Source organism: Thalassospira sp. MCCC 1A02898 (assembly GCF_001618185.1).
In the GTDB taxonomy this organism is placed as follows: Bacteria; Pseudomonadota; Alphaproteobacteria; order Rhodospirillales; family Thalassospiraceae; genus Thalassospira; species Thalassospira tepidiphila.
This window is the reverse complement of record NZ_LPXK01000009.1, coordinates 402,879-458,113: the sequence shown is the minus strand read 5'-3', so window position 1 is coordinate 458,113 and position 55,235 is coordinate 402,879. Positions and strand designations below refer to the sequence as shown.

Here is a 55,235-nt window from a genome sequence, read left to right as displayed (position 1 = left end):
ACCATTGAAAACGGCCCGCAATAATGAGTAACGCAGCACTTCACGGCTCAGTCAGATCCGGCTTTCCCGGGACGCTGTCCATTCCGGCAATCCTGACAGGCATTCTGGGCCTGTTGACCCTTGCCGTGCTGGTAATTGATTTCTGGCCGTATCTTGGCAATGGGCAGGCAACACAGGCCCTGTTCAGCCCGGATGAAACCGATTTCGATCAGATCCTGTTTCATTACAGCACCCTGCCCCGCCTTGCGATGGCGTTTCTGTGTGGTGCGGGCCTTGCCTTGGCGGGGGCTGCGATCCAGACGGTTTTACGCAATCCGCTGGCATCACCGACGACCCTTGGCGTTGGGGCCGGTGTTGAATTTGCCCTGACCCTGTTTGTCCTGCTCGCCCCGGCATCGCTTGCCATGTTTCAGGAGGCCTTTGCCCTTGCCGGGGGGTTGATTGCACTGGCAGCGGTTTATCTGATCGCCGCCAATCGTGGTAACGCAACACTTTGGCTTATTCTCGCCGGGATGATCGTCAATCTGCTGTTGCAGTCGGGATCACAGATCATCCTGCTGTTTAACGAGCAATATCTGCAATCGATCTTCATGTGGGGGGCTGGTGATCTGGCCCAAAATGGCTGGGAGGATACGCAGTTTGTCTGGCCGCGTGTACTGATTGGCATGATTGCCATTCTGGCCCTGTCGCGCCCGCTTGATCTTCTGGCCCTTGGCGATGACACGGCAAGTTCGCTTGGCGCGAAGGTCACGGTTCTCAGGCTGCTGATCCTTGGTCTTGCCGTTTTCATCACCGCATCGGTAATTTCGGCCGCCGGCATGATCGGCTTTGTCGGTCTTGCCATCCCGGCCGCCCTTCGTATTGCCGGGCTGTCACGGTCGCGCGACTTAATGGTCTATTCGGTTTTCACCGGCGGCTTTGCGTTGGTCGTGATTGATTTTCTGGTGCGCCAGTTTAACGAATTTGGCGGCGATCCGTTGCCGACCGGAGCCGCCACCGCGCTCTTTGGCGCGCCGTTCATCATTTTCATGCTGCGCAAGGCGCGCATCATGCCCGGCAGTCAAAGCGACGATCAGCACAGCGATCAACAGATCGTCTCGAAAACCGCCCTTTCGATTGCCTTGACCTTGAGCCTTGTCATCGGTGTGGTGTTTTCATTGTTCGTCTCGCTGGATGGCAATGGTTTTGTCGTTTTGGGCTTGCAAAGCAGCAGCCTTGATATCCTGATCGGCCGTGCAGAACGGACCTTTGCCGCGATGATTTGCGGCGCCGCCCTTGCGGTTTCGGGCACGCTTATTCAGCGTGTCGGTCGCAACCCGCTGGCAAGCCCCGAAATCACCGGGGTCAGTTCGGCCACTGCCCTTGCCATGATCATGGCACTGGCGATTTTCGGTTTCGGACAACGTGCGGAACTGATGGTGATCGGGGCCGCGGGCGGGATTGCGTCGCTTCTGGTGCTGCTTGCCCTTTGTCGCAAATTCACCCATGCGCCGCATTACATGTTACTCAACGGTCTTGCCATGACCGCCATTCTCGGCGCGATTGTCCGCATTGTTCTGACCCGTGGCGGCACGCAGACATCGATGCTGATGTCATGGCTGGCCGGGACGACCTATTTCACCAATATGGACGAGGTGATGATTGTCGCCGGTGTCACCGGTGTGCTTCTGGTGGTGGCAATTGCGCTTCGTCGTCCGCTAGAACTGGCATCGCTTGGCACGGATCAGTCCGTATCCTTGGGTCTTGGGATTTCCGGCTTCCAGTTTGCCATGATGCTGCTTGCCGCCATTCTGGCCGCCAGTGCAACCCTTCTGGTCGGGCCGCTCAGCTTCGTCGGGTTGATGGCACCACATCTGGCACGGGTCGCGGGATACCGCCTTGCCGGTGGTCATTTGCTGGGCGCTGTTCTGATCGGGGTTAATGTTATGATGGTGGCCGAATGGCTGGCGCGTAACATGATTTATCCGGCTCAGCTGCCGACCGGACTGATCGCGGCCCTGATCGGGACGAGCTATTTCCTGATCCTTGCGGTCCGCAAACGTTGATCACAGGCGTCATGGCATTTCGTGACGCCTGTCGCAATCTGATCTGTTCGCGTTAGCCGTTTGGCGGAATGTAGTCGCCGTCAAACTTCAACAGATCATCCTTGATGTCATACCAGTCGGGCTTCGACGCGGTATGGATATGCACGGATGGGCGAATTTTCGGATCGTCATCAAGGGCGGATGCCGCGACAACGTAAATTTCACCCGAAGACAAATCTCCAAGCGATGTGCCGCATTCCTTGCAAAAGCAGCGGTCAAACTTTGCGTCCGGCCCCTTATAGCGACCAATCACCTCTTCACCCGTCAAGATATGAAGATCATCCGCCTTGCCAATCACCACGGCGGAAAAAACGCCCGCCGCCTTGCGGCAGCGCGAACAGTGACAGTAGCTCAGCGATGATGGTTCGCCGGAAATTTCGAACGTAACCTTGCCGCAAAGGCAGCTTCCCTTGATCATTTTTAAATCCTGTTATGTGAGTCCTTCAAAAAGAACATAACATGAACGTTTATCACATTCCAACCCCCGATCCGTATTCAGTCCGCCCGATCCGTTAGCGGTCCGAAGGCGGCCAATCGCGGGCAAGGGCAAATGCGGCATCAAGCGTCGCAACATGTTTGACGGGGAATGGCAGCATCCGGGCAAAGTTGCTTTGTTCCGGGTCCTCTTCATCGTGACGGTGAACCGCGCCATCGCCGTGATGGTGCCCCTCATCAACCCGGATCAGACCCTTGGCAAAGGCGTTCAACCGGTCGCGGTTTTGCTTGAACCAGATGGCAGCCTGTTTGCGGATTTCATGATCCTGATCGGCAAATCCCGACACGCGGAAAATCAGAATGGCCGGATCGCGGCGGGCGGCCAGTGCATCAAGTGCTCCAAGATAGGCCTTACCATCCGCATCACTTTGCCGATCAATCATTTCAAACAGGACGATATCCGGGGCCAGGTTGCTTGATCGAAACATACTGGTTTCCTTTACGCGCAAGAGCCCGGCGGAAAACCGCCGGGCCGTTAATGGGTCTATCCGATGCAGATGCCGTCATCAGAATTCGCGGCGATAACCGATCAATACGGTGCGGCCATGCCCGGCAACCGAATAACCACGCAGTGCGGTTGCCGCCGGATTTTCGTAGCTGATATCAAGGATGTTTTCGATCCCGAAGCGCGCCGTCCCGCCCAGCAGCGGATAGTTGCCCGACAGGTTGAAAACAAGGCTCGGCTTGATCTTTTTATCTTCGATCTTGTAACGACCCGCCGTATAGGTCCCGTCAAAGCGCATATTCAGATCGCCCCAGACGTAGCTATCGACATAACCGGTAAAGCGGAACGGCGACGGGATGCGGTTGTTGGGAAGCCAGCTATCCAGATCACCGTCTTCGTTGGTGTCATAACGGCCTTCAACATAGGACGCCAATGCCCCGATATAGGTCTCATCCGAGATGTCGTATTCCCCGGTCAGTTCGGCCCCGATGATGCGTTCCTTTTCCTGGCTGAGCTTGTTTTTCGAGGAATCATAGTTATCACCGCGCTCATTGGTGCTCATATAGATTGCACCGGTGGAGCGGAAATCGGTTCCGTCATAGCGGGCCGCCACCTCATAGGTTTTGACCTTGGAGGCCTCGACATCAATGTCATTGAAGTTAAGCGGGATAGACGTGCCGCTCAGTCCGGCGCGACGGGTATAGGCGCCAACATCCGGAACAGAGAAACCTTCGCTATAGCTAAATGATGTATCGATCCGGTCAGTCCAGTGCACCACGGCAGATGCATTGTAGGTCACCGCATCATAAGTCGTCTCGCCGCCCGTGAAGGCCGCGGCAAGAAGGATCTGCTGCGGGGTGCCGCCGTTGTAGCGCATATAGCTCGGACGGGTGAAATCCTTGACCGTCAGATCATATTCCTCGTAACGCACACCACCGGACAGGTCGACATACTTGGTCACAGGTGCTGAAAGCTGGGCAAAGAAGGCGTGACCTTCCTGCTCCATCGGGGCTCCGATATCCCGCCCGCTGACGGTTTCATATTTGACATCGTCAAAGGTAAGGTCCCCACCCCATGTCAAGGTCAGCCCCTCATAGGCAGCATCAAGGCTGGTGTCGGTTGACAGCTTTACACCGTATTTGACGGTATCAATGACGGATTGACCCAACGGATCTTCAATCGCGCCATTGCTGGCAAGCGAAACAAGGCCGGGGTTGTGCGACGCGTTATATTCGGCACGCGCAGCCTGTTTGTAGCTGTCATTGTAAAACAGCTTCAGATCACCAACGCCGATCTTGCCGAAATCAAACTCGTATCCGGCAGTGAAATACTGGCTTTCATCTTCAAGTGGTTGCGCCAGATAGGGGCTGTCATAGTTAACCGACACCGGGTCGGTCGAAAGGTCGGCATAATATTCAATGTCCTGACGGAACCGCACAACTTCCGAGGATAGAAACAGGCGATGGCCTTCGGCAAGCGTGACACCGGCCTTGCCAAAGACATTGAGGTCTTCGGCATTATCAAACCCGCCCTGCCCGAGCATCGCATCCGATGGGACCTGATTGCCATAACCGTCATAGGCATTGCCGGTTTTCGAACCGGTGATGCTGGCCGCCAGATCGACCGCGCCAAAACCACCACTGCCCGACAAAGTCAGGGAAGGAGAGAAGCTTTCACCGATATCATCGGTGTAGCTTTTGACATGGCCATCAACGACAAAGACGTTTTTGCCGACTTCACCGGTCTTGGTGATGATATTGATGGTCGCCCCGGTCGCGCCATCCCCGTTCATCGCGTTTGAGCCCGGAATGACTTCGATGCTTTCGACTTGCTGAATATCGATCATTGAAAGAATGCGGCTGCTGTTGCGTAGCGGCGTGTTGCGAGCGATCCCGTCAACAAGGACCTGCACATCACGACCACGGAACGTTTCGGTGCTTGAGATCAGGCTTTGATCATCAAACATGAAGCCCGGCACGTTATTTCGAATAACATTGGTGATGTCGCTGCTTTTGGCCGACTGGGCTTCGATCTGATCAGGGCCGATCACGACGACCGACGGCGACATGGTGGCAATCGATCTGCGTGAACGGGTGGCGGTCACGACGACTTCGGGCAGGATCACCTGGCCCTGCGCATCGCCGGTGATGGTCGTAACAGGCTTGATGATCACGCTGTCGTCAGAGACAAATTCAAACCCGTAACCACTGCCCGACAGAAGGTTTTGCAGGGCCTCGCGGGCGGACATGTCGGCAGTCAGCGCACCACTTTCGATGCCCGAAAGATCCCCCTGCACGACAAGCTGCAAGCCGAACTGATCGGCAACCTGATCAAGGGCTGCGCGCAGATCCCCGGCGGCAACCGTTACCGGCTGTGCGGTGTCAGACGCGGTTTGCGCCAAGCCTTGCGGAACCGATGCGATCATCAGTGTCGCAAACAGGGCTGTGCTGCCCAAAAGGCGGGACATTCCGAATTTTCTGGTTTCCCCAAAAGTCACGATATTCAAGTTCGAACCCCTTCGCATGAGAATAATAATGCAAATCACTATTACCTTCATGACGAACACCGCCGCGAAATGAGGAGGTGAATTTTCTATTTTTTTGAAATTATTCTGAACCCACCCGGAACAGCGCGGTCCGTCAGACCATAGGCCGCCAGAATGGCACCATAGGCCCCGTCCGGTTTGGTCAGATCGAAACTACCCGAAACCGTGATATCGTCCATGCGCGGATCGCGCACAAATCGCAGGTCATCCATAAGAGGTGAAAGACGGGCCAACAGTTCGTCAATCGGCATATCGTTGACCACCCAGCGACCATCGCGCCATGCGCCAACCCGATCCAATGCCACCATACCATAATGCATGTCGCCATCCGCATCCTGCCAAGATGCCCGTCCGGCGGTCAGACGGGCGAGTTTTGCCGTCCGGCTTTCAAGATCAACCGTGCCTTCGGATACCTCGACCCGGACATGCCCACCCCATTTCGAGGCGCTGAATGCCGTACCGACTGCCGTTGCGGTCAGTTTGTTAAGATGAATACGCAGCGGTCGTGTGCTGTCCTTGGCGACTTCGATAAATGCACCGCCTTCAAGGACGGTCAAATCACGGTACTGATCGCCATAGGCCAAGGCAACGCGCGTGCCCGGCTCCATCCAGATGCGTGATCCGTCAGACAGTTCATGAACTTCACCGACAACATCGGGATTGCTTTCCGCAATCAGGTCGGCATCGGGTTGAAACGCGGAATAGCCCCAAAGGCCCACCAGCAAAAGAATGGTGAAAATCGCCAACATCGGACGGGCGCGGCGTTTGGCTGATCGCATGCCCGGCAGGCGGTTGTTGCCGCCTTCAAGCGCGCCCAATCGTTCAAGGTCACGCCGGACGGCTTCGCTATCAAAGCCGGTGTCATGATCTGGCTGGCGCGATCCAGTCGAATGGTCTTCATCGTCTGAAAATTCGGCGGCAGCGATTTCCATGCCCTGCCATGTCTGGCGGGCCTGGATCAGGCGTGCAGGGTTTTTCGGATCCGCCGCCTGCCAGTGTTCAAAGGCAATTTCTTCAGCCGCACTTAGTTGCACATCATCAAGGCGCACAGCCCAGTAATCGGCAATATCGTCATTGCTTTGGCAGTCGTCGGGATAGCGGAATTCGGTCATGGCAGTGTCGTTACCCGGCTTCTGACGGAGGGGGCTGTTGTATGCTTGACGAACGGGCCGCGCAAAAGAGGATGTTTAATTTTCATGGCGCGCCAGCACCTGTTTGCAATGTCCGAGCGCCTGACGCAAATGCTTTTCCACCATATTGCGACTGATGCCAAGTTGTTCGGCCACTTCCTGTGTGCTCAGATGATCGCGCTTGCACAGCAAGAACACCTCGCGGCAGCGCGGCGGCAGATCATCAATCGCGCGTCGGATGATCTCAAGCCGCTGGCGATCAGAACTGATCTGTTCGGGGGTGACGGACTGGCTGCCTGCGCCATCCATCTCGCTGATCTCGGTCGGGTCGGTGAATTCGACCGGATTGCGATTGTGACGACGCAAGGCATCAATCGCCAGATTGGTCGCCATGCGCATCAGAAAGGCCGGAGGATTGGCAATATCAGCCGGGTCAATATCGCGATGACGCAGTTGCACGTAAAGATCCTGCAACACATCCTGGCATTCGTCGCGCGCTGGCAGATATTTCTGCACCTGTCGCAACAAACGGTCATGATATTGCTGATAAAGAGTATCCCAAGAACGGTCACAGACCGCCATAGCTGCACATCCAGAATTCGATAATGATAACTGTTATCATTTTCATTTATGCTTATAAGCAATCCTGACCATGCGTCAATTCAAAAAGAAAAGGCCCGCACATGGCGAGCCCTTCTTGGTATTAAGCAGACAGGAAAATCAGTCTTCGAAATGGCCCTTGGCGGCAAAACCACCGCCCTGATAAATCACAGCCGGGTCTTTGCGATCTTCGGGCGGTAAGGCAGCCTCGATCTCAGCACGGAACTGTTCTGAGCTGTCTTGCGGTTTCCAGCCAAGGAAGTCCGCATGATCATTGCTCCACCATTTCGATTTATTGTCCGAAACGCCATACATCACCAGATGACCGGTCATCGGCGCAGCAAAGATCGCCTTCATCAACGAGATAAAATCACGCGGGCTCATCCAGGTGGACAGCATCCGGCGATCCTTTGGCTTCTCAAAGCACGAGCCAATGCGCACCGAGACGGTTTCAACATCGAACTTGTCGAAATAGTAGCTCGCCATCGCCTCGCCGTAACATTTGGTCACGCCATAGAGGCTGTCGGGGCGCTGTTCGGATGTGTCATCAAGCTTGGTCGTGCGTTTGTGAAAACCAATCGCATGGTTGGAGCTGGCAAACATGATGCGCTTAACGCCATTCTGACGTGCCCCCTCATACAGGTTATAGGTGCCCGCAAGATTGGCCTGAAGCAGGTCATCAAAGGCCGCCTCGATTGAAATACCGCCAAGATGAATGATGCCATCGACATCCTTGGTCAACTCAATCACGGCTGCACGATCCGACAGATCGCATTGCACGACTTCTTCGTTTGGGCCAGCCGGGTCCATTGGGGAAATATCAGACAGGCGAATGACATCGGCATAGCCCTTAAGCCCTTCGCGGCAGATCTTGCCAAGGTTTCCACCGGCACCGGTGATCAGCAAACGTTTCATAATTATCCTCTTTGGTATCACTCTTTGCCCGCGATCAATTGCCCCCGAACACAAGGTTCGGAAGCGTCAATGAAATCGCAGGAATATAGGTTGTCAGCAAAAGGGCTGTCAGGATCGCCAGATAAAACGGCCAGATCGTCTGAACGGCCTTTTCGATTTTCACCCCGCCAATCGCGCAGCCGACAAACAGGCACGATCCCACAGGCGGTGTACACAGGCCAAGGCCCAAATTCATCATCAAAACCATGCCGAACTGGATCGGGTCCATGCCGAACTGCATGGCAAGCGGCAGAAAGATCGGCGTACAAATCAGGATGAGGGCCGCCATATCCATGATCATCCCGGCAACCAGCAACATGACATTGATGAGCAACAACACCATGATCGGATTATCGGTAATGCCGGTGATCGCATCGGCCAGGGCATCAGGCACCTGATAGAACGCCAGCATATAACCATAGGCGGACGCACAACCGACCAGCAGCATCACAAGCGCGGTTGTCTTGGCCGATTGCTTGACCGCAGCAATAAAACCGGCCCAGCTCAGCTCACGATAGACCAGCCCGGTAATGATCAGCGCATAGGCGACACCGATGGCCCCTGATTCCGTCACGGTGAACACACCGCTTAAGACACCCCCGACAATAATGACGGCGGTAAAGAAGCCCGGAACTGCGCGGACCGCCGTACGCCAAACCACCGCCCAGCCCGGGAACGGTTCCGCCGGATAGCCGTGCTTGATCGCAACCAACCAGGTCGCAAGCCCGAGCAGCAGACACATGATAATGCCCGGGACCACACCAGCCATGAACAGTTTGGAGATCGAAATGCCGCCACCGGCCGCCACCGCATAGAGGATCATGTTGTGGCTGGGCGGGATCATGATCCCGGCGATTGATGAGGTCACGGTGACGTTGACCGCATAGTCCGCGCGGTAGCCTTCCTTTTTCATCACCGGGATCAGGATCGATCCAAGGGCCGACGTATCGGCCACGGCAGAACCGGAAATGCCGCCAAACAGCATCGATGAAAACACATTCACAATGCCAAGGCCGCCACGCCGACTGCCGACAAGGGCGGTCGCAAATTGCACAAGCCTCGTCGCAATCCCGCCGTGAAGCATCAGTTCACCGGCAAAAATAAAGAACGGAATGGCAAGCAGCGAAAAGGCCGAGATCCCCGATCCGATGCGCTGAAACGCAATCAGGGTCGGAAGGCCTTCGACAAAGAACGCACCAAGAGCGGCAATGCCAAGTGCGATGGCAACGGGCATGCCAATCAGAATACCAATGGCAAACACGCCCAGAAGAATGGTCATGCCCATGTTATTTCACGTCCTCATTCAAAAGATCATCATGGTAAATGCGGGCCCGGGAAATGGTTTTCCACCGCGCCGCGATCTTGAGGATATGAACCACGCTGTAAAACATGATTCCGGCCCCGCACACCGCCATCGGCACGGACCGCAAGCCATCTGAAATATGAATGATCGGCATGGTCTTGGCCCAGTTAAACGCAACCAGATCCATCGCCCCGATCAGCATCCAATAGCCAAACCAGGCCGACGCGCCATACCCGATGGCCGCAACAATGGCGGCCATTTTCGGCGGCAATGCATCGCGGAAAAAGGAAACGGAAAGGTGGCTGTTGTCGCGGATGCCCGCAGCTGCGACCGGAAAGGTAATCAGCACAATCAGAATAAGCGAAACCTGTTCGACCCAGGTCGGCGTTTCATTGAGGACATAACGCCCGAACACCAACCAGGCAAAACTAGGGATCAGTGCGACAAGGGCCAAACCACCAATCAGGTTCAGCACCCCGGCAATCCCGCCGCCCAAGCGATCAATCACATTAACAAAACGAGAAAACATCTACGCGCTACCAGAAACAGATAAACGACGAATATACTAAGCGCAGCCAAAAAGAAGGGCGACGATATTATCGCCGCCCTTCAGATACTTAAGGCCTTATTTCTGCGCGTCCTGGATCGCCTTGACCAGATCGGCAAGATCCGGGTTGGCTTTCAGGAAGTTGTCATAGACCGGCTGCATGGCATCCTGGAAAGCCTGCTTGTCGGCGATCTCGTTGACTTCGATGCCGGCGGCAATCACTTTTTCCTTGGACTGCTCTGCACGATCGGCCCATGCGGCACGCTGTACGGTGACAGATGCTTCAGCTGCTTCGTGGACGATTTTCTTTTCCTCGTCCGACAGGCTGTCATAAAGCGCCTTGTTCATGCACAGGCATTCCGGAAGGATCAGGTGCTGGGTGACGGAATAGTATTTCGCCGCCTCAAAATGGCCGGAGCTGTCATAAGACGGGTAGTTGTTTTCCGCACCGTCAATCACGCCGGTTTTCAGCGACTGATAGACCGAGCTATAGGCCATCGGGGTCGCGTTACCGCCCAGCGCATCAACCATCTGAACATAAAGATCGTTGCTCATGACGCGGAATTTCAAACCGTCAAGGTCAGCCGGGGTATTGATCGGACGCTTGGAGTTATAGAACGAACGCGCACCAGAGTCATACCAACCGAGCGGCTGAAGGCCAGCTTCGATCAGGCCATCGGCGATCTGCTGACCAGCCGGGCCATCCATGACGTCATGCATGGCATCGACGCTTTTGAAGATGAAAGGCAGCGAAACAACGTTGGCTTCGGGGGCGACTTCACCCAGCGGGCCGAGGTTGAAAACAGCCCAGTCCAGACCGCCGAGACGGACCTGCTGGATCGCATCAGGCTGATCGCCCAGAACGCCGCCGTGGTAAACCTTGGCTTCCAGATCGCCACCGGACTTTTCATTGATCAGCTTGGCGAATTCTTCCATGCCGGTCGAAACCGGGTATTCCGGCGGATGAATGTTCCAGCCGCGCCATTCCTTGGCCTGCGCACCGGATGCCAGCGCCACCGACACGGCAGCCGCTGCAATCGTCAGCGTTGTGGTTTTGATAAACTTGTTCATTTTAGGTCCTCCCAGACAATCTGTTGTCTATTTCATTGAAGCATTTTGCCCTTTTGGGTCTTGTTCTTATCATTTAATCCTACAATTCAGCACTTGTAAACATAACTGTAAGATTTGTTAACAACTAAGTTGCGAACGGCATCAAATTCCCGATCACCGATTGCAGTTTTAGCGTCCCATTCTGTTTCCCCGGCAGGCGAACCTGCCGGGAAATAACAAGTCATATGTCGCGTTGGCGACCCGCCATCAGGCAGCGCGAAGGGCCGCGTCGCCGTATGCCTTGCGGATCACATCGGCCAGCATGTCATGTTCCGCATCGGTCAAATCGGTCAGCGGACTGCGCACCGGGCCGGTGTCGCACCCGATCACGCGCATGCCCGCCTTGACGATGGAAACGGCATAGCCCTTTCCGCGATTGCGGATATCCAGATACGGATAGAAAAATTCGGTCAGTGCGCGGCTCATCGCGGCGTCATCGTCGCGGCCAAGCGCGTCATAGAAATCAAGCGCCTGTTGCGGCAGGAAGTTAAAGATCGCCGATGAATAGGTTGTCACACCGGCTGCCTTGTATGCCTTGGCAAAAACCTCGGCTGTCGGCATGCCGCCGATATAGGACAGGCGATCCCCGATCACGGTGCAAACCTTGGTGACCATTTCGATATTGCCATGGCCGTCCTTGAACCCGACCAGGTTCGGGCAAACATCACACAGCTTGGCAAGTGTTTCAGCCGTAATGATCGAATTGTCGCGGTTATAGACAATCACGCCGATATCAACCGCATCACACACCGCCTTCACGCGGGCAAACAGGCCTTCCTGTTCGGCACCAACCAGATATTGCGGCAACAGCAAAAGACCATCTGCACCGGCGTCCTCGCAGGCCTTGGCAAGTTCAACCGCCATGGCCGTGCCATACCCGCACCCGGCGATGATCGGGGTGTCGCCCGCAACTTCCTTGGCCGCACGCACGGTTTCGACCACCTCGGCCGGGGTCAGGGAAAAGAATTCCCCGGTACCACCAGCAGCAAACAGGGCGGTTGCCGGATATTGCGACAGCCAGCCGACATGCGTGCGATAGGTCGCAAGATCAAGCGCGCCTTCGGCATCAAAAGGCGTCACCGGAAAAGAAAGCAACCCGGCGCCAATCGCCTTTTTCATCTCTAGATAGTGCATCAAGCGTCCCTAATGTCTGAATACGTCAAATAACTATGACGATTCTATAAATTCATCATATTACTTTGTCAAACATAATACTCAGACTTTTTGAAATCGCCATAAACCGCAGAAAACATGGATTTCTTGGTCATTCCGACAATGTGCGACTTTGGAATGAATCAGGAAGATCTGGTCGATTTCACCGAATCGCAGCAATTGGTATGATGACTTTGGCAACAAAGCCCGCTAGGCTCTGGCGACCAAATCAATTGCCACAAACAAGAAGACCGGGAATGACTGATATCACCGCCGCCAGCCGCATCCTTGCCGATGCCTTTACCACCCACACCCTGATTGATCCCCTGCCTGCTGACATTGCGCCCAAAAACTTTGAGGAGGCCTATGCCATTCAAGACGCCACCCTTGCCGCGGTCGGCATTGCGCACGCAGGCTGGAAGCTTGCGGTTGCGACCCGTGCGGCACAGGAAAAGATCGGTGCCGATGGTCCGCTGGTGGGGCCTTTGCTGGACGGGCGTATTCTTGGCGATGGCGCGACGCTGACCACCAAGGACATCCATTTCCCCAATATCGAGGCGGAAATCGCGGTTGTCATGGACAGCACCCCTGCCCCGGATGCGACATCAAGCGACATCCTTGATCATATCAAAAGCATGCATCTGGCAATCGAGATTGCTGATCGCCGCTATCATGAAAAGCAGGACCCGATCCAGACACTGGCCGACCTGAATTCGACCAGTCACTTTATCCTCGGTGCTGAAATTGACGGCTGGCGTGATCTTGGTTTTATTGGCGGCAAAGTCACCACCAAAAGTGACGGTGAAGTCCTTGCCAGCAATGATGATCCGGATGCCTGGCCGGAGATTTTTGGCGGGCTGGAATATCTGGTCGGGTTCCTTGCCAAGCGCGGCAAAAGCCTTAAGGCAGGTGATGTGATCACCACCGGTGCCTGTGCGCTTCCGACCATTACGCCGCATGGCAAGATCGAGGCGATCTTTGAGGGGCTTGGTACTGTGACGGCTGAAATCAAAAAGGCCTGATCAAACCGACCCCAAAGAAAAAGGCCATGCCGATTTCCCTGCATGGCCTTTTTGGTTTTTGCGGGCCTCTTAGCGGGGTTGCGCGCGGCGCTCGCTATTTTCGCGGAACTTGGTCACCGGCACACCGGGCACTTCAACGCGCAGCTTGACCAGCTTCCCGGCATGGGGGAACTCAGCACGCTTTTCCGGGCTGTATCCTTCCTGATGGCTGGTGACATACAGCGTCTTCATGTCCGGCCCGCCGAAACACGGCATGGTCGGATTGGGCATGGGCATCGGGATCGATTTCAAAAGCGTGCCATCCGGGGCAAAGCGATTAAGGTTGCCCGCCGACACACCCGCCGACCAATAGCACCCTTCGGCATCCACAGCACCGCCATCCGGACGGCCAAGCCGATCATCGAGATCAAGGTACCGCGTGCAGTTGGAAATATTGCCCGTGGCAACATCAAAATCCCAGCGATTGACCCACGGCCCGCGTGAGTCCGAGTGATACATTTTCGATCCGTCACCGGACCAGGCAATGCCGTTGGAAATCTTGAAACCGGTTGCCTTTTCCTCGATCTTGCCATCAGCCGTGATGCGATAGAGCGAGGCAATTGGCATCTTTTCGGGATTGTCATCCATGGTGCCGACCCAGAACGCGCCATCCGGGCCGATCTTGCCATCATTGGTGCGGCTGTTGATCCCGTCTTCGATACGGCACAGCGGTGCACGCGCATCGGTTTTCGGATCAAGGAAAAGAATATCCTTGCGCAGGGCCACGATAATGCGGCCCTGATCGGTCAGCCCGAAACAGCCAAGCTCGCTGTCAAAGGTCCATGTCTTGCGAAGGCCCGTGGCAACATCAAGCGCATGCAGTTTGCAATTAAGGATGTCTGTCCAGTAAAGCCGATTGTTGGCCGCATCCCAGTTGGGGCATTCCGCCAAAGTGAAAGTCTCATCACTGAGAATTTCCGGCTGATACATTACACCACCGGTCATCGCACACTCCCAAATTCATATGATTAATTTTTGTTGTGTCTGGTTTGCCAGTCCGGGGCCCTGTTCGTCAATAGGATTTGTGCCCGCCCGTCCCCGTATCCGTCAGGCCAGGCAGCACATTTGTTTACTTGTCGCGGGCGTGATCGGTGACGCGTTGGCGGGCCTGATGCAGGTGATAGCGCATCATCAATTCGGCACTATTGCCATCATGACCAAGGATCGCATCATAGATCTGACGGTGTTCGGAAAGCACCTTTTGCGCACGTTCGGCAGAGCCACCGCGCGTGATATTAAGCGCCACACGCATGGATTTCGACATCACTTCATGCAGGGAATTAAGGATGGTAACGAAAATCTCGTTACCGCTGGCACGCGCAATCGCCATGTGAAAAGCCAGATCAGCCTTATCGGCAATATCACCGGCCGATACCCCGTCTTCGAGCAGTTTAAGCGCATTTTCAATTTCGCGATGATGGCGGGGGCTGGCGCGTTCGGCGGCCATGCGAGCCGTTGTGCCCTCAATCGCGGAACGTGCTTCAAAGCAACGCAGAAGCCCCGCGACATCACTGACACCGCCAAACTCGATCAAGCCTTGTGGCGGGCGTTTTTTAACGAACGACCCGACCCCTTGGCGGGCATAGACCAGTCCATCGGATTGCAGTTTGCGCAAGGCTTCGCGCACAACCGGGCGCGACACGCCAAAGGACGCACAGATTTCATTTTCCGAGGGCAGCTTGGCACCTTCGGCAAGGTTGCCTGAGATGATCTGTTCAAGGATCTGACCATAAAGCTGATCGGCAAGCTTTTCGCGCTTCTGAACCCTTAAAAGCAATTCCGACATCCGTCCCCCGGACTTGTTATCTTGTAAAACTTACTTGTAAGTTTTTATCGATAAACTTCTGGTCGGTAAAGCCTTTGCCGATCTGCCCGCCGTTTCGGATCAATCCACCAGCGAATAGTCGCGGTTGCCAGGTTTGCCGAAAACCTCGTCCTCGTCAACCAAGCCGCTATCGGGTGTCTCATGCAAGGTCGGGATCAGCGTCATGGTCCCGGTCAGCGTCTGGTTGTTGTCAAGCACGACAAGATCACCGAGTTCCTTGAATTCCGGACGGTTGTGAACGTTTGGCACGTGCGATACCGGCTCGACACAGAATGTCTTGCCGTCTTCGGGGATATAGAATTGCACGTTTGACAGGCTGTCGCTTGCCAGCATCTTCACGCTGTAACCGGCATCCTGCCAGACCATGTCGGCTTCAAGGTGCCAACCGGCATAATGGGCATCAAGCGCCAGGTTATGGCGGATCATGCGACCATCGGAAAAATCGCGCCCCAGATCAATCACCGTGCGCGCGGTTGGCAGCATATCCTCGTCGGTTGCGAAACTGTCAGAGGCAATAAAGGCGACCGAAACATCTTCGCCGCCCGGGAACCAGGGGTGCAGGCCAATACCATAGGGCATCGGCGTTCTTCCCAAATGACGCACACCGATTTCGATGGTCACATCCCCCTCAGTGACCTTGATTTCCTGCCAGGCGACATAGACAAAGCCGCTTTGCGGATCGTCATGTTTGTGATTGAAGCGCAGCGTATCAACAGTCGGGCGTTCGATCTGCCATTCCGACGATCGGCCAAAGCCATGAATGGCATGCGGGCTGGGTGGGCGGTTAGCCGGGACCTTGACGATGCGGCCATCAAATTCGAACTCTGCAAAGGCCAGTCGGTTGGCAAACGGCACCATTGGGAAACAACCCAAATTTGACGGATTGCCCGATGCAATCGCCTCCGGGGTTACCGGGCGCAACAAATTGATAATGCCCTTGCCATCCGGACGGATCCAGTCAATCCGCGATATCGCCCCGCCGTCTGGGACAATCCCGATCTGAAAAGGACCACTGTTCCAACGGTATTCAGGTTCGCCTTTTTTGGCCATTCCTGTGTGCCTCAAATCCAACCAAAATCATATGATGACTTTACAGAACCACTATCGTTCGATTATGTGAAGATGGTAATTCCCATGGCGCCAAACAAACCTGAACGCCACACCGCCATTTTTTATCTGGTTGTTTTACACCGGATTTATCGGATACGCAAAATGAACAAGCCACGTGTGTCGGCCGCCCCGCGCAAAGTATCGCTGACCGAAAAGGTCATTGCCAGCCTTCGCCAAGAGATCGAAAGCGGGCAACGCGAACCCGGAAGCAAATTGCCGACCGAACCGGTTCTGACCGAACAGTTTGGCGTCAGCCGCACCGTGATCCGCGAAGCAATTGCCGCCCTTAAGGCCGACGGGTTGCTGGAACCGCGTCAGGGTGCCGGGGTGTTTGTTCTGTCGCCGCAAACGCGGGCCAATGATAAATCGATCTTTGCCGTTGATTACGCACAAGTGTCCGACGTTCTGGAAATTCTTGAACTGCGCATGGCGGTCGAGATCGAGGCGGCCGGGCTTGCCTGCACGCGAGGCTCTGTCGCGCAACAAACCAAGATTTACGAGGCGATGGCCAGAATGGAACGCGCCCTTGAAAAGGGCGAGCCAACCGAACAGGACGATTTCGAATTTCACAGCGCGATTGCATCCGCCACCAACAATCGCCGCTTTGCCGAGTTTCTGGAACATCTGGGCGACAAAACCATCCCGCGCGCGCAATTGCGCCGTCGCCCGCCAGAGGCCGAAGACCAGAAGGCCTATATGCAGATGATCACCGGTGAACATCGCCGGATTTATGATGCGATTGCCGCACGCGACGAAGATACCGCCCGCAAGGCGATGCGCGATCACCTCAGCCAAAGCCAGACCCGCTATCAAAAACTTCTGACCCAACGGTAAGCGGCGCTAAACCGCAATCGCCTGTGCCAACATCGACATGTCGGAAATAACAATATCAGCGCCGGCTTCATAAAGTCGCTGGCTGGCCCCTTCGCGGTCATCGGCATAATGCCCGCCGCCGACAAAACCGATGCATTTCATGCCAGCCGCCCGTGCTGCCGTCACCCCGGCAACAGAATCTTCGATCACGATGGCATCACTTGGGGCATATCCCATGGCATTGGCCGCATGCAGGAAAAGATCCGGCGCCGGTTTGCCGTTTTCAACGAAATCCGCACTATACACACGCCCGTCAAACCAAGGGCCGAGGCCCGTGACCTGCATGGTTTTTTCAAGTCGTTCGACGGAACTGCTTGATGAAATGCAAAAGGCAATATCGCGTGCCTGAAGGACGGTCAGGACGGTTTCGATCCCGTCAATCTTGGTCAGGTCGCGGTCATAGCGGTCAAACAGCATTTTATAGTAATACGGTTTGAATTCCGCACTGACATCGCGGCCGGTCTGGGTTTTGATATATTCAATCGGTGCGGAACTTGATCGTCCGGTAAATCGGTCGGATACGTCGCGCAGACTGAGCGGCGCGTTAAAATGATCCAGCACATCGACAAGGGTTGCCAGCGAGATCGGTTCGCTATTGACCAGAACGCCGTCACAGTCAAACAGGACAACACGACAGGCGTCAAACAGACCTTGGATCTCTGATGCTGACGTTACGATACCGGCCCCGACATCATCGGTCGGGCCTTGGACACTGTTTCCTCGGACTTTATTTTCATTTGCCATGTTGAACCTGGCTTGTTTCGTTTGTGTTATCCCGACAGCCTAGCCAACTGGCAAGTTCAGCGTCAACAAAAATGAACATTTGACCAATTAATGAACTTTTGATCAACTCAGGCAAAATTGAGCCCAAAACAGACGAAACAACAGCCCAAACAAAAGATCACCCGGCATCGGAGAACCCCCGAAAAGCCAGGGGATATGCGGAGGAGTACCCGATCATGAGTCCCACTTACCCCTGTTTTGTCGGTGTCGATGTCGGCACCGGAAGTGCGCGCGCCGGCGTGTTTGACGCCAATGGCAAATTGCTTGGCAGTGCCGCACACGCGATTGCGATGAACCGCCCGAAACCCGATTTCGTCGAACAGGATTCTGAAAATATCTGGCTGTCGGTCTGCCAGTCAGTGCGGGATGCCATGGCCAAATCCGGGATCCCCGCGCAAAAGGTCGCCGCCATCGGGTTTGATGCCACATGTTCGCTCGTGATCCGCGATCAGGATAACAAACCGCTGGGTGTCACGCCCAATGGTGCGGACAACTGGGATGTGATTGTCTGGATGGATCACCGGGCCGTGCGCGAGGCCGAGGAATGCACCGCCACCGGGGCAAAGGTGCTGGAATATATTGGCGGCACCATGTCGCCCGAAATGGAAATCCCCAAATTGATGTGGCTGAAACGCCATCACAATGCCGCCTGGCAGAAAATGGGCGCGGCGTATGATCTGGCCGATTTCCTGTCCTTCCGCGCAACCGGCAGCAACGCCCGGTCCTGCTGCACGGTGACGTGTAAATGGACCTACCTTGCCCATCAGGATGAACCATGGGATCGCGATTTCTTGAAAAAAATCGACATGGAAGACCTGAATGACAAGATCAACATGCATGACAGCGCGCTTGCAGTTGGGGAACTGATCGGGTCCCTTTCCGAACAGGGTGCAGCCGACCTTGGCCTGACGACTGATTGCGTCGTCGGGGCAGGTTTGATTGATGCCCATGCCGGGGCGCTGGGTACACTTGGTGAATATCTTGATGGCAACCTTGATCAGCATTTTGCGATGATCGCGGGGACATCGACCTGCCATATGGCGCTATCAAAGGAACCGCGCTTTATCAAGGGTGTCTGGGGTCCCTATTTCGGGGCGATTGCCCCGAACCTTTGGCTCAATGAAGGTGGGCAATCCGCGACCGGTGCGTTGCTGGATCACATCGTTGCCATGCATCCGTTTTCGCATGATATGGGCCGTGATGCCCACAAGCTTGCCGGTGAAAAACTGATGCCGATGATGGCGGAAAAGACTGACCTGGCGCCGCGCCTGCATGTCCTGCCCGATTTCCATGGCAACCGATCACCACTGGCCGATCCGGAGGCCCTTGGCGTGATTTCCGGCCTGACACTCGATCAAAGCGAGGAAAGCTTCCTGAAGCTTTATTGGGCGACTGCGTGCGCGATTGCCTATGGCACGCGCCATATCATCGATGCGATGAACGATACCGGCTATGACATCACCCACATCCACCTGAGCGGCGGACACACCGCCAGCAAGGTACTGGTGAAACTCTATGCCGATGTCACCGGCTGCACGGTTGTGATGTCTGATTGCGAAGAGCCGGTGCTGCTGGGATCGGCGATGCTGGCCGCCGGTGCCCTTGATGCAAAAGGCGGTCTTGCCCGGGCCGCACGCCAGATGGCTGGCAAGGAAACCGCCCACGCACCAGATCCTTCAGCCAAGGCCGATCATGATCGCCGATACGCCATTTTCCATCAGATGCATGCCCATCGCCAGTCCCTTGATGCGATGAGCAAATCCTGATTTTCATACTGTGAATTGGCCCTATCGCCCGGGTTAAGGCCCGTTTGACGGCCATTGACCCAACCAAAAGGCGCTTGACCTTATTGGGGGTTGCGGTCAAAACAAAAGGGCCGATGCAAACGCATCGGCCCTTTCTTTCGCACGCGCAACGGCGGGGTCGGGGGATCATGCAGATTTAATATTCTGCACCGTCACGGCGCGATGCCGTTTAAGGCCAGCCTTTTGATCAAGGCTGGCCTTAAATTTTATTCAGCCGGATGTTCGTGGGCCGCCTGGACTTCGTCCTTTTTCTTCCGGTTCTTGGCAAAGGTGCCAACAATCAGAACAAAGAACAGCGGCACGAAGAAGATCGCAAGCACGGTTGCGGCAATCATCCCGCCCATCACACCGGTACCCACGGCCACACGGGCCCCGGCACCGGCGCCAGTCGAAATCGCCAGCGGCACGACACCAAGGGTGAAGGCCATCGACGTCATGATGATCGGACGCAGACGCTGACGGGCGGCCTCGACTGTTGCCTCAAGAAGCCCCATGCCCTGGTCATAAAGTTCGCGGGCGAACTCGACAATCAGGATGGCGTTCTTGGCCGACAAACCAATCGTGGTCAGGATGGCCACCTGGAAATAGACGTCATCGGGCAGACCACGCAGCATCGCTGCGATCACCGCACCAAGGACCCCCAGCGGCACGACCATCATCACCGAAATCGGAATGGCCCAGCTTTCATAAAGCGCTGCCAGACACAGGAAGACGACGATCATCGACAGGGCATACAATGCCGGTCCCTGCTCGCCCGCTTCGCGTTCCTCATAGGAAAGCCCCTGCCATTCAAGGCCGATACCCCCCGGAAGCTTGTTTACCAGTTCCTGCATTGCGTTCATCGCGTCACCCGATGCCACACCCGGGGCGGCAGAGCCCTGAATGTTGAGCGAGGACAGACCGTTGAAGCGTTCCAGACGCGGAGAACCATATGTCCATTCACTTGTCGAGACAGCCGAAATCGGCACCATCTCGCCCATCTGGTTGCGGACATACCAGTAATCCATGTCTTCGGGCATCATGCGGTATTTGGCATCTGCCTGCATGTAGACGCGCTTGACCCGGCCGTTTTCGATGAAGTCGTTGACGTAGCTTGAACCCCAGGCTGCTGCCAATGTCTGGTTGATGTCAGCAATGCTCACGCCAAGGGCGCTTGCCTTTTCCTGATCAATATTGACGTTTAGCTGCGGGGTATCATTAAGGCCGTTCGGACGCACACCGACAAGACGCGGGTCCTGTGATGCCATGCCCAAAAGCTGGTTACGCGCGGCAATCAGGGCATCGTGACCAATGCCACCGCGGTCAACAAGCTGCAGGTCAAAGCCGTTTGCCGTACCAAGTTCGATAATCGCCGGCGGTGCAAAGGCAAAGACCATGGCTTCGCGGATACCAGCAAACGCGCCATAGGCACGGCCAATCACCGCATCAACCGATTGATCCGGACGGGTACGTTCCGACCAGTCTTTCAGGTTCACGAACGCAATACCGGCGTTCTGGCCACTCCCGGCGAACGAGAAGCCGGCAACCGTGAACAGACCATCGATGTTTTCCGCCTCGTTCTCCATGAAGTGTGTTTCAAGCTTCTTGAGAACATCAACGGTGCGTTCCTGTGACGCGCCAGCCGGAAGCTGAACCATGGCAAACATGATGCCCTGGTCTTCTTCTGGCAGGAACGATCCCGGCAGACGGCCAAACAGCGCAATCAGGGCCGCGACAAGAATGCCGTAGACGAACAGATAGCGCCATTTGCGGTTCACGACATGGCCAACACTGCCTTGATAGAAGTTGTTGGTCTTGTCGAACCCGCGGTTAAACCAGCCAAATGGACCTTTCTTCTTGCTTGGATCTTCGTGACCGGGCTTGAGCATGGTCGCGCAAAGTGCCGGGGTCAGAACAATCGCCACAACCACCGAAAGCGCCATGGCCGAAACGATCGTGACCGAGAACTGGCGATAAATCGCCCCGGTAGATCCGGCAAAGAACGCCATCGGCACAAACACGGCTGACAGCACCAGGGCAATACCAATCAGCGCGCCAGTAATCTGGCCCATGGATTTCCGCGTTGCTTCACGTGGCGGAAGACCGTCTTCGTGCATCACACGTTCGACGTTTTCAACCACAACAATCGCGTCATCGACCAGAAGGCCGATGGCCAGCACCATGGCAAACATGGTCAGCGTGTTGATCGAATAGCCAAAGGCCGCAAGGATCCCGAAGGTACCAAGCAAGACAACCGGCACGGCAATCGTCGGAATAAGCGTTGCCCGCCAGTTTTGCAGGAACAGGAACATCACCAGGAAGACGAGGACAATCGCCTCGAACAGGGTATGGACCACTTCCTCGATCGACACTTCGACGAACGGCGTCGTGTCATAGGGATAGACGATCTCGATGCCTTGCGGGAAGAACGGTTTCAGTTCTGCCAGACGGGCCTTGACCGCATCTGCGGTATCAAGCGCGTTGGCACCGGTGGCAAGGTTGATGCCGATACCGGTTGCCGACTGCGCATTGTACCGCCCGACGATGTTATAGCTTTCGCCGCCGATCTCAATGCGGGCAACATCGCCAAGACGCACCTGCGAGCCATCGGTTTCGACCCTTAGCAGGATGTTGGAGAATTCATCGACCGTCTGAAGTTTGCTTTGCGCGGTGATGGTTGCGTTGATCTGCTGACCATCAATCGACGGCGCGCCGCCAATCTGACCGGCGGTGACTTCGGTGTTTTGTGCCTCGATGGCATTGTTAACATCCATCACCGTCAGGTTATAGGACAGCATCTTGTTCGGATCGAGCCAGATACGCATTGCGTGCTGCGCACCAAACACCTGAACCGAACCAACACCATTCACACGGGCAATCGGGTCTTCCACCGACGAAACAACAAAGTCCGAAAGGTCTTCGGCATCCATCGATCCGTCTGCCGAGACAAAGCCGACAACCATCAGGAACGAGCCACTGGACTTGCTAACCGTCACACCCTGCTGCTGCACTTCGGTCGGAAGCGACGACATGGCAGCCTGCAGTTTGTTCTGCACCTGAACCTGGGCGATGTCCGGATTGGCTTCGGGTTCAAAGGTCAGGGTCACTGTTGCCTGACCGTTACCCGAAGACGTCGAGGACATATAACGCAGGTAATCAAGCCCGTTCATCTGTTGTTCGATCACCTGGGTGACCGTGTTTTCAACAGTTTGGGCCGACGCCCCCGGATAGGTTGCCTCGATCTCGACCGACGGCGGTGCAATCGACGGATACTGTTCGATTGGCAACTGCCAAAGCGAAAGTCCCCCCGCCAACATGATCACCAGGGCGACAACCCAGGCGAAGACGGGGCGATCAATAAAGAATTTTGCCATTGAATAAGTCCTTATTCGGCGGCTTTGGCGGTTTCAACGGGCTGTGGCGCAACCGGTGCACCCGGTCCGATACGCTGGAGGCCATCAACAATGACTTGCGCGCCATCTTCGATACCGGCCGTCACCAGCCAATCCTGTCCCTGCGACTGCTCAATCGTCAGATCCTTGGAGGCAACTTTGCCATCCTCGACGACATAGGCATAAGCCGAGCCATCCGGGCGGCGCATCACCGCTTTTTGCGGCACAAGGAATGCGTCCTCAAGATGCCCCTGACGGACCTGACCGCGAACAAACATGCCCGGAAGAAGCGTGCCATCCGGGTTCGGGAACACAACGCGCAACCGCACCGTGCCGGTGGTTTCATTCACCGTCACATCGGAAAACTGCAAGGTGCCCTTGTGCGGATATTCTTCACCGGTGGCATCAATGATCAGGGAAACCTCGATCTGGCCTTCCTCGATACCCTTGATGCGACCATTGCGGATGGCTTCCTTGATCTTCAGCAACCGGCCACCGGCCTGGGTCACATCGACATAGATCGGATCAAGCTGGGTGATCGTGGTCAGTTTTGCCGACTGATTGGCGGTCACAAGCGCACCTTCGGAATAATCCGACGAGCCGATCTGACCGGAAATCGGTGCGGTGACGGTAGTGTAGGCGAGATTAATGCGCGCCTGTTCAAGCTCGGCGCGTGCTGCAGCAACCGCTGCCTTGGCCTGTGCTTCGGCGGCAACTGCATCGTCATAGGTTTGCTGACTGACGGCCTGCGACTTGATCAGCGGGTCATAGCGCGACCGCGTCTTGGTCGTCTGATCAAGGGTGGCGCGCTGACGGGTCAGTTCGGCCTGTGCGGCGTCAACGCGCGCAAGGTAAACTTCCTGATCGATCATATAAAGCTGCTGACCGGCTTCAACAAACGCACCCTCGGTGAAGTTGCGTTCCTTGATAATGCCATCGACCTGCGGGCGGATGTCTGCCTGACGGAAGGCGACGGTACGACCGGGCATTTCCTCAATCAGGCCAACAGTCTGCGCATTCAGCGTCACGGTACCGACCGGGGTCGCCTGTGGCTGTTGCTGGGCGGCTGCCTGTTGGTCGCCTTCGCTCTGCTCGCTGCAGGCGGCTACAAGCACGACAAGCGCTGCCATACCAGCGAATTTCAAACAAGATCGCATGGACAAAATGCTTATTCCTTCTAAGTCCGCGCAAAGCCGTGTGGTGTGCGCTTTGCCATTGCTTTTATAAATACTGTACGGTACAGTACACATTGTGCGCTGCACGATCAAGAGCCAAAAACAGCAGAGCCAAGAAAGATGAGTGAAACGCCCGAAAAGCTTGAAAAACAACATTCTCGCGGTACTGCACGCCGTCGTGCAATGATGGATGCTGCATGGGCGTTGTTGCTTGAACGTGGCTTTGCTGGCGTGACCCTCAATGACGTGATTTCAAAATCTGGCGGGTCGCGCACAACCCTGTACGAAGCGTTTGGCGGAAAGGATGGTTTGCTGGCTGCGGTCATGACCGAGCAATGCAAAGAATTCTCAGCCGAACTGCATATTTCACTGGAAACCGATCTCCCTCCCCGTGATGCCCTTACGGACTTCGGTACGAAACTGGCCCAAAAGATTGTAACCGAGGAAGTCGCCCGCTTCACCCAGATTCTGTATTCCGAAGGCCAGCATTTTCTACCCTTGATCGAGAAATTCTTTGAAGTTGGCCCCGACAGCACGCGCAAGCACCTTGCCGATTACCTTTCAAGGCAACAAAAGCTTGGCAATATGATCATCGACGACCCGGAACATTCGGCGGAAATGTTTGAATCCATGGTCATCGGTGACTGGCTGTCACGCATCATGAAACACAATCCGCGCCCGCCAATGACCGATCAGCAGATTGCTGAACGCGTTTCGCGCGCAGTTGAAACCTTCCTGTGTGGTGTCGCAACACCACAAGCGCGTGAAAAGCTGGATTGCTAATAACCCAAACGCTTTAGTTATCTGGAGTTATCTGGCCGCGAAAACTTCGCAAATTCGCCCGCATACTCCTTAAGGCATGTAGCGTAAGAGCCCAGTTCTCCGTCCAAAACGAACATATTGAACGAGATGACCTCGCTTGCGTCGGCATGGATCACCCGTATTAAGCATGACAAATTGTCCCGAATTAATTCTCGCTCAATAAGACTGCTGTTGACGGCAAGCTTACTCTCCCGCCAGCGTTCGATTATTTCGTTTGTTGAAGTTATAGAAAATAGAACGGCGTATTTTCCACTCGCTGCAATGGGGTTAACGAAATTGAATTCATCCGCGAAAGGCTCATGAATTTTCATTATCGTCGCGATATCTGCCCCCTCATCAAGAATGGCTATTACGTCTACCGGCTGTTTATCCGTGACGTAGACCTGCTTCGCTTCAGAAACTTTTCCAGACTGGTCCATGTAAATGACTTCTGCCGAAGCACTTGTTCCAATCCACAATATGAAACAAGCCCCAATCACGGCCCACAGGTTTTGCATTTTCACCCCCGAAACAACATCGAGCTGCAATCCAATTGCCCACGCCCATCGATTGCAAAAATAACGCATTACTCGACTTAGTGATCGTTTATTTTCTTAAACTAAACGTCTCCTCCTGACAGCATCCTGTCAGGTGTGACCTGTCGTGGCGAAAATTGGCGAAAATTCCGGAAGGGTGACCTGCATCACACCTGAATTACTTTGCCCTAACATTACCAAATTTGGGGTAAACTCTGGCCTGCGTTACCAACAGAGGGCGTATTTCCCCCTTCTGGCAAGCAAAAGGATCCCGTCATGCAGTTGCGAAAGGCACTTACCGGCTTTGGCGTTCTGGCTATTTCGATTGCCGGCCTGACCACCCGTGCCGACGCTATTTCCGTTGAAGATGCCCGGACGGCCGTTGATGCGATCCTGATGCAATCGGGCATTTCCGCGACCGAGGTCGATGCCCGCCCCGTGGATGGCGATGCGGTCGAACTGGTTTATGACGCGGTTTCCCTTGATCTCAGCGGCTATTCCAGCCCACGCCAGCTGGCAATGGATGACGTTCTGGTCACGGTGCGCGATACTGATAGTGCCAATCAGGTTGATCTTGATGTCAAACTGCCCACACAGGCCAAAATGCTGGCCGAGGCAACCACGGATCAACGTGATCTGACGCTGCGCAATGCCGGGGGCTATCTGCGCTGGGATACCGCACGCAATGTGCCGGTTACCTTTGACGGCTTTGCCGATTTTCTGGTCGGGGACGAGCCGGTTTCGCGCAAGCACTGGCTGATCAATGGCCTGATCATTCAATGGCTGCCGGAAATGGCCAAGATCGCCTGGCAGGCGGCCGAGTGGACGGGCCCCAACCGCGAAAAGCGCGGCTCGATCAAATCGGCCAACTTCACGCTTTATCCTGATAAAGACGGCGCAACCCACCTTGATTATTCCCATGATGGTTTGTGGCTGCCAAGCCTGATCCAGCCGCGCACTGTACGGGTCAAAAGCAGCAGTACCGGTCTGCCCTGGACAGAAGCCCAGCCCATTATCGAAAAGGGTTTCCACGATATCCTGACCGGCACCGCCCCGCGCTTTGCCCGTCGCCAGATTGGCGATGCGCTGTGGAAAAAGGCCGCCCAGAACGGCGCCCCGGTCAAGGTTGACGAGTTCTATATTGAATCCCGCGGGCTTGAGGCGCTGGGCTCTGGCGAATTCCTGGCACAGGCCGCGGCACGTTATGGCTTCACCGGTGAGTTTGATTTCAGACTTCTGGGTCAGGAAAAGCTGGTCGATCTTTTGGGAACGCCAGACAACCCGACCATCCTTGGCGCGCTTGTACCCTTTGCAGTGAACGGCCTTGCCGCCGGACGCCCGGGCCCACAAGGCACGACAGAATATGATGGGCAACTGCTGCCCGATGGGCGGGTTGTGGTCAACGGCCTGACGGTCTATCGCACCGCCGATGGCAGCTAGGCGATGACGTCTGCCACTCGCTCTCCCAACCCAACGGGTCCGTGCAGCCGACTTGTAATTTATTGCCATGACATTGATGCCATGGTGGCGTTTTACAGCACCCATTTCGGCTATCAGGCCTTTACCCGGGACGGTGATCGCATCATCGAACTGTACCGTGCTGATGGCGGCCTGATCCTTATGCTGCATCCGGCGGGTAAAGGCCAGAAAGCAGGCCAGTCCTTGATCAAACTGGTCTTTGACGTCGAGGATGTCGAAAGCACCCGAAACGCCCTGATCAAAGCCGGTGTCGATGTCGGACCCATCCACCAGGCCAACAGCTACCAATTCGCGAACCTCAAGGACCCGGCAAAGAATTCGGTATCGATTTCGAGCCGGGCATTTGCCTGATCAACGTCCGGCAAACAGTCAAAAAAACGGCCGCCCTCAGCATGAGAGCCGGCCGTTTCTTTAAGCAGTAAAGTCTTTACCAGCTATATTTTAGTGTCGCCAGAACCGTGCGGCCTTCGCCGTAATAACGGCTGCCGAATGTGTTTGAAGAAACATATTCCCGATCAAACAGGTTGGTGGCGTTCACGGACAGACTGACGTCATCAGTCACGGCATAGTTGATGGCTGCATCAAACACGCTGTTTGACGGCAGGGTTTCGGTATTGCCATCATTGCGCTGACGTTCACCGACAAAACGCACACCACCGCCAAGGGTCAGATCGCCAAGCGCGCCCTGCCCCGGAATAGTGTAGTCAAGCCAGGCTGAAGCCTGATGCTTGGGCACGTTTGCGGGACGGTTGCCGATGTTGGCTGCCGTGGCATCATCCTTGATTTCAGCATCAAGGAAAGTATAGGCCACCGTCATGTTGGTCTGCTCACCCAGCGACATTTTACCTTCAAGCTCAAGTCCGCGCGAATTGATTTCGCCAATTTGCTTGTAGGTAGCGGACCCGGAATCGTACTGTGAGACGTTTTCCTGGGTCAGATCAAACACCGCCGCCGTAAACAGTGCATCGATTGCTTCTGGCTGGTATTTCACGCCAAGTTCGTATTGCGTTCCTTCCTGCGGCTTAACCCCATCCGGTCGCGACGCCAGGCTGGAATAAATTGGCTGGTAGGATTCCGAATAATTCCCATAAACCGACACTTCGTTGGTCGCCTTATAGGTCAGCCCGAAACGCGATGTGAATTTATGATCATCCCGTTCATCGGTCGTACCGCTGCTGATGGTGTCGGTGTCGCTTTGGACATAATCGAACCGTCCGCCAACGGTCGCGATCCAGTCATCGGCAATGGTTAGCTGTTCCTGGGCATAAAGACCGTAGGCCGCCTGGGTGATTTCGGTATCAGAGGTGAAGTTCAAGTTGATGCACGAAATGCCGCAATAGGACGGGTTGTACGGATCAATCGGACTGGCCGTGCCGTCAAAGCGGCGCTCACGGTTCTGATCGCGGTTGTAATCCAGCCCAATCAACGTCTTGCTGTCGAAGGTATCGTTGATCGCTGTGTCATACTGTAGCTGGTTATCAATGGCGAAACGATCAAGTTCACCGTAAATCGCAAAAGCATATCGATTGCCAAGCGGCGTAGTATCGTTGAGATAGACCGTTTCATACGTCAGATCGACATGGGTGTAGCGCGCATTCTGACGAAACTCGAGCTTATCATTGATCTGGTGCGACAGCTCGTAACCGATGTTGGTTTCTTCGGTATCGAAATTGTTGAAATCAGGCTCGCCAAAGAATGCATCACGGCTGGTTTCAATTCCGGCTGGGAAACCATAACCAAGGCCACTTTCCCGATCGCTGTAGCTGGTCAGGATGGTCAGTTTGGTATCCGTGTTCGGGGTATAGCTGAATGCCGGTGCGACATAGATGCGATCATCCTGTGAATAGTCCTGTCCGCGCTCGGCATCCTGCCAAAGCGCCGTCAGGCGATAGGACCAGTTGCTGTTTTCGCCAACCGGACCCGTCACATCGCCCGCGCCGCGCAGATGATTTTCACCAAACGTAGTCAGAACCTCACCACTGGCTTCATCCTGCGGGCGCTTGGTTGTCATATTGACCAAACCGCCCGGGCCATTCATGCCAAACAGGCTGGATGTCGAGCCCTTAAGCACATCAACTTGCTGCAAACCATAGGTCTCAGGCCGACTGGTGATAAAATTGTAGACACGCGAAGACAATCCATCGCGATAGGTGCCAAGGTTGGTCTGACTAAAGCCACGAACACGCACATAGTCATATCGATAGTCCGAACCATATTCAGCAGCCTGAACGCCCGCCGTGTAGGAAACCGCCTGCTGGATGTCCTGAACGTTACGGGTTTCCATTTCTTTCTGCGTCACAACCGAAACCGCCGATGAATCATCCAAAATGGGCGTATCGGTTTTCGAAGCCGTCCGCGAGCGCGATGCAACAAAACTGTCGGTGATGGCATTGGTCGGATCAGATGCCTCTGCCGCATTGGCCTCAACCCGAAGCGTATCGAGAACTTCTTCGCCGGCACTGCTGGTGACGGCTTCGATCACAACCGTGCCATCGCTGGTCACGTCATAATCAAGCCCCGACCCGCGCAGAAGCGCCTCCAGGGCTTTGCTGGCGCGCATCGTGCCATTGATGGTCGGCGCATCAATTCCGCGTACCAGTGCTCCGTCGACGGTGACCTGCACGCCGGCCTGCACACCAAACTGGGCCAAGGCACTGGTCAGTGACTGGGCCGGAATATCAAATGTGTGCTCGGCATTGATCCCGCCCGCACTGACCTGTGCATTTGCGTCAGGTGCAAACAACACGACCGGCGCCAAGGCGGTTGTCATCATCAAGGCGCTGGCTATTACCACAACACGACCACGTTTTTGCAGTCGAGCTGCACCCCCATTGTTCATTTTCTTCTATCTCCGTTTCATGTCCTATGCCTGAAACAAATTGAGAATGCAAACGCTTCTCAATTTCGCATAAAAGACAAAACGGATGCCGGTTCTGTTTTTTCAAAAAATATTTGAGGAAATTCATCGAGATGGCTTCAAACCCGCAAAATTCTGCGGATTTGAAAGGCATTATTTTTTTCTGGCAAGTGAGCATAAACGGGGCCGAAATCCAGCCCCCACCGCCATCAGGACTTTGAGACAACCAAAACCCACGGGGTGATTTCACGCACCGTTGCCTTTTGCGCCCGCGCCATACCGCGCAAGGCCGACACCGGATCATCAAGGCGATAAACGCCTGTGACCGTCTGGGCGGCCAGGACCTCATCGGTGATCAGGATGGTTCCATTGAAATAGCGCCTAAGCTGATCAACAACGTCGGATAGCGGTTGATCCTGTGCGATCAGTTGGTTCTTGCGCCAGGCACCGATCTGGCTTGTCGGGGAAGGATGACGGATCACCGTGCCGTCCTGCCCGACCCGGACATTCTGCCCGGCTTCAAGAATTTCAAAAACCGCCGGAACATTGGCAGCATTTTCGACCTGTACCCGACCGTGTTCCACACCGACCGTCGAAACTGCATTGCCTTGGGAAACATCAAAACCGGTGCCAAGCACCGTGACCGTCACCTGATCGGCCCCAACGCGAAACGGCTTTTGCGGGTCCGGGGTGACGTCAAAGAACGCCTCGCCATCGAGCAATTCGACAAAGCGTGTTGACCCGTCAAAATGCACCGTAATCGCACTTTCCGGCGCAAGGGTCACCGTGCTGTTGTCAGAAAGCGTGATGGTGCGCATCTCGCCCGTTGCGGTCACATGATCGGCCTGCATTCGGGTGGTGATATCCGGCCCGATGATGGCGGCCAAAAGGGATGCCGCCACCGCCACCCCGCCAAGCCCGATGCCGCGCCAGGACATATTGCCGCGCTTTTGAAACCGGGTTTGCGCCGAGATGACCTTGCCCTCGGCAACGGCCTTTTCGTAATCAATATTCAGCAGCGCCGCGACCGCGTCATTCTGTTGACCGTCGGGATCGCCTTCATGCTTGCCCGCGCGACGCGCCTCAAGAAACTGCTGCCAGTCTGCCTTGCCAGACGGTTCGGCCGCCGCCATCAGATCGGCGGTCTTTTGCGTGGCGTTCCAGGCATCAAGATGGGCCGGATCCTCGGCACACCAGTCGGCAAACCGTGCTTGCAGTTCCGGGTTTTCCGGATCTTCCTGCAGGCGGATCAACCATTCGGTCGCGGCCTTGCCCGCCTGTTTTTGAACTGGATCGGTTATCTCTGCCATCACCCTATTGCGCCCCTGTTGCACCGCTTGGTGCGATTAGGGCGATATAGCCGATATCACGCAACGCGTCACCATCTGTGCGGGTTATGGCGCAAATTTCTGCAAGGCCAGACTGTTTGATCGGGCAATCGGCGGTCCTCATGGCCAGCCACCCAGCCGTTCACGGCAATGATCAATGCCCTCAGATACAAGCTTATGAGCAAGCGGCACCGAGATATCGAGATAGTCGGCAATCTCGCGCAGTTTCGCCCCACCCACCCGATGCATCTCGCACGCAATGCGCGTGCGTTCGGGCAGTTCGGAAAGGGCTTGCATCAAAATTGCGTATTCATCCTTGTACACCGCAACGGTTTCCGGGTCCGGGCTATCGGATGCGCGCGTTTGCACGGCAACGTCATAGTCAGATGCACCAGTCAGGCTGCTTTCGCGGGCAATCTGGCGTTTGCTATCAAGGGCCAGATTGCGCACGATCCGGTATAGATAGCCGGTGGTATCATCCAAAAATCGCCCCTTGGTCGCCGCATCAAACCGCAACCATGCTTCCTGCACCAGATCTTCGGCCTGCACGCGGCTGCCGATGATGCTGCTGGCATAGTTCACAAGTGCGGATCGTTGGCGCATGAACAGCGCCAATGACGTCACATTTGATGTCGCGTTTGAAGCCAATCAGAATGTCCTTTGCACAATGCGGGCAAGCCCCGTGCCCACATGGGATGACACGCTTAGCGCAAATGATACTGATTATCAACAGCAATCAAACACCCTATCCATCAGACGATGATCGCATCATCGAACTGCGCCGTGCCGATGGGGGCCTGATCCTGATGCTGCATCCGGCAGGCAAAGGTCAGAAAGCGGGCCAGTCTTTGATCAAACTGGTCTTTGAAGTCGAGGATGTCGAAAGCACCCGAAACGCCCTGATCAAATCCGGGGTCGATGTCGGACCGATCCATCAGGCCGACAGCTACCAGTTCGCGAACCTCAAAGATCCGGTAAAGAATCCGGTTTCCATCTCAAGCCGCGCACTCGCCTGCCTCTAACGCACGTTCGACGTCTATTGTTCTAGGGTCCAGACTCATTCAAATGGTCGAGCCGGCACTAGAAACCGGGTGCGATATCCAGAAAGCGTCCAGAGTATCCCCAAAGCGCAGCAAACGTATGCCCGCACCAAATTGCATGTTTCTTTATCGGAAATGCAGCTTAATTTTTTGCGCGGGGATTGAGGCGTTTCTTGTTCACTTGAAAATTTAGCCGATCTTTTAGCCGATCTTGAGGTGTCTTTGCGTGATGGAAATTCATGCATCAGACAAAGACCTTTCTGGCGGATAACCGTTGAAGCATCTACCCGGGTAAAAAACCTGGCGTTTTGCAATCCGATGATGTGATCAGGCGCAAGCAGAGCAGACTTTCAGAGCCCTTCTCATCCCCGATGCAGTTCATAAGGCAAACCTTATGGCATGAACACGATGACCCTGTTTGCTGTGAGAGCAGCCAGAAGACAACAGTGGCGTAAAACGCATTGTCTGGGAGAACGATTGAGCTATGGAAAGCTATTTTAAGTCTGGCCACATATTGTGGCGGGCATTGCTTCTTATAACTAGGCTTACCAACAACACACTGAAAATAAATATAAAACGTGAAACAACACGGTACAAAAAAACAAAATCGACAATGCAGATAAAAACCAACTTCGCGCGGCTCTGCACTGGTGTACTATTTTTGCTTGTCGCGCCCAATAGCGCCTATGCCTACAGCGTAACAAACGCGGGTGGCAGTGCAGCGACACCGACACAGACGATTACAACCGAAGCCAGCAAAAGAGTGTCCGGCGACAGCTTGACCTTCTTCCAGGAGGCAAATCCGGCACCATCCGGATTTGCAGCGGGCGATACGCTGGAAATCTCGCTGAGTGGCGGGGCGACCTTTGCTGACGCCAACATTTCTCTCGAAGCGAGTGCGGGCGGCGCTGGCACTGGTGACCTGACTTGGGCAACCTTCTCGGGATCGCCCCAAGGAAGATCGTCGCTCACCGTCACCATCCAACAAGGAACGACGCCGGGATCATTTGCTAATTTCGACGGACTAATTCTGAGCGGTAACACCATTGCAGGACAATCCCTAACGATCAATCTTCCCCAGATTGCCGGGCGCGATATTTTCATTTCCTTTACCTTGCGCAACTCAGGCGGCACGGTGAAAGGAACAGCAAGCCTAAAGCTGTTTGACAACACACTTGCCCCCGCCGGGAACCTTGAAGAATCCCAGTCTGCGATCAAGACTGTACTTGCTACGCATATCAGAAACATGACGTCGCAAAGTGTTAGCCTTTCCGGATTGATTACCGGACGCGGATTTGGCCGTGGCGGCGGCAGCCTTGGCGGTTTGTTTGGCGACAGCGCCGCATTCGGAAATGCCTTGGCGGAATCCACAGGTTTGACTTTGCCGGTTGCACTGGAGTTGAACGAAGGAAGAGGCAACTTTGCAGCAAATCTCAATAGCGTGATGAACTGGACGGGAGAACTGGCTGCCGGAGAGCAAAATACAGGTGGTCTCCCGCCCAGCGCGTTTTCCAATTTTGAAAGCCCGATGAACCTGTGGGTGAAGGGCAGATGGGAAGGCATAAATGATAGTCGGGGTGGCACAGCAGGAGACAGCGATTTCGGCCTGTTTATGACGGGCATTGACTATCGTGTTGATAAAGACACGATGGTTGGCATCCTTGGCCAATATGACCTGTACAAATCGACTGCCACTGGCCAAGACAGCCAAGGTGAGGGAAAAGGCTGGATGGTCGGGCCCTATATGGTGTCTCGACTGGATGAAAACCTGATTTGGGATGGCCGCGTTGCCTGGGGTAAATCAAAAAACAAGATCAATCCGCTCGGCCGGGGTTGGGACAAATATGACGGTGAACGCTCACAGTTGGAAACCAATCTGACCGGCGATATCCGCTCAGAAAATTGGGAATTTTATCCGCAGATCGGCATCAACTACTTCCGTGAAGAACAAAAAGCATACACAAACTTTGGCGGGGAGCGGATCGAAGCCCAGACAATAACCTTCGGCAACCTTACGTTCGGCCCGGAAGTTGTTCGTGTTTTGCAAGTCGAAGATGGCCCAATATACCGGCCATTCGTTGCTCTTCGCGGCATTTGGGATTTCCGGGCACCACCGATTGCACATAGTAATGGAAGCCAAGTAGATACCGAAAAGCTGCGCGCCAGAGCGGAACTTGGCGGAGACATCACCTTTGAAGATGGCGGAAGTATCTACGCCAAATATGCCTATGACGGCATTGGCCTGGCGAACTATGAGTCCCATAGCTTTGAAATCATTGCCAACACGCCGGTAACTTTCGGTTTCCTGCCGGATAACAGCAAGTTCAAATCTTCATTTAATCAGGATGTAAGCTCAACCCAGGCAAGTACCTTCCGGATAGGGCTCGACATTCCGCTAAACTGATTTCACGCATATAAAGGGATGTCACAAAACCATCCCTTTATTCTCTCATGCCAGCACCGCTATCGCCCCAAACCGCTCATAACCCGACACAACAACCGCCAGAAAGCTTAGGAATTTCGTTACCTTGGCTTGCTATACAGGCGATTAGAACACATTCAAAATCGCCATCCGGGAGCCCGCCATGCAGAAAACCAGCCTTGTCATCCTGTTGACCGGTGTTGTGGCCTTGGGCATGTGGGGGATCAGCGATTACATGGCGCATAAGGGCGAGGCCTATGGCGATGTCGAACGCGGGCAATCGATTGCCGAGCAGACCTGCCTGCGCTGTCACACCAAATTCGAAGGCGATCCCCTGCCCGATCCGAACGTCACCACCGCCCCGGCCCTTGCCAGTTTCGGACAACGCTGGCCGCTGGAAAACCTTGAAGAAGCCCTGGCCGAAGGCATCACGGTATCGCATGACAACATGACCATGCCGGAATTTTCCTTCACCTCTCAAAGCATCGCCGATCTGCTGAGCTATATGGAAAGCCTGACGAACGAAGCCAACGCGAAGGTCGGCAAATAAGCCGTTTGAAGGTAATTAGGGCAGGAAGCAAAACTCCCCGCCCTTGATCATTCGCAGCCCGATAAACACCGCACAATCGTTTATACGTGACTGTGATTGACCAGTCTGGCAAAGGCGCCGCGCCAGGCCGGGTCCGGCTCGATGCCAAAGATGTCTTTAAGCGTCTGCGGAATATCCCCAACGCTGAGCGTATGTTGCTCTTCTTCGCCGGTGACCAGCCGGATGGTCAGGCGGTTATTAAGCAGGGTGAAGCGCGCAAACGGTGCAGAACGCGCGACCATCAGGGTCCTGCAAAATCCGCTTTCGGGGTGGTCGGATGCGTACCAGTTCATGACCTCGTAATCGATATCCGAAACCGGCGCGATATCGACCTCATGCACCGGCTTCCAAACGCCATCACGTTCCAGTTCAATCCGATAGCTGTGCGCCCCCTTGGTCACGCGGTATGTGTCATGCGGGGTTGCTTGTGGCGTTTCGATATCCAGCAACAACGGCCCGGTTGGCACACAGCCACCCAATCCAACATCGGCCAGCCAGGCTTCGCCATCAATCATCACCCGGTTGGCCATGTGGCAGCGCGGCCGGGGCATATCATTCGGGCCATAGCCCCATAAAACCCGCCCGGCCAGACCTTCGACCTCAAAGCCAAGGCTGCGCAACACCCGGCGAAACAGGCCGTTCTGCTCAAAACAATAACCACCCCGCCCGTCATGGATCAGCTTTTGATCGACGCGCTCCGGATCGATGCTGATGGGCGTGTCATTGAACACATCAATCGCTTCGAACGGGATGGTTGCCGGATGCATTGCATGCAGGGTTTGCAAAACTTCCAGTGTTGCTTCGCGTGGGCCGTCATAGCCGATCCGGGCAAAATAGGCGTCCAGATCGACTTCCTGCCTCGGGCGTTTGATCGGGGCGGCCCAACTGGCATTGATCCGGCTTTGCAAAGCGTCATGGTCTGGTGCGACCGGGGCGTTATGGGCGACGGGCTGGTGGCTATTCATCACAAGGCTCCATTCCTTTGACGATGTGTTTTCATCATCGTTTGATCTCATGAAGCAGGACGATAAAACCTCAACCTATGTTACGGTCAAACGCAAAAAATCGAAAAATTTTAAATCGAATAATCTTCGAATAATATCGGAAATCACGGCCCCATTCACAGCACACACCCCATGATCACGGCCCATTCAAGCAACAATTCACCTTTTACACGCACGATATAGAGCTTTTGCGCGACAGATTGCCTCCCCCTGTGATATTTGAGACTCTTGAAACGTTAAAACAGATGGTCGCCATGCATCAAAACAAGATCGCATCAAAAGGCCGACCGATGGAAACGTCGCTTTATCCACCCAAGACGGATCGCGAAGGGTCCGCTTGCCAGACAGGAAAGTTACGATGCGCACTGTTTATGTGAACGGCGAGTTTTTGCCGGAAACCGAAGCAAAGATTTCGATTTTTGACCGATCCTTCCTGTTCGCCGACGGCGTGTATGAAGTGACCTCGGTACTTGATGGCAAGCTGATTGACTTTACGGGTCACATGAAGCGCCTCGAACGCTCGCTTGCCGAGCTCAAATTCCAGTTCAAGCCCGATATCGATCAGCTTCTTGAAGCGCACCGTGAACTGGTGAAGCTTAACGACATCACCGAAGGCCTGATTTACCTGCAGGTGTCGCGTGGTTCGGCCGGTGATCGTGATTTCGCGATCGACCCGCAAACGCCGCCAACCATTGTGATGTTCACCCAAAGCAAATCCCTGATCAAATCGGCCCTCGCCGAACGCGGCCAGAAGATCGTCACCTTCCCCGACATCCGCTGGCGCCGGTCTGACATCAAGACCACCCAGCTTCTTTATGCATCGCTTCTCAAAACCGATGCGGCGGCCAAGGGCAAGGACGATGCCTGGATGGTGCTGGATGGCTATGTCACCGAAGGATCAAGCAACAACGCCTATATCGTCACCAAGGACGGCACGATCGTCACCCGTGAACTTTCGACCGACATCCTGCACGGCATCACCCGTGCCGCGGTTCTGAAATGCGCCGAGGAACTTCAGCTCAAGGTCGAAGAACGCCACTTCACCATCGAAGAAGCCCAGAATGCCGCCGAAGCGTTCTCAACCTCGGCCTCGGCCTTTGTCTGCCCGGTTGTCGAAATTGATGACAAGAAAATCGGCGATGGTGTTCCCGGCCCGGTCGCCAAGCGCCTGCGCGAGATTTATATCGACGCCAACCGCAAGATGGCGATCTGATCGGCTGCCAATACATCCATATGATCGTCTCCTCAAAGCCGATCAAACTGCGAAACGCCGCCCAATTTCGGGCGGCGTTTTTGCGTTGGGTATCTGCTAAAAAAGATCCTACATCGCGGCAAGTTCTTCCTCGGTAAAATCGGCGGAAATGGTGATGTCTTTTCCGGCCTCAAGCTTTGCCAGCCTCTCGGTCAGGGCCGCGTGTACGCCATCATAGGCATCTGATCCCAGCAACAAACGAAACGGCATTTTCGGTGCATCTGCCGCCGCAATCATCGCATTTATCATGCGATCCGGATCGCCCTTGATCACCCAGCCACCGCCAAAGGCAGCCTCCTTAAGGTCATGGGCCGGGGTGCCGTCATAATCACTGATCGGGTCCGGCTGAATGATGGAGCCGATAAACGCAGTGCGCGACGGACCGGGTTCCACCAGCATGAATTCAATGTCAAATGGCGCGACTTCCTTGGCCAGGGATTCAACAAAGCCCTCGATGCCCCATTTGGTCGCGTGATACAGGCTAAAGCCCGGATAGGCGATCTGACCGCCTTCGGACGATACCTGAATGACACGACCCGATCCTTGCGCACGCAGGTGTGGCAAGGCGGCCCTGATCACAACAATTGATCCCAAAAGGTTGGTATCAATAATCTGGCGCATCTGATCAATGCTGGTTTCTTCGGCCGCCCCCAGGATGCCAAAGCCGGCATTGCTGACGATGAAATCAATCCGTCCGAATTCGGCAAAGGCCTTGTCAACGGTCGCCTGCACCGCATCAGGTTGGCTTACATCAAGATAAGCAACACTGAGCCGTTCGCCATATTGCGCGACCAGATCGTCAAGCGACCCCGTGCGCCGCACGGTCGCGACCACACGATCACCGCGTGCCAATACCTTTTCCGCCAGTCCGCGACCAAACCCGGACGATGCACCGGTAATTAACCATGTCTTGTCCATGTCAGTTCCTTTCTGTCTTGCTCTGAACATGGGGGGACTATAGAAACCAATGATTGATGCGATAATCCCGCTTAATTCGGATGGGTTAGTGAAAATATGCCAGCAATCAATCAGCCGACCTTAAATGACATGCGGTTTTTCATCGCCGTTGCCGACCATCGCAGCTTCCGGAAGGCCGCAGATGCGCTGGGTGTCGCGCCCTCCACCCTCAGCCACGCGCTTCGCAACATGGAAAGCAATCTTGATATCCGTCTGCTTCACCGCACCACGCGCAGTGTGTCCCTGACAGAGGCGGGCGAACAGCTTCTTGATCGCTTGCGCCCGGCATTGCTCACCCTCGAAGAAGCCATGGGCACGGTCGAAAGCTTTCGCACCGGCGGGACGTCTGGCACGGTGCGCATCAATACATCCGATGGTGCCGCGCGCCTTTTGACCCGCCATGTGGTCCCGGAAATGCGCAAACGATATCCGGATGTGGCGATTGATCTGGTGACCGAAGGACGGCTTGTCGATATCGTCGCCGGTGGTTTTGATGCCGGGGCACGATTGGGCGAAACGGTGCCGCTTGATATGGTGGCGGTGCGCTTTGGTCCGCCATTTCGTTTCGTCGCGGTTGCGTCACCGGATTATTTCAAAAACCGTCCACGTCCCATCGTACCCGATGATTTGCATGGCCATGATTGCATCCGCCATCGCTTTCCCAGCGGCAAGATCTATCACTGGGATTTCGAAAAGCAGGGTCAGGAAATCTCGATTGATGTTTCCGGCCCGCTGACGCTCGATCGTCATGATCTGATGGTCGATGCCGCCCGACAGGGGCTTGGCATTGCCTACGTGTCCGAGATTTATGCCGCGCGCGCCATCGCCAGTGGTGATCTTGTGACGGTGCTCGATGACTGGCTGCCCGAAATTCCGGGGCTTTTCCTGTACTACCCGGATCACCGGCGCGTGCCCCCACCCTTACGCGCCTTTATCGATGTGATGAAATCGCTCGACCCTGCGTTGCGAACCGGATATCTGGAAAGGGATATCTGATTTTGAAAAATGATAAAAACCGGACCAAAACGCGGGGACAGGGACGATGACGTCCAGCAACACATCACGCCAGAACAACCTTGCCGGCATCATGACGATGTGTGGCGGGGTGGCAGCGCTGTGTATCAATGATGCGCTGGCCAAAAGCCTGATGGATCATTATTCCCCGATCCAGATCATCTTCCTGCGCAACATCATCGCCCTTCCCTTTGCCTTTTTGGTGGCGCTCAAAATGGGTGGTTCTCGCAGCTTGCGTTCAAGCCGGGTTCACGTGCATTTCATGCGTGGTGTCGTCTGGATTGCCGCCACTGTGATGTTCTTTACCAGCATCCATCACCTTGGCCTGGCCGAGGCAACAGCGCTGGCCTTTGTCGCCCCGCTGTTCATCACCGCCCTCTCGGCGATTTTCATTGCCCGGGTCGGCTGGCGGCGCTGGCTGGCGGTCAGTGTCGGCTTTCTTGGTGTGTTGGTGATAGTGCGGCCGGGGGCTGCGACGTTTGAGCTGATATCGCTCCTGCCGATTGCGACTGCGTTTACCTATGCGATCCTGATGCTGAGTGCCCGCTTTGTCGACACCCGCGAAAGCATGTGGACATTGTTGCTTTATCTCAGTCTGACCAGCGCGATCCTGACCAGCATTCCGGTGATCTTCGTCTGGAGCCCGGTGCGGGCGGAGGACATCTGGCTGTTTCTGGCGATTGCGCTCTGTGGCTCGCTCGGCATGGCCATGATCACCCAGGCCTTCCGCTTTGCCGAGGCCCCGACAGTCGCGCCCTTTGATTACACAGCCCTCATCTGGGCGACCGCGCTAGGCTGGATGTTTTGGGGTGAAACGCCCGATGTTCTGACCTTTGTCGGGGCGGCGATCATTACCGCAAGCGGCCTCTTCGTCATCTTCCGCGAAAGCAAGGTGGCGGCAGAGAGTTAAGAATCAACTCGAATACTGCGCGTATTGCCTGGCCAATTGCACGCAAAGATAGATTTTGATATTCAAGACTTTGATGCCATTTGGTTTTAAATTAGTCGGGCCCAGCGATGCACCATTCTCAGGACACACGAGGCAGAGTGAGCAGAGGAATGTTTGGCCGTTTGGCGAAAATGTTACTTCTTGTACTTTGTGCCTCTCCCGCCAGCTACGCTCAGTCACAGGAACTTTCAGCGCCGTATTCGATCTCAGAAGAGCTTTTCCCTGAGTATCAAGAGCCCCTATTCATTACCGATCACGTTAATCGAATACTCAAAGAGCACGCTGGCAATATCCTCTATCCGGAAGACGTAGCCAAAATCGATCTTTCTGATATTACGCCAAACTTTTCACGTGTTTACTTCTCGACGACTAGTGGGCGCACCGAAGTGAAATTCAACCGAATAGAAGACGGTTATCACTATTTTACAGTACGCAACGAAGTCTTTCCAAACCGGACAAGCGAGTTTCGGATCAAGGGTCGTATTTACGAATCAGAACTAGACAGCGGACGTTTTCTAAATTTGCGACGTGATTGCTTTTTTGAGCTAGGTCCCTGTGAGCTCAAAGCTAAGCCGGATCAAAAATACGGTGCATTTGATCGCAAGTTTCTCAACGGCGTCTGGGTAAACAAACGGAAAGTCATCGGCACACGCGGCTATGCTTACCAAAACATTATCTTAGATAAAAATGGAATTATACTCTATTCCTCAACAGCATTCGGCTTCGGAAGGGAGGGTTACGATTATGAAATCCTTGAAGAAACATCAAACTAGATGCATCCGACAGCTGCTAACTATGTTCATGCTAACAGTTGGCAACGCCGTTTTGTTGACTGGATGCTTCTCTTACAGCCTTACTAAAGGCCCGCAGAATTCTGCAAGCCATGATCAAAAGCTTGCAGAAGTTCTCACCACCAATAAAGGGAACATCTTGTCCCCACAGGACGCCAATGACATCTCGCTGAGCATTTCAGATGTTCCGAAGAATTACCGCCTCATGAAACATGACGGTAAATCATGGAAATATGATTTTCTCTATAAGCTTGGAGAATACTATTACTACAAAATAACCCCTTCATATGCTTCTAAAAAGCCGTATCGCATGCGAACTAACGGCAAGAGCACCTCACATTCCTATTCAGCAGATCCATTTCATCTGAGACCAGCCGAAGCCGATGCTTGCAAATTTGTACTCGGAGAATGCAAGTATATCGAAGATGACGGTGACATCACGACCATCACCAACAGCTATCAAAACGGTGTCTGGACAACCAAACGAGAGATCGGATTAAGAGGCATCGGTACTCGTGTTGATATGGAGGTCTACGACATGCAAGGCTTCAGCCTGTTTTCGTCGACAAGCTATACGTCCGATCCTGGCTCATATAGATATTATTTTATAGAACCAGCATCTTAAAAGATTGCGCGCGGTTCGACGCCATAGGTCAGCATCGCACTTTCGCGCATGTCAGCCTCATTCACGTCCTTTTTGAAACGGTAACTGGGTGCCAAGATTTCTTGCGCTTTAGTGACCGTCACGTCAAACAAGGTCGCTACCCTAAAGGCATCACCCGCCATTTCCTGCAGGATGACTTGACGATCCTCAAACCCTGCATCGCCTTTGCGCATCAGGGTCGCCGCGCCATAAAGCTGCCAGCCGCGTTGTGAAAACACATCAACGAAACTGACGCAAACCTGCGGATTTCGGGCGACATTCTGAACCGATCGTGGGGAGGCGATATTGGCGATGATGATGCGATCATCCCCAAAGCAGGCGAAGATTTCCTTGGGACTGACCGACGGCCCGGCCTCAGAACTTGTCGCCAGCCAGCACAAAACCGAACGATTGGCATAGTCGCGGATCTCATCGGTCAGCATGGCAATCTCCGCCAAAAATCAGGGCTGCTGCCTACCAGCAGAAATCCCCCATCGCATAGGTGATGTGTCGGCCTGTCGCGGCCAGAAGGGCATCAAGCTTTTCGCGTTCCGGAAGCGTGCCGCGCGGGGCGTCGAGTTCTTCGGCGTGGATGCCGCCGGTGACCAGCACGACGTCGAGACCGGCATTGTTGGATCCGGCAATGTCAGTCGAAATGCTGTCGCCGACGACCAGAAGTTTCGCATCCGGACCCGCATCGAACATCTGCAGGCAGAAGTCATAGGCGCTTGCCAGTGGCTTGCCTTCCCAGCGGACATTGCCGCCGAGTTCTTCATACCGCCCGGCAATGGCACCGGCACAGATGATGCGTTTGCCACCGCGGATCACTTCGCGGTCCGGGTTGGGGCACAGCACCGGCAGGTCGCGGGCCTTAAGCGCATGCAGAAGATCTTCGTATTTCGAAACCGGATCATGATCCTCGTTCGGGCCGGTGATCAGAACCCAGTCGGCGTCATCGACCTTGGTGACGATTTCGACATCCTGATTTTCAAACATCGACATATCGCGCACCGGACCGACCATCAGCACCTTGCGACCCAGCTTCGCGTACCAGGGATCAGAGCGCGCGACGAGCTGGGCATAGGCGACCTCGCCCGATGCCACCGCCGGACCATACAGATCACGCGAAATGCCCATATCCTCCATCCGGCCAACCACGACCGAGGATCGACGCGGCGCATTGGACAGAAGGGCGACGGGAATGCCGGCTTCCTTAAGGGCTGTCATCGCGGCGATCGAACTTGGATAGGGTGTCACCCCGTCATGCACCACGCCCCACAGATCAAGGATCACGGCATCATATTTGCCAATCACCTCGGACAGGCCATTGATCATTTCATAGGGGGCGGTCTTGCTCATGCCGTCCGGATCCTTGTGTTATTTCTTGTTTGATTTGGCGGCCCCAGCCTCGTGTGCAGCCTTGGCAGAACGGGCTTCATCGACCGGAATGCCCTTGCCCGAAATTTCCGGGAAGGCAGCACCGACCGCATCCGACACATTGGCAAATCCATCCTTGCGCAGGCGCCGTGCAAGGTCTTCCTTGATCTCGGTGACAAGCTCGACACCGTGATAAACCAGCGAGGAATAAAGCTGCACCAGCGATGCGCCATTGAGGATTTTCTCATAGGCATCCTTGCCTGATGTAATCCCGCCAACCCCGATCAGGGGCACCTTGCCCTCGGTCAGACGGTAAAAATCGGCCAGAACCTTGGTCGAGGGCTCCATAAGCGGCGGGCCGGAAAGACCACCCTTTTCATCCTGATCATAGGAATTAAGCCCGACCGGCCGGTCAATCGTGGTGTTCGATACGATCATGCCATCAAGTTTGACCTTGGTGACCACGGCGGCGATGTCGGATTTGTCTTCCTCGGTCAGGTCCGGGGCGACTTTCAGCAACACCGGCACACCCTTGGCAAAGGAATTCCGCGCCTTGATCACGGCCTTCAAAAGCTTTTCAAGCGGCGCACGGCCCTGCAAAGCGCGCAGGCCCGGCGTATTGGGCGAGGACACATTAACCACCAGATAATCGGCATAGGGACCAAGTGCCTCGACCCCCTTGGCATAATCATCGGCCGCGTCTTCGGAATATTTGTTCTTGCCAAGGTTGGCACCCAAAACGCCACGCCGTGCACGTTTACGCAGGCGGTTGGCGACGACCTCGGCCCCGTCATTATTGAACCCCATGCGGTTGATCACCGCCCGGTCGGAATAAAGCCGGAAAAGACGGGGTTTCGGGTTGCCGGGTTGCGGCAAAGGCGTCACCGAGCCGATTTCAACAAAGCCAAAGCCGTGCGACAGCATCTGGTTGGGGACTTCGGCGTTTTTATCAAAGCCCGCGGCAAGCCCGACCGGATTGGCAAATTTGCGCCCGAACACCTCGGTTTCCAGCATCGGGGTCGCGTCGGTTGCGTCATCCGCCCGCGGCACCAGATTGTTTTTCAGCGCCCAGATCGCCAGACCATGCGCGGTCTCGGCATCAATCCAGCGGACAATCGGCAAAACCAGTGACTTATACCACCCCACGCGAGACGCTCCGTGCTTGAAAGGACATGCCCTTTTCTTACGCGGCCAAGGGCTTTTGGGCAAGGATCAATGGCATTCAGTGGCGCCATGCGGCCGGTTATTTTCTTATGGCCGCTCCATCAACGAACTCAGGCGCTGTACTGCATAAAATCATGCACCGATGTTTTTATCGCGTGGCCACAGATTGACAGCCGCCATTTCCGGAATATCTAGGAGCGACCAAAACAGAAATTCCGATCAAAGGATATCCAATGTCAAAACCCGACATTCTCTTCACACCTTTCAAGCTGAAAACGCTTGATCTTCCCAACCGTATCGTCATGGCCCCGATGACGCGTAACAAGGCACCGGACGGTATTCCGGGTGCCGCCAATGCCGATTATTACAGCAAGCGCGCCGCAGGCGGTGTTGGTCTGATCCTGTCCGAGGGGACTGTGGTCGATCGCCCGGCATCGCGTAACCTGCCGCACATTCCGCTTTTCCATGGCGAGGCTGCCATGGCCGGCTGGAAGGCGGTTGCCGATGCCGTGCATGCGGCCGGTGGCAAGATGGGCCCGCAGATCTGGCATACCGGATCAACCCGCACACCGGATGGCTGGGAACCGGACGCACCGGTCGAAAGCCCGTCGGGTCTGGTCGGCCCGGATGATCCGCGCGGCAACGCCATGACGGAATCTGATATTGCCGATACGATTGCCGCCTTCGCCAAGGCGGCCCTTGATGCCAAGAATGCCGGTTTTGATACCTTTGAAATTCATGGCGCGCACGGCTATCTGATTGATCAGTTCTTCTGGTCGGGCACCAACCTGCGCACCGATCGCTTTGGCGGCAAGACAATCAAGGAACGTGCCACCCTTGCCCGCGAAGTGGTGGCCGCCATGCGCGCCGCTGTTGGCCCGGACTTCCCGATCATCCTGCGCGTCAGCCAGTGGAAACAGCAGGACTTTACCGCCCGCCTTGCTTACACGCCCGATGAAATGACCGATTGGCTCGGCCCGCTGGTCGAGGCCGGGGTCGATATCATCCACGCGTCCCAACGCCGTTTCTGGGAACCGGAATTCCCCGAGATTGATGGCGAAAAGGGTCTGAACTTTGCCGGTTGGGCGAAGAAGCTTACCGGGGCGCCGACGATTTCGGTCGGTTCTGTCGGCCTGTCATCCGACTTTATCGGTGCGTTTTCTGGCGAAGCATCGGAAAAGGCCGGCCTTGATGAGCTGATCAATCGCATGGAAAAGGGCGAGTTTGACCTGATCGCGGTTGGCCGCGCGCTTCTGAGCGACGCGCAGTGGGCCAACAAGGTCAAAAGCGGCGCCTATGATCAGCTGGAAGACTTCAACGCCTCTGCCCTGGCAGAACTCGCGTAAGTCAGCTCCGACCACAAACACAAAAAAACAGCCCGCCGAACCATCGGCGGGCTGTTTGCGTATCGGGCGGTTTAATTGGCTGAACGGGTCAGATGATCTGAAACATCAAAATCACGGTACCGAGGGTCATGGTAATGGCGGCGAGCATTAAAAGCCCGTCACTAACGAGGATTGCCAAGCCAAAGGCAGCAATGGCGCTCTGCGGCGCGACGGCGGCAAACGGAACAAGTTCAAACATCGGCATCGACAGCGACAGGATCAGGCACATAAGCGCCGCAATCCGCACAGCAACCCCGCTGATCAGGCTTTCAAACCGCCCACCGAACCAGCGATCCATGCGTTTGGCCACCGGATCAATCTTTTCCAGCCCGGCACGGACCTTGTCACCCCCGATTTCCCGCGCTGCCAAGACGTCGGGCAACCATAAATGTGTGCGCCCGATGATAATTTGCAGGGAAAATACGGCAACGAGTGCGGCCAGAAAGGTCGGCGCAAAGGGAATGCCACCAATCGGCGACACACCAATCAGGGCCGGCACCAGAAGAAACGGCCCCTGACTGCGTTGTCCAAGCTCGGCCACAATATCGCCGACCGAAACATGGCGGTCGCCTTCTGCGCGCTCGCCAATCCGCGCAACGATATCCGCGACCTTTGCATTTTTCGGCGCCGTCATGTCCGGGCCTTTTGGCTATGAATCTGAATGTTATGCATGAAACCACAACGCCTGACGGGCGCGCTTGTTTCCGCGCAATTTGCGCCAGAACAAGGCAAACCCGCCGCACCTGTGCTGAGATCCCCCCATGACACAGCTTGGTCTTGATAAACTCAAAGCAACCCTTGCCGCGCGAAATCCCGGCCCGTTTCATTTCCATGAAATCTATGGGCAAGGCTGGGACACGCTTTATATCGGCGACAAGGTCAAACTCGGCCATTCATTCCTGAATGCCTTGCGCGCCGGGAAGCTCCCCGGCGTGGTTGATACCGGCACCAAGAAAGGCGGCGGGCGATTATATCTTTGGAAACCGCGCGGGATTTAAATCCAGATAAAGATCGCATTTACAGAAAAAATGCGCTAAATTCGCATTTCAAAAGATGCGTTAAAGGTGCGAACATGGATATCACCAAGGACATTCGTCCACTGACCGAGTTCAAACGCGAAACGGCGCAATTCACCAAACGGCTCAAGGAAACGGGTAAACCCGCCTTTCTGACCGTCAATGGTAAGGTAAGCCTCGTTGTAATGGATGCGGGCGCGTGGCAGGAAATGCAAAACCGGCTTGAATACGCCGATAGCGTTGCTGGCATCCGCAAGGGATTGACCCAGATTGACCAGGGCGAAGGGGAAGACGCCAAGGACTTCTTTGCCACGCTTTCCGACCCGGCTGCATAAATCGGCATGAAGCATTACCGGGTGATCATCGCGCCCAACGCTGCGCAGGATATCCGCAAAGCATTTGAATGGCTTCGGATCGAAAACCCGGCTTACGCCAAGTCTTGGCGGAACGGCCTGCGCGATGCGATCACAGCTCTTGAAACCTTGCCGTTCAAAAATCCAATCGCCCCGGAAAGCAAGGAATTTGATGTTGAAATCCGCCAACTTTTATACGGGCGCGGAACGCCGTGGCGGATTTTCTATTGCGTAAACGATCAACAGGTTTCGATCCTGCACGTCCGTCACGGTCGGCAGGATTACTGGCACCCAACCGATACGGACATCTGATCACAGCACAAATATTTAACGCAAATCTTGCGGCAAGATGTGAACACCGTTTTCATCAAGGCGAATTTCATCGACCTTGGTCACGTGCTCCACCGACAGAACATCATACAAATGCGGGAACAGCGTGCCGCCGCGGGCTGGTTCCCATTTGATTTTCGCGGCAATCGGCGCGACCGGCACTCTCAGCAATTTCAAGTGATCGCGCCCGGCATAATGCAGCGCAAGCGTTGATGCCAGCGTATCCTGGGTCGAGAAATGGATAAAGCCATCGGCAATATCGTGCGGCGCACCGTCATATTGTCCGGCACTGAGGGCCTCGGCCCATTCATCCGAACCCAATACGCGATAGATCATGTCATCAGTTGTATTTGTCATGGCGGGAATTTAGGCAGACACAACCAAAACGGCAAGCCTATTTCATCTGATCCCTAAGCCAGCTCAGAAGTTTCGCATACCGTTCCGTCTTGGAAAATTCCGGACTGCAGACCAGCCAATAGGCCGATTTCATGGGAACCGCCGGACCAAACGGCGCGAGAAACCCTTGCGCGATATCGTCTTCAATCAGAAGGGTTCGGCCCAGCCCGATGCCCATGCCGTTGATTGCCGCCTGTAACACCAGATCAGCACGATCAAAGGCCAATGCCTTGCGATCCGTATCAAGGTTGACCCCGGCCTTCGCGCAATAATAGCCCCAGCTGAAATCCGTGCCATCGCGTTCGCCGACCGCATCCTTAAGCAAGGTGACATCACTGTCGCCAAGAACCTCTTCAAGCCCCCTGTCCCCGGCGACATAGCCCGGACGGGCGACCGGCACGATCGCTGCCTTTTTAAGCAAGCTGGAATGCAAACCGGGATAGGGCCCGGAGCCAAAGCGAATGGCGGCATCCATCGTGCCAGTGCTGAAATCCACTGGCCGGTCATTGACGTCCAAGGCAATCTCAAGCCCGGCTTGCTGGGCGCTCGCCAGATTGGGCAACACCCATTTCATCGCCAGTGCGGATGCCACCGACAGGCGCACCGTGCCCTCGGTCCGGAATTTTTCCAGCCGGTCAAACGCCGTATCCCAGACATCCACCGTTTCAAGCGCGGCCGCACACAGTACCCGGCCATATTCGGTCGGCGTGATCTGGCGCGTCGTGCGCTCAAACAGCGCAAAGCCAAGCGCCTCTTCAAGCTGGGTAATCCGGTGACTGATGGCCGATTGATGCACACCCAGCTTTTCGGCCGCCTTGCTGAAACTGTTTTCACGCGCAATCGCCGCCAACACCGGGGCCAGGGGGCTCACCCGTCCGATCAGATCGGTTCGCGACATTTCATGAAGTTTCTTCATCTATATATGAGTCCAGAATCCCTGTGAGATTTATTAAAACAGCCTCAACAGAGATTTTAGCAGGAATAGAGTCATGAGTACATCTCAACAAAATACCCAAACCGTCGCGGTGCAGATCGTAAATGCGTTTGTGAAAAATGGTCAGGGCGGCAACCCGGCCGGTGTCGTGCTGGATGCCGATCAATACAGCGACGCGCAAAAGCTTTTGATCGCCCAGAAAGTCGGGCTTTCTGAAACCGCCTTTGTCTCGAAGTCCGAGACGTGTGGCATCAAGCTTGATTTCTTTACACCCACCAAACGCATCGCCCATTGCGGCCATGCGACCATTGCGACCTTTTCCTATCTTGCCGAACTGGAACGCTTTGGCGATGGCGAGACGTCGAAGGAAACCGTCGATGGCCCGCGCAAGATCATCCTCGATGCCGGCATGGCCTATATGGAGCAACTGGCCCCGACCTACACCCCGGCCGCCCGCTGGATTGACCAGAGTGTAACACTTGATGATGTGCTGAAATCACTTGCGATCACTAGCGCTGACCTCGATGACCGCGCCCGTCCGGTTCTGGTCAATACCGGCAACAACTTCATCGTCATTGCCGTGAAAGATCAGGCGACACTCGCCAACATCACGCCCGATCAGGACGCCATCAACGCGATTAGCGAGAAGCTGGACCTGATCGGCTATTACATCTTCACCACCGACACCGGTGACGCAGATGATACGAACATCGACGCCACCACCCGCATGTTCGCCCCGCGCTATGGTATTGCCGAGGAAGCCGCCACCGGCATGGCCGCCGGGCCGCTGGCCTGCGTGCTTCATGACCTGCTGGACATCAAAAAGGACAGCTTCCTGATCGCCCAGGGCGCATTCATGACTGAACCGTCGCCAAGCGAAATCAAGGTCACACTGGACCTTAAAGATGACCGCATCACCGGCCTTCTGGCAGGTGGTCAGGGCAAGGTGATGAAAAACCTTGAGATTGCGCTTTAAGCACGGAGTGGTGTCAGGACCAAAGCTTGGCGCTTCTGCAAGTTCGCAGGAGCGCCATATTTTACCTATAAGTAAAATCTCGCTAAAAATCGGGCTACAATCACAGAATTTTACTTACAGGTAAACTTCACTTTACATTCACAGCAAAACCCCATAAATTTACCCATGGGTAAATTTGGAGGATGCCGTGCACATCACCCGCATGGACCAGCTTGGCCCGGAAATCCGCAAGGCCCGCAAGGCGCTTGGCCTGTCGCAGACCGATCTGGCGCTTGCCACGGGCTTGAGCGTCAAGTTCCTCAGCCAACTTGAAACCGGCAAGGCCGACAATCCGGGCTTTGCCAATATCCTGGATATCACCCGTGCCCTTGGCGGTCAGGTGATGCTGGACTGGTCGGATATGTCATCCGAACCCGATCCCGGCCAAACGGACGGAGACCGGGCATGACCAAAACCCTTCTGGTCCTTGCCAATGGCCGCGACCGGGTTGGCGTTTTGCGCGCCGATGCGCGCGGCTATATGTCGTTTGCCTACGACCCGGAATGGCTTGCAAGCCCTGCGGCCTATCCGGTTTCGCAAAGCATTCCGCTGCGGGATGGTGCGTTTGACCATCAGGCCATTGAACCATTCTTTGACGGGCTTCTGCCCGATAAAAAGGATGTCCGCCGCCAGATCGCGGCATTGTTTGATGTCGCCCCGACGGACGAGTTTGGCATTCTGGAACATATCGGGCGCGATTGCGCCGGGGCCTTGATGCTGATCCATCCCGATCAGGCGGAAAGCCCCCTGCAATCCGATGCCCATCTTTCGGCGATCTCGACCGATGATCTTGCCAAACGCATTGCCGAGCTGCCGCAAAGACCGCTTTTCATCGAAGAGGATGAAGTTGTGCTGTCACTGGCCGGGGTGAATGACAAGGCCGCGGTTTATATCGATCCAGCCACACAGGAAATCTCCCTGCCGTTTGGCGGATATCCAAGTACCCATATCCTTAAAGTTGATATCGAACGCCTGCCGGACTCTACCCGGACCGAGCATTTCTGCATGAAACTTGCGCGCAAGATCGGCCTTGATGCCGCGCACACCAAAATCAGCCTGTTTAACGATCGCCCGGTCCTGTTCGTCACCCGCTTTGACCGCGCCTATGCCCAGACATCAAACGGCGTCCGCGTTACCCGCCTGCATCAGGAAGATTTCTGTCAGGCACTTGGGGTAAACCCGGATGTCAAATATGAACGTCAGGGCGGACCGGACCTTGCCGCGATGTTTACGCTGACCAAACAGGCATCCACCATCCCGGCGCGCGATATCCCCAAATTGCTTGGCTTTGTGATTTTCAATTTCCTGATCGGCAACCCGGATGCGCACGCCAAGAACTATTCCGTGATCTACCGGCAACGCCCGACAAATGCCAATGCGACAAATGTCCACACCGCGATCAGCCCGCTTTATGACGTCAACAATGGTGCGGCGTTTCGCGATTGCTTCAAAAGCCAGCGCCCCCGCCTCGCCCAATCCATCGGCGGATGCTATGACCCGACCGAACTGGACTGGTCACACTGGGAAGCCCAGGCCCGCATGATCGGAAGCTCCCCCACCGCGCTCCGCAAGGCGTTGCTCACCATGGCAAAGAAACTGCGCGAAACCATCACCCCGCTGCGCAATGAATTGCGCGATACGGATGCCGACAGTCCAAGGCTTGACCATATCGTTGACGATGTCTCAAACCGGTGTGAAGCTTGGATCAGAAAACTCGGGTGATCCCATGGATGATGATGTCGACCTCCCGCCGGGCATCGGCCCGCACAATGACCGCGAACTGGAATTGATGCTGGCCGGAACAAAGCCGATGGCAATGTTCTCGGACGCCGTTCATGTCAGCGACTATTTCCCGGAAGCCGACTTTGCCCCGCATGTAGAGGTAGGCCGGATCATTCGCGCCCAAGAAATCATCCCCCGCCCACCCTTTGAGATGCGCTACCTGTTCTATGCCCTGCCCGGCGAAGAATGGCGGATCGAGGAAGCGTTGGTTATGTGTCGCAATCTGTGCGCCGGAACGGTCAAAGACCATGACGCAGATTCTGTGCGGATGGGGGAGTTGTTGGGGTATTCGGCACAGGATATCACGGCGTTCCTTGAACACCTCCAAAGAGGCAGAACTCAAGAATGACCTCAGATTCTCAAAAGCGTGATGAGCGTAACTTTGTGCTCAAAGCATCTCAGCTACTAAATACCTCGTGGGAAATTTTAGAACAGCGCGAGAAACCAGATTTTATCATAAAAGAGGACGCACTCACTTTTGGTCTGGAGGTAAGGGAAATTTTTCTTAATGAAAATCAGAACAAAGGGGGATCGCCCGTAAAACAGACTGAACAACATCGAAGCAAAGAATTAGAAAAATTTGCTCAAGGTTTTGAGAAAACATCTGATTTGGCATTGCATGTTCGGCTTCTTAGGAAGCCAGACGCCGGAAATATCTCTCAATGCGAGTTAAAAGAACTGCATCAAGCCTTAATGGCAGAAAACCTTGAAAGCAGAGAAACCGGCTACCAAACTCAATTTTTGCTCCGTTGCGGCACCAAGGTTTGGGTCACCAAAGAATTTCATTCTCGCTGGTACGTTGTAAACGACAGAGTCGGATGGGTAAGCCAAGACCCCATTGAGCTCATTCAAGCCGCAATCGATACAAAATGCAAAAAGCTGAATACTTATCGTAAGAATGCAGGACCAGATATACGCTTACTTTTGGTCGCCAACCACCTGAATAACAGTGGGAAAATCACGCTCTCACCAACGACCAGCAGGTCTTTTGATCTGCAAGGCTTTACGAAAGTCTACTTCTTATCTCATCCATCAGAAGCGTTGGTGCTCTGAGGCCAGCTCCCTTCACCAATACTGCTCGTATTCTTTAAGCAAGAGCGCAGTTTTCAACAAACCCTGACTTTCCGCTGTTTGAATAATCACGCTGGTTGACAAGGCTGGTCTTTTGAAACGCTGCCGCATTTTCTTAAGCGCTGAGAAAGCTGTATGCTCATGCAGAGTAATCGTATCTGCAAGGAAATCATCAAGTGATTTCGGCTCGATTGAGAACCTGCCAAGCTCTTCTGCCGGGAAGTCTTTTAGATTATCTGTCACCAGAACTTGAGCATGTGTGGCGACCGCAGCCGCCAGAACATGACGGTCATCCGGGTCTGGCAGGTTTATCGCCGGAATGAACTGCTCAAAGTCAGTGACGCAAGCTTCCTCGAAGGCAGTTTCCACGCTCTCTCGTTCTTGCGCAGCATCAATTTCGCCATTTGTAATTTTCGTGATTGCCCGTTCCATCTCATCAAGGATCACAGGACTCCAACGCGGGCGAAAAAGCTCTGCTTCCGCAAGACTCAGCAACAAGTTTCGCTTGAACACACCAGCCAGAACACATGCATCCAATAGCGCTGTAAAATGGTCTGACCGGTATGTCATGGCGAATTAATATCCCTTGAGGATCAAATCCGCGTCCCTCTCCGCCATCTCGGACAGAGCAGCGGCGCGACGGGCATCCCGGACTTCTTTATAGGCAAACAAATCCTCGGCCTTGATCCGGCGATGCCGTCCGACGGTGGCGTATGGGATTTCATCGGCCTCCAGCAACTTGATCAGGTAGGGCCGCGACACATTCAGCAAATCCGCCGCCTGTTGCGTCGTCAACTCCGCCGAAAGCGGGATCATCTGAAAGCCCTGACGGCTGGACACCAGACGCAACAAAGTCATCAGGCTTTCGGTCAAAGCCGGGCTGAGCGTGATCGTTTTCGGCTCCCCGTCACCGGGCATGACGGTCAGCTTGGTATCTTCACCTTCCTTGGTCTGCGATGCGATAATCTGGCGGAGCTGGTCTGCTGTCGCGCTTTCAATTTGCGTGGGCAATCTACCGCCAAAATCGTCTTTGCGAATTGCGGACATATTGCAATCTCCATTTCACTTTCCGGCGCACGGCTACAAGTTTTCTACAAATTTTCTACAATTTTTCTTGTAGCTTTCTTACTTATACACACGCGCCCATCTATTCGCAATATTCGAAACATTCGCAATAAACGAATTCACTGGATCTTCTTATCCGAACTCCGCTTAACCACACTCACCCCCAAGACCCCCAGCGCAATGCCCCAGATCGGGCTGGTATTGACGAGCGCTGCGATGATCGCCGGGGCCTGAAGCGGGGTGAGGACGATGGCATAAGCGATGGCGCCCATGGTCATGATCCAGGTCAGTGCGACGGCGTAGCCGAAGCTGGGGCGCCAGCGCCTAACAAACGCATCTTCGCTGGCGACCTCGGCGCGGATGGTGCGGTTGACGGATTTGAGGGTTTCGGTATCGCGGGCCAGTTCGATTTCGGCCATCCGTTCGGTGTGGCGGTTGGCCGCACTTATTTGCTCGGGCGTGACGTCGCCCTTGGTGACGGCGGCCTCCACCTGTTTAAGGCCCTCGGCCGCGGTTTTGGCGATCGGGTTGTCGATATGATCAAGCCCCGCACCCACCGCCTTCATCAAAAGAGGCAGGCCGATCTGGGCGAGCAATGCAGGAATCATTTTGCACCTCTGGCAATTTTTGAAGCCTTCACGATGGTTGGGATTGTCGGTAAGACGTGGCGAAAAGAAGTAGTGGTGAGAACCGGCGCGCAGCGTACGTGTCAGTACGTGAGCACCGGAAGCGCAGCCAATGCTTCTTTGCAGTCCGTCTTGGCGGCAAGAGCGGCCATCGGATTAGCCGATGTTCTTGTAGAACAGGTGGTTACCGATTTCTGCGACCGGCACATGGCCGCGCGCCCAGAACGGATCGACCGCATGGGTGTGATAATGGGTGGCGCCGTCGGTTTGATCGGGAAGCTCGCCCGCCACCGCGCGTTTGGCGATGCGTTTGCACAGACGATAGGCCGGGTCACGCGGGCTGAGTGCCAGAAGCTTCTTGCGGTTGGGATCGTTGGCGTTCCAGCAGGAAAACTGTGCCGGTTTCAGGCACACCGATTTCACGTCATTGCCCCACCAATAGCGCCCGCGCCGCTTGGCATACGCCACCCGGTTGAGGATGACCGATGCCACGGCCTCAATCCCGCGAAGTTCTTCGCCGCGCGCCTCGCCATAAAGCGTGCGCGCCAGCACCTCGACCGCGGGCAGCGCATCGGGATCGGTGACCGGCTGGGATGTCGAATTTGATACCGATCTGGTCAGGGTTTGGGGGTCGGTCATAGGCTCAGATCCTTTTTGCTCGGGATGGGCGGCATGTCGAGCTTGGCCTCGA

Annotated in this window: 60 protein-coding genes (2 of these 60 cut by a window edge); 25 read left to right on the top strand and 35 right to left on the bottom strand. The window is 55.1% G+C overall.

Going from position 1 to position 55,235, the window contains the following annotated elements:
• Positions 1-24 carry the 3' portion of an ABC transporter substrate-binding protein gene (locus AUQ41_RS08825; protein ID WP_063087926.1) on the top strand. It extends 909 nt beyond the left edge of the window, so the window shows 24 of its 933 coding nt (coding positions 910-933); its start codon lies off the left edge, out of view; the stop codon is at positions 22-24.
• The gene (gene fhuB, locus AUQ41_RS08820) at positions 24-2,045 is read left to right on the top strand and encodes a Fe(3+)-hydroxamate ABC transporter permease FhuB (protein WP_063087924.1); all 2,022 of its coding nucleotides are present in this window, start codon (positions 24-26) and stop codon (positions 2,043-2,045) included. Before AUQ41_RS08825 ends, fhuB begins: the two co-directional genes overlap by 1 nt.
• Positions 2,046-2,097: 52 nt before the next feature.
• Here the strand turns inward: fhuB and AUQ41_RS08815 are convergent, their stop codons facing one another.
• From AUQ41_RS08815 to kdgD, 10 genes are all read right to left on the bottom strand, one after another.
• Positions 2,098-2,502, bottom strand: coding sequence for a GFA family protein (locus tag AUQ41_RS08815; RefSeq protein WP_063087922.1), 405 nt, complete (start codon positions 2,500-2,502; stop codon positions 2,098-2,100).
• A 94-nt stretch (positions 2,503-2,596) separates the two neighbouring features.
• The gene (locus AUQ41_RS08810; RefSeq protein ID WP_063087920.1) at positions 2,597-3,007 is read right to left on the bottom strand and encodes a hypothetical protein; all 411 of its coding nucleotides are present in this window, start codon (positions 3,005-3,007) and stop codon (positions 2,597-2,599) included.
• Between the two features lie 78 nt (positions 3,008-3,085).
• A complete protein-coding gene (locus tag AUQ41_RS08805; protein ID WP_063087918.1) occupies positions 3,086-5,491 on the bottom strand; it encodes a TonB-dependent receptor in 2,406 nt (801 codons plus the stop codon).
• Between the two features lie 125 nt (positions 5,492-5,616).
• Entirely contained in the window at positions 5,617-6,681 is a 1,065-nt protein-coding gene (locus tag AUQ41_RS08800; RefSeq protein ID WP_063087916.1) for a FecR domain-containing protein, read from the bottom strand.
• A 75-nt stretch (positions 6,682-6,756) separates the two neighbouring features.
• Positions 6,757-7,281: an RNA polymerase sigma factor gene (locus tag AUQ41_RS08795; RefSeq protein WP_063087914.1), complete on the bottom strand. Its 525-nt coding sequence runs from the start codon at positions 7,279-7,281 to the stop codon at positions 6,757-6,759.
• 138 nt (positions 7,282-7,419) lie between these two features.
• Positions 7,420-8,214, bottom strand: coding sequence for an NAD(P)-dependent oxidoreductase (locus AUQ41_RS08790; RefSeq protein WP_063087912.1), 795 nt, complete (start codon positions 8,212-8,214; stop codon positions 7,420-7,422).
• A 34-nt stretch (positions 8,215-8,248) separates the two neighbouring features.
• Positions 8,249-9,538, bottom strand: a complete 1,290-nt coding sequence (locus tag AUQ41_RS08785; RefSeq protein ID WP_063087910.1) for a TRAP transporter large permease — start codon at positions 9,536-9,538, stop codon at positions 8,249-8,251.
• 1 nt (position 9,539) lies between these two features.
• The gene (locus AUQ41_RS08780; RefSeq protein ID WP_063087908.1) at positions 9,540-10,085 is read right to left on the bottom strand and encodes a TRAP transporter small permease; all 546 of its coding nucleotides are present in this window, start codon (positions 10,083-10,085) and stop codon (positions 9,540-9,542) included.
• 96 nt (positions 10,086-10,181) lie between these two features.
• A complete protein-coding gene (locus AUQ41_RS08775; protein ID WP_063087906.1) occupies positions 10,182-11,174 on the bottom strand; it encodes a TRAP transporter substrate-binding protein in 993 nt (330 codons plus the stop codon).
• A 246-nt stretch (positions 11,175-11,420) separates the two neighbouring features.
• A complete protein-coding gene (gene kdgD, locus AUQ41_RS08770) occupies positions 11,421-12,347 on the bottom strand; it encodes a 5-dehydro-4-deoxyglucarate dehydratase (RefSeq protein WP_063087904.1) in 927 nt (308 codons plus the stop codon).
• Positions 12,348-12,622: 275 nt separating this feature from the next.
• Here kdgD and AUQ41_RS08765 point away from each other — a divergent pair, with 275 nt between their 5' ends.
• Complete coding sequence (locus AUQ41_RS08765; RefSeq protein ID WP_063087902.1) at positions 12,623-13,387, top strand: 2-keto-4-pentenoate hydratase; 765 nt, start codon at positions 12,623-12,625, stop codon at positions 13,385-13,387.
• 69 nt (positions 13,388-13,456) lie between these two features.
• Here AUQ41_RS08765 and AUQ41_RS08760 read toward each other — a convergent pair whose 3' ends face one another.
• From AUQ41_RS08760 to AUQ41_RS08750, 3 genes are all read right to left on the bottom strand, one after another.
• A complete protein-coding gene (locus AUQ41_RS08760) occupies positions 13,457-14,371 on the bottom strand; it encodes an SMP-30/gluconolactonase/LRE family protein (protein ID WP_063087900.1) in 915 nt (304 codons plus the stop codon).
• Between the two features lie 124 nt (positions 14,372-14,495).
• Positions 14,496-15,212: a FadR/GntR family transcriptional regulator gene (locus tag AUQ41_RS08755; RefSeq protein ID WP_008890164.1), complete on the bottom strand. Its 717-nt coding sequence runs from the start codon at positions 15,210-15,212 to the stop codon at positions 14,496-14,498.
• A 99-nt stretch (positions 15,213-15,311) separates the two neighbouring features.
• A complete protein-coding gene (locus AUQ41_RS08750; protein ID WP_063087898.1) occupies positions 15,312-16,301 on the bottom strand; it encodes an aldose 1-epimerase in 990 nt (329 codons plus the stop codon).
• A 162-nt stretch (positions 16,302-16,463) separates the two neighbouring features.
• On the opposite strand from AUQ41_RS08750, the gene AUQ41_RS08745 reads away from it, so the two are divergent.
• Positions 16,464-17,195 carry a FadR/GntR family transcriptional regulator gene (locus AUQ41_RS08745; protein ID WP_063088046.1) on the top strand — a complete coding sequence of 244 codons (732 nt, stop codon included), beginning with the start codon at positions 16,464-16,466 and terminating at the stop codon, positions 17,193-17,195.
• A gap of 6 nt (positions 17,196-17,201) precedes the next feature.
• On the opposite strand, the gene AUQ41_RS08740 is transcribed toward AUQ41_RS08745, so the two are convergent.
• Positions 17,202-17,978, bottom strand: coding sequence for an HAD family phosphatase (locus AUQ41_RS08740; protein WP_063087896.1), 777 nt, complete (start codon positions 17,976-17,978; stop codon positions 17,202-17,204).
• Between the two features lie 215 nt (positions 17,979-18,193).
• Here AUQ41_RS08740 and AUQ41_RS08735 point away from each other — a divergent pair, with 215 nt between their 5' ends.
• On the top strand, positions 18,194-19,783 hold the full coding sequence (locus AUQ41_RS08735; RefSeq protein ID WP_063087894.1) for an FGGY-family carbohydrate kinase: 1,590 nt from the start codon (positions 18,194-18,196) through the stop codon (positions 19,781-19,783).
• 245 nt (positions 19,784-20,028) lie between these two features.
• On the opposite strand, the gene AUQ41_RS08730 is transcribed toward AUQ41_RS08735, so the two are convergent.
• Positions 20,029-23,175, bottom strand: a complete 3,147-nt coding sequence (locus AUQ41_RS08730; protein WP_063087892.1) for an efflux RND transporter permease subunit — start codon at positions 23,173-23,175, stop codon at positions 20,029-20,031.
• Between the two features lie 11 nt (positions 23,176-23,186).
• Complete coding sequence (locus tag AUQ41_RS08725) at positions 23,187-24,323, bottom strand: efflux RND transporter periplasmic adaptor subunit (RefSeq protein WP_232308343.1); 1,137 nt, start codon at positions 24,321-24,323, stop codon at positions 23,187-23,189.
• Between the two features lie 165 nt (positions 24,324-24,488).
• Here AUQ41_RS08725 and AUQ41_RS08720 point away from each other — a divergent pair, with 165 nt between their 5' ends.
• Positions 24,489-25,151 (top strand): TetR/AcrR family transcriptional regulator, encoded by a 663-nt coding sequence (locus AUQ41_RS08720; protein WP_063087887.1) that lies wholly within the window; start codon positions 24,489-24,491, stop codon positions 25,149-25,151.
• Positions 25,152-25,168: 17 nt separating this feature from the next.
• On the opposite strand, the gene AUQ41_RS08715 is transcribed toward AUQ41_RS08720, so the two are convergent.
• Positions 25,169-25,717: a hypothetical protein gene (locus AUQ41_RS08715; protein WP_143588729.1), complete on the bottom strand. Its 549-nt coding sequence runs from the start codon at positions 25,715-25,717 to the stop codon at positions 25,169-25,171.
• A 264-nt stretch (positions 25,718-25,981) separates the two neighbouring features.
• Here AUQ41_RS08715 and AUQ41_RS08710 point away from each other — a divergent pair, with 264 nt between their 5' ends.
• Positions 25,982-27,145 carry a hypothetical protein gene (locus AUQ41_RS08710; protein WP_063087884.1) on the top strand — a complete coding sequence of 388 codons (1,164 nt, stop codon included), beginning with the start codon at positions 25,982-25,984 and terminating at the stop codon, positions 27,143-27,145.
• Positions 27,146-27,148: 3 nt separating this feature from the next.
• Positions 27,149-27,535: a VOC family protein gene (locus AUQ41_RS08705; RefSeq protein WP_063087882.1), complete on the top strand. Its 387-nt coding sequence runs from the start codon at positions 27,149-27,151 to the stop codon at positions 27,533-27,535.
• Between the two features lie 76 nt (positions 27,536-27,611).
• On the opposite strand, the gene AUQ41_RS08700 is transcribed toward AUQ41_RS08705, so the two are convergent.
• The 5 genes from AUQ41_RS08700 to AUQ41_RS08690 are packed head-to-tail and all read right to left on the bottom strand — an operon-like array spanning position 27,612 to position 32,017.
• On the bottom strand, positions 27,612-29,957 hold the full coding sequence (locus AUQ41_RS08700; protein ID WP_232308342.1) for a TonB-dependent siderophore receptor: 2,346 nt from the start codon (positions 29,955-29,957) through the stop codon (positions 27,612-27,614).
• Complete coding sequence (locus AUQ41_RS21050) at positions 29,914-30,195, bottom strand: hypothetical protein (RefSeq protein WP_198155626.1); 282 nt, start codon at positions 30,193-30,195, stop codon at positions 29,914-29,916. The genes AUQ41_RS08700 and AUQ41_RS21050 overlap by 44 nt, the downstream gene beginning before the upstream one ends.
• Before the next feature lie 55 nt (positions 30,196-30,250).
• Positions 30,251-31,351 carry a FecR family protein gene (locus AUQ41_RS08695; protein WP_063087878.1) on the bottom strand — a complete coding sequence of 367 codons (1,101 nt, stop codon included), beginning with the start codon at positions 31,349-31,351 and terminating at the stop codon, positions 30,251-30,253.
• A gap of 4 nt (positions 31,352-31,355) precedes the next feature.
• Positions 31,356-31,493, bottom strand: coding sequence for a hypothetical protein (locus AUQ41_RS20685; RefSeq protein WP_157092641.1), 138 nt, complete (start codon positions 31,491-31,493; stop codon positions 31,356-31,358).
• Positions 31,490-32,017, bottom strand: coding sequence for a sigma-70 family RNA polymerase sigma factor (locus AUQ41_RS08690; protein ID WP_232308341.1), 528 nt, complete (start codon positions 32,015-32,017; stop codon positions 31,490-31,492). Before AUQ41_RS08690 ends, AUQ41_RS20685 begins: the two co-directional genes overlap by 4 nt.
• A gap of 65 nt (positions 32,018-32,082) precedes the next feature.
• Between AUQ41_RS08690 and AUQ41_RS08685 the strand changes: the two genes are divergently transcribed.
• From AUQ41_RS08685 to AUQ41_RS08675, 3 genes are all read left to right on the top strand, one after another.
• Entirely contained in the window at positions 32,083-32,391 is a 309-nt protein-coding gene (locus AUQ41_RS08685; protein WP_143588730.1) for a VOC family protein, read from the top strand.
• A gap of 502 nt (positions 32,392-32,893) precedes the next feature.
• Positions 32,894-34,813: an autotransporter outer membrane beta-barrel domain-containing protein gene (locus tag AUQ41_RS08680; protein ID WP_083952808.1), complete on the top strand. Its 1,920-nt coding sequence runs from the start codon at positions 32,894-32,896 to the stop codon at positions 34,811-34,813.
• A gap of 181 nt (positions 34,814-34,994) precedes the next feature.
• Positions 34,995-35,381: a c-type cytochrome gene (locus AUQ41_RS08675; protein ID WP_063087872.1), complete on the top strand. Its 387-nt coding sequence runs from the start codon at positions 34,995-34,997 to the stop codon at positions 35,379-35,381.
• A gap of 80 nt (positions 35,382-35,461) precedes the next feature.
• Here AUQ41_RS08675 and AUQ41_RS08670 read toward each other — a convergent pair whose 3' ends face one another.
• Positions 35,462-36,385 carry an arylamine N-acetyltransferase gene (locus tag AUQ41_RS08670; protein ID WP_083952835.1) on the bottom strand — a complete coding sequence of 308 codons (924 nt, stop codon included), beginning with the start codon at positions 36,383-36,385 and terminating at the stop codon, positions 35,462-35,464.
• A gap of 397 nt (positions 36,386-36,782) precedes the next feature.
• Between AUQ41_RS08670 and AUQ41_RS08665 the strand changes: the two genes are divergently transcribed.
• Positions 36,783-37,637 carry a D-amino-acid transaminase gene (locus AUQ41_RS08665; protein WP_063087870.1) on the top strand — a complete coding sequence of 285 codons (855 nt, stop codon included), beginning with the start codon at positions 36,783-36,785 and terminating at the stop codon, positions 37,635-37,637.
• A gap of 108 nt (positions 37,638-37,745) precedes the next feature.
• On the opposite strand, the gene AUQ41_RS08660 is transcribed toward AUQ41_RS08665, so the two are convergent.
• A complete protein-coding gene (locus AUQ41_RS08660) occupies positions 37,746-38,594 on the bottom strand; it encodes an SDR family oxidoreductase (protein ID WP_063087868.1) in 849 nt (282 codons plus the stop codon).
• A 96-nt stretch (positions 38,595-38,690) separates the two neighbouring features.
• Here AUQ41_RS08660 and AUQ41_RS08655 point away from each other — a divergent pair, with 96 nt between their 5' ends.
• The 4 genes from AUQ41_RS08655 to AUQ41_RS08640 all read left to right on the top strand — a co-directional run bounded on the left by AUQ41_RS08655 (position 38,691) and on the right by AUQ41_RS08640 (position 42,012).
• A complete protein-coding gene (locus tag AUQ41_RS08655; protein WP_063087866.1) occupies positions 38,691-39,629 on the top strand; it encodes a LysR family transcriptional regulator in 939 nt (312 codons plus the stop codon).
• Between the two features lie 46 nt (positions 39,630-39,675).
• A complete protein-coding gene (locus tag AUQ41_RS08650; protein WP_063087864.1) occupies positions 39,676-40,557 on the top strand; it encodes a DMT family transporter in 882 nt (293 codons plus the stop codon).
• A gap of 149 nt (positions 40,558-40,706) precedes the next feature.
• Positions 40,707-41,369 carry a hypothetical protein gene (locus AUQ41_RS08645; protein WP_063087862.1) on the top strand — a complete coding sequence of 221 codons (663 nt, stop codon included), beginning with the start codon at positions 40,707-40,709 and terminating at the stop codon, positions 41,367-41,369.
• On the top strand, positions 41,341-42,012 hold the full coding sequence (locus AUQ41_RS08640) for a hypothetical protein (RefSeq protein WP_143588731.1): 672 nt from the start codon (positions 41,341-41,343) through the stop codon (positions 42,010-42,012). The genes AUQ41_RS08645 and AUQ41_RS08640 overlap by 29 nt, the downstream gene beginning before the upstream one ends.
• Here the strand turns inward: AUQ41_RS08640 and AUQ41_RS08635 are convergent.
• From AUQ41_RS08635 to AUQ41_RS08625, 3 genes are read right to left on the bottom strand one after another with little or no spacing between them, the layout of a single operon-like run.
• Positions 42,009-42,473: a pyridoxamine 5'-phosphate oxidase family protein gene (locus AUQ41_RS08635; protein ID WP_063087858.1), complete on the bottom strand. Its 465-nt coding sequence runs from the start codon at positions 42,471-42,473 to the stop codon at positions 42,009-42,011. The two genes, AUQ41_RS08640 and AUQ41_RS08635, sit on opposite strands and share 4 nt — an antisense overlap.
• A gap of 31 nt (positions 42,474-42,504) precedes the next feature.
• Positions 42,505-43,389: a TIGR01459 family HAD-type hydrolase gene (locus AUQ41_RS08630; RefSeq protein ID WP_063087856.1), complete on the bottom strand. Its 885-nt coding sequence runs from the start codon at positions 43,387-43,389 to the stop codon at positions 42,505-42,507.
• A gap of 18 nt (positions 43,390-43,407) precedes the next feature.
• Positions 43,408-44,553, bottom strand: a complete 1,146-nt coding sequence (locus tag AUQ41_RS08625; RefSeq protein WP_063087854.1) for a quinone-dependent dihydroorotate dehydrogenase — start codon at positions 44,551-44,553, stop codon at positions 43,408-43,410.
• A gap of 251 nt (positions 44,554-44,804) precedes the next feature.
• On the opposite strand from AUQ41_RS08625, the gene AUQ41_RS08620 reads away from it, so the two are divergent.
• Entirely contained in the window at positions 44,805-45,917 is a 1,113-nt protein-coding gene (locus AUQ41_RS08620) for an NADH:flavin oxidoreductase (RefSeq protein ID WP_063087852.1), read from the top strand.
• Between the two features lie 88 nt (positions 45,918-46,005).
• Here AUQ41_RS08620 and AUQ41_RS08615 read toward each other — a convergent pair whose 3' ends face one another.
• Positions 46,006-46,590: an exopolysaccharide biosynthesis protein gene (locus AUQ41_RS08615; protein WP_063087850.1), complete on the bottom strand. Its 585-nt coding sequence runs from the start codon at positions 46,588-46,590 to the stop codon at positions 46,006-46,008.
• A gap of 127 nt (positions 46,591-46,717) precedes the next feature.
• Between AUQ41_RS08615 and AUQ41_RS08610 the strand changes: the two genes are divergently transcribed.
• The 3 genes from AUQ41_RS08610 (at position 46,718) to AUQ41_RS08600 (ending at position 47,637) form a co-directional block, all read left to right on the top strand.
• Complete coding sequence (locus AUQ41_RS08610; protein ID WP_063087848.1) at positions 46,718-46,954, top strand: DUF1413 domain-containing protein; 237 nt, start codon at positions 46,718-46,720, stop codon at positions 46,952-46,954.
• A gap of 74 nt (positions 46,955-47,028) precedes the next feature.
• The gene (locus tag AUQ41_RS08605; protein WP_063087846.1) at positions 47,029-47,307 is read left to right on the top strand and encodes a type II toxin-antitoxin system Phd/YefM family antitoxin; all 279 of its coding nucleotides are present in this window, start codon (positions 47,029-47,031) and stop codon (positions 47,305-47,307) included.
• Positions 47,308-47,313: 6 nt separating this feature from the next.
• On the top strand, positions 47,314-47,637 hold the full coding sequence (locus AUQ41_RS08600) for a type II toxin-antitoxin system RelE/ParE family toxin (protein WP_232308340.1): 324 nt from the start codon (positions 47,314-47,316) through the stop codon (positions 47,635-47,637).
• A 15-nt stretch (positions 47,638-47,652) separates the two neighbouring features.
• Here the strand turns inward: AUQ41_RS08600 and AUQ41_RS08595 are convergent, their stop codons facing one another.
• Together AUQ41_RS08595 and AUQ41_RS08590 are read right to left on the bottom strand one after the other, a co-directional pair.
• Positions 47,653-48,012, bottom strand: coding sequence for a DUF952 domain-containing protein (locus AUQ41_RS08595; protein ID WP_063087844.1), 360 nt, complete (start codon positions 48,010-48,012; stop codon positions 47,653-47,655).
• Positions 48,013-48,049: 37 nt separating this feature from the next.
• Complete coding sequence (locus tag AUQ41_RS08590) at positions 48,050-48,967, bottom strand: LysR family transcriptional regulator (protein ID WP_063087842.1); 918 nt, start codon at positions 48,965-48,967, stop codon at positions 48,050-48,052.
• Positions 48,968-49,040: 73 nt separating this feature from the next.
• Here AUQ41_RS08590 and AUQ41_RS08585 point away from each other — a divergent pair, with 73 nt between their 5' ends.
• The 5 genes from AUQ41_RS08585 (at position 49,041) to AUQ41_RS08565 (ending at position 52,835) form a co-directional block, all read left to right on the top strand.
• A complete protein-coding gene (locus AUQ41_RS08585) occupies positions 49,041-49,961 on the top strand; it encodes a PhzF family phenazine biosynthesis protein (RefSeq protein ID WP_063087840.1) in 921 nt (306 codons plus the stop codon).
• A gap of 187 nt (positions 49,962-50,148) precedes the next feature.
• Complete coding sequence (locus tag AUQ41_RS08580) at positions 50,149-50,409, top strand: helix-turn-helix domain-containing protein (protein ID WP_198155623.1); 261 nt, start codon at positions 50,149-50,151, stop codon at positions 50,407-50,409.
• The gene (locus AUQ41_RS08575; protein ID WP_063087836.1) at positions 50,406-51,722 is read left to right on the top strand and encodes a type II toxin-antitoxin system HipA family toxin; all 1,317 of its coding nucleotides are present in this window, start codon (positions 50,406-50,408) and stop codon (positions 51,720-51,722) included. Before AUQ41_RS08580 ends, AUQ41_RS08575 begins: the two co-directional genes overlap by 4 nt.
• A 4-nt stretch (positions 51,723-51,726) precedes the next feature.
• Positions 51,727-52,131 (top strand): hypothetical protein, encoded by a 405-nt coding sequence (locus AUQ41_RS08570; RefSeq protein WP_063087834.1) that lies wholly within the window; start codon positions 51,727-51,729, stop codon positions 52,129-52,131.
• Entirely contained in the window at positions 52,128-52,835 is a 708-nt protein-coding gene (locus tag AUQ41_RS08565) for a hypothetical protein (RefSeq protein WP_063087832.1), read from the top strand. Before AUQ41_RS08570 ends, AUQ41_RS08565 begins: the two co-directional genes overlap by 4 nt.
• A gap of 12 nt (positions 52,836-52,847) precedes the next feature.
• Here the strand turns inward: AUQ41_RS08565 and AUQ41_RS08560 are convergent, their stop codons facing one another.
• The 5 genes from AUQ41_RS08560 to AUQ41_RS08540 all read right to left on the bottom strand — a co-directional run.
• Entirely contained in the window at positions 52,848-53,423 is a 576-nt protein-coding gene (locus AUQ41_RS08560; protein WP_063087830.1) for a PIN domain-containing protein, read from the bottom strand.
• A gap of 6 nt (positions 53,424-53,429) precedes the next feature.
• Entirely contained in the window at positions 53,430-53,900 is a 471-nt protein-coding gene (locus tag AUQ41_RS08555; RefSeq protein ID WP_063087828.1) for a helix-turn-helix domain-containing protein, read from the bottom strand.
• A gap of 137 nt (positions 53,901-54,037) precedes the next feature.
• Entirely contained in the window at positions 54,038-54,526 is a 489-nt protein-coding gene (locus tag AUQ41_RS08550) for a 3TM-type holin (RefSeq protein ID WP_063087826.1), read from the bottom strand.
• 174 nt (positions 54,527-54,700) lie between these two features.
• Positions 54,701-55,183, bottom strand: a complete 483-nt coding sequence (locus AUQ41_RS08545; RefSeq protein WP_063087824.1) for a cell wall hydrolase — start codon at positions 55,181-55,183, stop codon at positions 54,701-54,703.
• A protein-coding gene (locus AUQ41_RS08540) for a hypothetical protein (protein ID WP_063088040.1) crosses the window boundary here: on the bottom strand, positions 55,180-55,235 show its 3' end. It continues 268 nt past the right edge of the window; the window shows 56 of its 324 coding nt (coding positions 269-324); its start codon lies beyond the right edge, outside the window; it ends in the stop codon at positions 55,180-55,182. Before AUQ41_RS08540 ends, AUQ41_RS08545 begins: the two co-directional genes overlap by 4 nt.

Excerpts from the sequence above, each read along its gene's own strand:
- kdgD (WP_063087904.1), bottom strand. The coding sequence starts at position 12,347 with ATGCACTATCTAGAGATGAAAAAGGCGATTGGCGCCGGGTTGCTTTCT.
- AUQ41_RS08585 (WP_063087840.1), top strand. The coding sequence starts at position 49,041 with ATGAGTACATCTCAACAAAATACCCAAACCGTCGCGGTGCAGATCGTA.
- AUQ41_RS08705 (WP_063087882.1), top strand. The coding sequence starts at position 27,149 with ATGACGTCTGCCACTCGCTCTCCCAACCCAACGGGTCCGTGCAGCCGA.
- AUQ41_RS08605 (WP_063087846.1), top strand. The coding sequence starts at position 47,029 with ATGGATATCACCAAGGACATTCGTCCACTGACCGAGTTCAAACGCGAA.
- AUQ41_RS08550 (WP_063087826.1), bottom strand. The coding sequence starts at position 54,526 with ATGATTCCTGCATTGCTCGCCCAGATCGGCCTGCCTCTTTTGATGAAG.
- AUQ41_RS08700 (WP_232308342.1), bottom strand. The coding sequence starts at position 29,957 with ATGATGACAACCGCCTTGGCGCCGGTCGTGTTGTTTGCACCTGACGCA.
- AUQ41_RS08810 (WP_063087920.1), bottom strand. The coding sequence starts at position 3,007 with ATGTTTCGATCAAGCAACCTGGCCCCGGATATCGTCCTGTTTGAAATG.
- AUQ41_RS08655 (WP_063087866.1), top strand. The coding sequence starts at position 38,691 with ATGCCAGCAATCAATCAGCCGACCTTAAATGACATGCGGTTTTTCATC.
- AUQ41_RS08765 (WP_063087902.1), top strand. The coding sequence starts at position 12,623 with ATGACTGATATCACCGCCGCCAGCCGCATCCTTGCCGATGCCTTTACC.
- AUQ41_RS08720 (WP_063087887.1), top strand. The coding sequence starts at position 24,489 with ATGAGTGAAACGCCCGAAAAGCTTGAAAAACAACATTCTCGCGGTACT.
- AUQ41_RS08790 (WP_063087912.1), bottom strand. The coding sequence starts at position 8,214 with ATGAAACGTTTGCTGATCACCGGTGCCGGTGGAAACCTTGGCAAGATC.
- AUQ41_RS08815 (WP_063087922.1), bottom strand. The coding sequence starts at position 2,502 with ATGATCAAGGGAAGCTGCCTTTGCGGCAAGGTTACGTTCGAAATTTCC.
- AUQ41_RS08735 (WP_063087894.1), top strand. The coding sequence starts at position 18,194 with ATGAGTCCCACTTACCCCTGTTTTGTCGGTGTCGATGTCGGCACCGGA.
- AUQ41_RS08545 (WP_063087824.1), bottom strand. The coding sequence starts at position 55,183 with ATGACCGACCCCCAAACCCTGACCAGATCGGTATCAAATTCGACATCC.
- AUQ41_RS08760 (WP_063087900.1), bottom strand. The coding sequence starts at position 14,371 with ATGACCGGTGGTGTAATGTATCAGCCGGAAATTCTCAGTGATGAGACT.
- AUQ41_RS08695 (WP_063087878.1), bottom strand. The coding sequence starts at position 31,351 with ATGGCAGAGATAACCGATCCAGTTCAAAAACAGGCGGGCAAGGCCGCG.
- AUQ41_RS08740 (WP_063087896.1), bottom strand. The coding sequence starts at position 17,978 with ATGGCAAATGAAAATAAAGTCCGAGGAAACAGTGTCCAAGGCCCGACC.
- AUQ41_RS08610 (WP_063087848.1), top strand. The coding sequence starts at position 46,718 with ATGACACAGCTTGGTCTTGATAAACTCAAAGCAACCCTTGCCGCGCGA.
- AUQ41_RS08780 (WP_063087908.1), bottom strand. The coding sequence starts at position 10,085 with ATGTTTTCTCGTTTTGTTAATGTGATTGATCGCTTGGGCGGCGGGATT.
- AUQ41_RS08560 (WP_063087830.1), bottom strand. The coding sequence starts at position 53,423 with ATGACATACCGGTCAGACCATTTTACAGCGCTATTGGATGCATGTGTT.
- AUQ41_RS08795 (WP_063087914.1), bottom strand. The coding sequence starts at position 7,281 with ATGGCGGTCTGTGACCGTTCTTGGGATACTCTTTATCAGCAATATCAT.
- AUQ41_RS08650 (WP_063087864.1), top strand. The coding sequence starts at position 39,676 with ATGACGTCCAGCAACACATCACGCCAGAACAACCTTGCCGGCATCATG.
- AUQ41_RS08595 (WP_063087844.1), bottom strand. The coding sequence starts at position 48,012 with ATGACAAATACAACTGATGACATGATCTATCGCGTATTGGGTTCGGAT.
- AUQ41_RS08555 (WP_063087828.1), bottom strand. The coding sequence starts at position 53,900 with ATGTCCGCAATTCGCAAAGACGATTTTGGCGGTAGATTGCCCACGCAA.
- AUQ41_RS08725 (WP_232308343.1), bottom strand. The coding sequence starts at position 24,323 with ATGGCAGCGCTTGTCGTGCTTGTAGCCGCCTGCAGCGAGCAGAGCGAA.
- AUQ41_RS08635 (WP_063087858.1), bottom strand. The coding sequence starts at position 42,473 with ATGCTGACCGATGAGATCCGCGACTATGCCAATCGTTCGGTTTTGTGC.
- AUQ41_RS08665 (WP_063087870.1), top strand. The coding sequence starts at position 36,783 with ATGCGCACTGTTTATGTGAACGGCGAGTTTTTGCCGGAAACCGAAGCA.
- AUQ41_RS08645 (WP_063087862.1), top strand. The coding sequence starts at position 40,707 with ATGTTTGGCCGTTTGGCGAAAATGTTACTTCTTGTACTTTGTGCCTCT.
- AUQ41_RS08660 (WP_063087868.1), bottom strand. The coding sequence starts at position 38,594 with ATGGACAAGACATGGTTAATTACCGGTGCATCGTCCGGGTTTGGTCGC.
- fhuB (WP_063087924.1), top strand. The coding sequence starts at position 24 with ATGAGTAACGCAGCACTTCACGGCTCAGTCAGATCCGGCTTTCCCGGG.
- AUQ41_RS08565 (WP_063087832.1), top strand. The coding sequence starts at position 52,128 with ATGACCTCAGATTCTCAAAAGCGTGATGAGCGTAACTTTGTGCTCAAA.
- AUQ41_RS08800 (WP_063087916.1), bottom strand. The coding sequence starts at position 6,681 with ATGACCGAATTCCGCTATCCCGACGACTGCCAAAGCAATGACGATATT.
- AUQ41_RS08670 (WP_083952835.1), bottom strand. The coding sequence starts at position 36,385 with ATGAATAGCCACCAGCCCGTCGCCCATAACGCCCCGGTCGCACCAGAC.
- AUQ41_RS08775 (WP_063087906.1), bottom strand. The coding sequence starts at position 11,174 with ATGAACAAGTTTATCAAAACCACAACGCTGACGATTGCAGCGGCTGCC.
- AUQ41_RS08805 (WP_063087918.1), bottom strand. The coding sequence starts at position 5,491 with ATGTCCCGCCTTTTGGGCAGCACAGCCCTGTTTGCGACACTGATGATC.
- AUQ41_RS08615 (WP_063087850.1), bottom strand. The coding sequence starts at position 46,590 with ATGACGGCGCCGAAAAATGCAAAGGTCGCGGATATCGTTGCGCGGATT.
- AUQ41_RS08685 (WP_143588730.1), top strand. The coding sequence starts at position 32,083 with ATGATACTGATTATCAACAGCAATCAAACACCCTATCCATCAGACGAT.
- AUQ41_RS08745 (WP_063088046.1), top strand. The coding sequence starts at position 16,464 with ATGAACAAGCCACGTGTGTCGGCCGCCCCGCGCAAAGTATCGCTGACC.
- AUQ41_RS08590 (WP_063087842.1), bottom strand. The coding sequence starts at position 48,967 with ATGAAGAAACTTCATGAAATGTCGCGAACCGATCTGATCGGACGGGTG.
- AUQ41_RS08620 (WP_063087852.1), top strand. The coding sequence starts at position 44,805 with ATGTCAAAACCCGACATTCTCTTCACACCTTTCAAGCTGAAAACGCTT.
- AUQ41_RS20685 (WP_157092641.1), bottom strand. The coding sequence starts at position 31,493 with ATGAGGACCGCCGATTGCCCGATCAAACAGTCTGGCCTTGCAGAAATT.
- AUQ41_RS08570 (WP_063087834.1), top strand. The coding sequence starts at position 51,727 with ATGGATGATGATGTCGACCTCCCGCCGGGCATCGGCCCGCACAATGAC.
- AUQ41_RS08675 (WP_063087872.1), top strand. The coding sequence starts at position 34,995 with ATGCAGAAAACCAGCCTTGTCATCCTGTTGACCGGTGTTGTGGCCTTG.
- AUQ41_RS08630 (WP_063087856.1), bottom strand. The coding sequence starts at position 43,389 with ATGAGCAAGACCGCCCCCTATGAAATGATCAATGGCCTGTCCGAGGTG.
- AUQ41_RS08710 (WP_063087884.1), top strand. The coding sequence starts at position 25,982 with ATGCAGTTGCGAAAGGCACTTACCGGCTTTGGCGTTCTGGCTATTTCG.
- AUQ41_RS08750 (WP_063087898.1), bottom strand. The coding sequence starts at position 16,301 with ATGGCCAAAAAAGGCGAACCTGAATACCGTTGGAACAGTGGTCCTTTT.
- AUQ41_RS08785 (WP_063087910.1), bottom strand. The coding sequence starts at position 9,538 with ATGGGCATGACCATTCTTCTGGGCGTGTTTGCCATTGGTATTCTGATT.
- AUQ41_RS08600 (WP_232308340.1), top strand. The coding sequence starts at position 47,314 with ATGAAGCATTACCGGGTGATCATCGCGCCCAACGCTGCGCAGGATATC.
- AUQ41_RS08680 (WP_083952808.1), top strand. The coding sequence starts at position 32,894 with ATGGAAAGCTATTTTAAGTCTGGCCACATATTGTGGCGGGCATTGCTT.
- AUQ41_RS21050 (WP_198155626.1), bottom strand. The coding sequence starts at position 30,195 with ATGCCTTTCAAATCCGCAGAATTTTGCGGGTTTGAAGCCATCTCGATG.
- AUQ41_RS08640 (WP_143588731.1), top strand. The coding sequence starts at position 41,341 with ATGAAATCCTTGAAGAAACATCAAACTAGATGCATCCGACAGCTGCTA.
- AUQ41_RS08730 (WP_063087892.1), bottom strand. The coding sequence starts at position 23,175 with ATGGCAAAATTCTTTATTGATCGCCCCGTCTTCGCCTGGGTTGTCGCC.
- AUQ41_RS08575 (WP_063087836.1), top strand. The coding sequence starts at position 50,406 with ATGACCAAAACCCTTCTGGTCCTTGCCAATGGCCGCGACCGGGTTGGC.
- AUQ41_RS08755 (WP_008890164.1), bottom strand. The coding sequence starts at position 15,212 with ATGTCGGAATTGCTTTTAAGGGTTCAGAAGCGCGAAAAGCTTGCCGAT.